This window comes from Pseudoalteromonas sp. 13-15, assembly GCF_001468205.2.
Classification (GTDB): domain Bacteria; phylum Pseudomonadota; class Gammaproteobacteria; order Enterobacterales; family Alteromonadaceae; genus Pseudoalteromonas; species Pseudoalteromonas marina.
In genome coordinates this window covers 3,113,445-3,171,115 of record NZ_CP019162.1, presented here as the reverse complement: position 1 = coordinate 3,171,115, position 57,671 = coordinate 3,113,445, and the positions used below count along the sequence as shown (strand labels likewise).

Here is a 57,671-nt window from a genome sequence, read left to right as displayed (position 1 = left end):
GCTTAAACGGCAAACCGCTGCTTATTCGCGGTGTTAATCGCCACGAGCATCACCCAGAAAACGGCCACACGGTGAGTACTGCCGACATGATTGAAGATATTAAGCTGATGAAGCAAAATAACTTTAATGCTGTACGTACCGCTCACTACCCTAACCACCCTCGTTTTTACGAGCTGTGTGACGAGCTAGGTTTATACGTAGTAGACGAAGCCAATATAGAAACTCACGGCATGTTCCCAATGGGTAGGCTTGCAAGCGATCCGCAGTGGGCTGGCGCATTTATGTCGCGTTATACACAAATGGTTGAGCGCGATAAAAACCACGCCTCTATTATTATTTGGTCATTGGGTAATGAATGCGGGCACGGTGCAAACCACGATGCTATGTACGGCTGGTCTAAAAGCTTTGACCCATCGCGCCCAGTGCAATATGAAGGTGGCGGCGCAAATACTACCGCTACCGACATTATTTGCCCAATGTACGCCCGTGTAGATACGCATCTTGCCGATGAAGCCGTACCTAAATATTCAATTAAAAAGTGGTTGAGCCTACCGGGCGAAACGCGTCCACTTATTTTATGCGAGTACGCCCATGCAATGGGTAACAGCCTAGGTAGCTTTGACGATTACTGGCAAGCATTTAGAGAATACCCGCGTTTGCAAGGCGGCTTTATTTGGGACTGGGTAGATCAAGGTTTATCTAAAACTGATAAAAACGGAAAGCATTATTGGGCTTACGGTGGCGACTTTGGTGATGAACTAAACGATCGCCAATTTTGTATTAACGGCTTATTATTCCCAGACCGTACGCCGCACCCAAGCCTGTTTGAAGCTAAATACAGCCAGCAGCATTTACAATTTACGCTGCGTGAGCAAACTCAAAACCAATTCACCGTTGATGTATTTAGTGATTATGTATTTAGGCACACCGATAACGAAAAACTGGTTTGGCAGTTAATAGAAAATGGCAAATGTGTAGAGCAAGGCGAGCAAGTGATTAATATTGCTCCGCAAAGCACGCAAACGCTAACTATTAATACAAAAACGGTGTTTAAAGCAGGTGCGCAATATCACCTTAATTTAGATGTAGCACTAATTAACGACTCAAGCTTTGCATGTGCCGATCATGTATTAAACACCGAGCAATTTAAGCTTATAAATTGCCAAAGTTTAAGCGCTGATGCATTTTCGCCTGCTTTAGCAAACGCCTCAGCACATGGCACTGTAAATATTAGTGAAACCGATACGCAGATAAGTATTGAAGGCGATACCTTTAAACTTGTGTTTAATAGGCAATCAGGCCTTGTTGAGCAATGGCTACACAATCAAACCCAAGTTATTAAAAGCCCATTGGTTGATAATTTTTACCGCGCCCCGCTTGATAACGACATAGGCGTAAGCGAAGTAGATAACCTAGATCCTAATGCATGGGAAGCGCGCTGGCTAAGAGCGGGTATTGGGCAGTGGCAGCGTACATGTCGCTCGTTTGAAGTAGTGCAATCAAAAGTAGATATACGTATTAAATGTGTATTTAGTTATGAATTTAATGGCGCAGTACAAGCAAAAACAACTTGGCTTTATACACTTAATAATACCGGTGAAATTAGCTTAAATGTTGATGTACAACTAAACGATACTTTGCCACCTATGCCACGCATAGGGTTAAGTACAACGCTTAATAAACAAAGCGATACACAAGTAAATTGGCTTGGTTTAGGCCCATTTGAAAACTACCCAGATCGCAAAGCGGCTGCGCGTTTAGGTCATTACAGCGCGCAACTTAATGAGCTGCATACACCGTATATATTTCCAACCGATAACGGCGTGCGCAGTGATTGCCAATTACTTAGCGTTAATAATTTAACCGTAACCGGTACATTTTTATTTGCCGCCAGTGAATACTCTCAAAGCATGCTTACACAAGCAAAGCACACCAATGAGCTAGTAGCTGATGATTGCTTACATGTACATATTGACCATCAACATATGGGGGTTGGTGGCGATGACTCGTGGAGCCCAAGTACCCATAAAGAGTATTTACTAGAGCAAAAACAGTACAGTTATTCACTTACCTTTTCTGCTAAAGACTAAAAATTTTTAGTACAAAAAAAGCCGCGAACATAAAAGTTAGCGGCTTTTAGTTTTATAATACTTATAAGTGCTTAAGCAACTGCTTGCTCTAAAATTTCACGGCTTTCTTTTAGCGTAATTGCTTGGTTTTCACCAAGTGCTAGCATGCCGTGTGCTTCAAGCTTAGCAATAATATTGTCAATTGCTGCAGCTTTATCATCGCCATGTTCAGTTAGCACAGTGGCTACATCTAAGCTGTGGTAAAACGCCTCAATTGATTGAATTGTTTGCTCTGCTAAATCATCAGATTGCGCTAAGCCAAATACGTTTTTACCCATTTGCTCTAGCTTCGCTTTCTTAACGTCAAACTGGTTACGTAGCAAAGAAGGCTGAACAATAGCAAGTGAACGTGCATGGTCAACACCGTAAGCAGCTGTAAGCTCGTGCCCAATCATGTGTGTTGCCCAATCTTGTGAAACGCCTGAACCAATTAAACCATTAAGTGCTTGGTTTGCAGCCCACATTAAGTTTGCACGCCATGCATCGTCTTGGTTTTCAAAGTTATCGCCCAGTGTTTTAAGCGTTCTTAAAAGTGCCTCTGCATAACCTTCTTGTACTAACGCATTTTGTGGGAAAGTTAAGTATTGTTCACAGGTATGTACCCACGCATCAACTAACCCGTTTACAAGTTGGCGCTGCGGTAATGTTTTCATTACATCTGGGTCCATAATCGCAAATTTAGGCAGTACTTCAGGTGATGCAAACGGTAATTTTTGTTGTGTCGCTTCTTTACTAACAACTGAGTTCTGATTTGATTCAGAGCCCGTTGCAGGTAACGTAAGTACAGCCCCCAGAGGTAAAGCTTTTGTGATTTTGTATTTACCCGTTAATATATCCCAGCCTTCACCGTCGTATAATGCAGCCGCTGCAACATATTTAACGCCATCAATTACAGAGCCGCCGCCTACACCCAATACAAAGTCGATATCTTGTTCTTTACAAATGTTTACGGCTTGATCTAGTACCTCAACAGTTGGGTTTGCACCAACGCCTGAGAACTCTACCCAATCAAAACCTTCAAGTGCGCCAACAACTTGGTCGTACACGCCATTCTTTTTAATAGAACCACCGCCGTAAACGACTAATACTTTTTGATCTTTTGCGATCAAATCAGTTAGTGATGCAATTTGCTGTTGGCCGAACTGAATAAGTGTTGGATTTACGTAGCTAAATTTCATTATTTTGCTCCTAGGTGACGGTTAAATACTAAGTAGAGTACTTAGTTACTCACTAAACTAAATTTCAATGAGTGCATATTAGTGGCAAAACAAACATTAAAAAAGCCTAATAAATGCCTAAAGCTTGCCTAATACTGCCAACATTGTTATTTTACGCAAAATTTGTACGACACAAGGTTTTTTAATGCCCACTATAGCCCGCATGTTGCAGCAATACGCCGAAAAAAATGATTTGCTCAACTTTGAAGGCGTAACGAAAACGATTATTCCCGGTGTTTATTTTCATCGTGCGAGTAAAAGCTCACCTCGTCAGCCACTCATTTATAACTCTGGTATTATTTTAGTTGGTCAAGGGCATAAAATTATTCATTTTCCTGATCATCAAATAAAATATGGTGCAGGCGACTACCTTGTTTTGGGTGTCCCCGTCCCCCTTGAGTGCGAAGCCTTTACTGATAATGGCCTACCGGTAATGGGCGTAGTAATTGATATAAACCCAGTAACATTGCATAAGTTAGTAAACCAAATGGGCGAATATACCCCGTTTACTTCTGGGCAAATGAGCGGTGTACAATCAGCAAAAATAGATGGTGCTATGGAGCAAGTAACTCATCGTTTATTAAGCGCACTTAATAACCCTTTAGAGGCCGAAATTTTTGGGCAAGACATAATAAAAGAGCTGGTATACCGTGTACTTTGTGGCCCTCAGGGTCATACCTTAATTGGCCTTGCTATGCACGATGGGCACTACGCCCGAATAGCACGAACGCTTTCTACTATGCATAAAAGCTATGCAGATCAAATTACGGTTGAAGGCTTGGCTGAAGAGGTAAATATGAGTGTGTCGTCGTTTCATCGTGCCTTTAAACAAGTGACCTTTGAATCGCCATTGCAATACTTAAAAAAAGTACGCTTAGCAAAAGCAAAAGAACTCATTACAAACAACGGTAGTAAAGCAAATGAGGCCGCATTGAAGGTAGGTTACACCAGCCCCTCGCAGTTTAGCCGTGAGTTTAAGCGCCACTTTAATAAAACGCCAAGCGAGGTCGTACCTCAATTAAATAGCTAAATGAGTGGGCTCTGCTAATATAAAATTATGTAGTATTTTATCTTGCGCCTATGGCTTACAAAAAGTTTAATGCACTTTTCCTACCTAACACTCTTAAAACGCAACTAAAAAGGTATTTGCTGTTAGGTGTTATTTTTGTTTTTTCTAATCTTTTATTTAATAAGTCTGCATTTGCAAATCAACATTGTGAAATTAACCAAATTAGTCCACAAATCACTTCAGTAAACACATTAAATAAACAAACGCCTTTAAGACTAAAAATTCAATCTGGCAGAGTTCAATACTCTGTAAATTGCCAGTTACAGCAAGCTGGTGTTCTTAGCTTTAACCGCTCTACCCTTGAGCGCTTTGAGTGGCGTCAAAACGATGAAATACACAACCCAATTAGATACAACAAACCAGCTTATTTTATCGACTCAGGTGCAACAACCGCCCTATTAACTTTGTATTCTCCAGTCGAATTTCGCCCGGTATTTAAGTGGCAACCAATGCCAGTATTTATACAAAAAAGCCAACAACAAAACCTAATTTTAGGGCTGTTTTACGGCTTGTGTATAACGCTTATATTGTATGTATTAATTATGGGGAGCCGCCTTAACGACGATACATTTAAGCTCTACAGCTTATACATTTTTTGTATTGGTGGCTTTATTCTTATGCAAGAAGGGCAGCTGTATTTATTTTTAACCTCGCAGCACAGCAGCAGTTTATTTAACATATACCTTTTATTTATTGGCCTATGTGTTCTAAGCGCGACATGGTTTATTTGCGCTCTTTTACAAATCAAAACAAGCTGGCCAAAAGTAGATACTGCCTTAAAGTGTTTAGCTGCAGTTGTCATGTTATTTAGCGTTTTACAAATACTGTTTAAAACCCCTCAAGTATGGGCTCTTTTAAGTAAAGCTACAGGCTATGTAACGCTTTGTATTGTAGGGTGTGTCTTTGTGCTTTCCGCTTTGCAAGCACGCAAAGGCATTCGTGAAGCAACACTGGTGTTTATTGCTTTAAGCTTTGTATTTGTCAGTATGATTTTTAGAATATTATTAATAGACGAAAGTCCATTTATGCGTCGCTACGGGTTAATAATAGCTTTTGCTGTAGAGTCATTTTTACTCGCAGTGGCGGTTTCAAGGCGTATTAGTCGGATGAGGATTGCAAAAAAACGCGCCGAAACCGAAGCCGATTATGATCACCTTTGCGGTATTTTAAACCGCAGGGGGTGGTGTAAAAAATCGGCAGATTTAATAGAACATCATATAAAAAGTGGCGGTGTGCTCTGTTTAATTTATATAGATTTAGATGACTTTAAACAAATAAATGACACTCACGGCCACGCCGTTGGAGACCAAGCACTGTGTAAAGTTGCTCACCATTTAAAAGCTATTGTGCGCAGTAACGATGCCATAGGACGTTTAGGAGGTGATGAATTTGTAGTGCTAGCGCACTTTTATACTAAGGCTCAGGTAAGTCCAAAAGTTCATTTTTTAAAAACTGAATTAGCCAAACTCTTTATTGATCATAATACTGAACAATTAGCCATAAAAGCGAGTGTTGGTAGTGCTGTATTTAGTGATCCACCTAAAAACATTGATGAACTTTTAAAAGCTGGCGATGCTGCTATGTACCATGAAAAGCTAAAAAGAAAAGCAACACCGCTTACATTAGTCGATTTATAAAACCGTCAAATTTTTCACATAAAAAAACCACTAAAAAGTGGCTTTTTATAAAAGTTATACCTTTTTAAATAAAACCTCGGGGTTAACCATGGTTTTCATTTCGAGCACATTGCCATTAGTATCTTCGATAAAAAATGTTTCTTGCTCAAATTCGTCGCCAATGAATCGACGATATGGCTTATCTAGGTATTCTAAGCCAGCATCTTCTATACGTTTTTTTAAATTGTTAAATTCATCTTCAGATAAGTGAATGCCAAAATGAGGAACCGCAACCGCCCCCATATCTACATCATGGCGAACAGTAGGTAATCGTTCAACGCTTTGGTGTAATGTAAGTTCGTTACCCCAAAAGTCGATGTCGACCCAACGACCCTCTTCACTATTACCGGTTTTACAACCGAGTACGTCACAATAAAATGTTTTAGCTATTTCTAAGTCGCCGGCCGGAATTGCCAAATGCAAACAATTAGACATAAATTACCTTTGGTTATTTCTTAATCTTTAATAAGTTTTCTATATTATACATAAATTGTAATTTACATTACACAAAACACTTTTTTTGAGCATATTTAAACCTTACGGTAGCTTTATTTGATTTTTTTAACTATTCACTCGCAATAGTAAGCACTGCTTTTAAACATTCCCGAGTTACTTTAAACTAAGCGCCCTATGCTTAAATTCTTCCTCGTAAAATTCATCGCTTTTTTTATTGGCTGCTTACTGTGCTTTGTATTGCACTCTGTATTTAATATACCTGCAGTTATTGCTGCATCCTCAGTAGGGCTTGCGGGCTCATTTATTCCTTTTTCTCAGTTATTTAAAAACCACCCGAGCGCTGCTATCTATGCAGGGAGTTTTGCTGGCATGTGCTCGTCGAGTTTAATTAGCAGCTACTGGGAACTGGGGTTTATTTCACTGATAGGCGCATGTTTGTATGTACTTACTTTAAATTTATTTTCTGGTTTTGGGGGAAAATTAGGAAGTATTGCATTTGTAAGCGTTACTGTATTTGCTCTAGCTAAAGGTTCTTTTTTATGACAATAGAATACCCTGCCATAGCATTTTGCGGCGCTTTACTAACATTTTTACTTGCCAAACATAAGCCTTTTAGCCCTGTTAGCGCCTCTTCCGGCTTATCTATAATTGCTTACTATTTTTTTTATTATTTTAACTTACAACCCGAGCTTTATAGTGCCATTTTTTTTGGTGGTACGTTTATTGGTATGAGTACGCCAAAGCGTTTTGGTGTATATACAATAACCAGTGCAGCAATGATTTTTGCGATCTTATTTGAATATTTAGTTCCTAAAATTAATAATTATGGCGGAGCGCTGGGTATTAGTGCTTTTTTATCTTTATGTGCTTGTCATATATTTATTTTATTTGGGGCGCCACGTAGTAAAAAGCGATAAATAGTTTAATCCCTAACAAACTCCACAGATGCAAACGTTCAAAAAACACCCAAAAAACCTGATCCATTATAAAAAAACGCCCGTAACGTTACGAGATTGTTAATTACATCTCACACAGAAGGATCAGGTCATGAACAAATTACTGAAGGTATGCCTCATTACATTTCCCTTGTTGCTAGCACAAGGGTGTAATGACGATGATGACGATAACACCCCTGTACAAGTTGAGCCCGAATCATCTTCAACCATTGTTGATGTAGCAAGAGACGCGGGTAACTTTACCACTTTAGTTGCAGCATTAGAGGCAACAGGTTTAGACGATACTCTTGCCGACACTAGCCAAGAATTTACTGTTTTCGCTCCTACCGATGATGCCTTTGCGCTACTTGGCGAAGACACAATAAACGGATTGCTAGCAGATACAGATACACTTAGTTCAATACTTACTTATCACGTAGTTTCAGGTAGCGTTAACGCTGAAGCAGCAATTGGTCTTGCTGGTACAACGGTTGACACTGTAAACGGCGGCAAAGTCGCTTTATCGTTAAATGGCGATAGCTTGTTAATAAACACAAGCACAGTAACCATGACTGACATTGCAACTGACAACGGCATCATTCATGTAATTGATGCAGTACTTATGCCTATCGCCACTGCTGAGGCAGCGCCAACTACCAATATCGTCGAAACAGCACAACAGGCTGGTGGATTCACCACGTTACTTGCTGCATTAGACGCTGCGGGTTTAACGGCAGCATTAAGCGACGAATCAGCACAGTTCACTGTTTTTGCACCCACAGACGCGGCCTTTGAAGCCGTTGGTAGCAAAATGATCAATACGCTTTTAGCAAACCCAGATGTACTTGGCGACATTTTAAAGCAACATGTTTTGACTGGCGCGGTTGATTCGGTAACTGCTATGTCATTAAATGGTAAATCTGCAGAAACGCTGTTAGGCAACGCTCTTCCAATTACAATTAATGCCGAAACAGACATGCTAATGTTTGGCGGTGCCAATATTGTGGTTAAAGACATTGCTACAACTAACGGGGTAATTCATGTAATCGATTCAGTTATTGTGGCTGATGTAACACTACCTGAAAGCTTTGGTACAATTGCAGATGTTGCCAGCGATAATGGTAACTTTACAACACTGATTGCCGCACTAGCTGCTACAGGGTTAGACACTTTAGTTGCTGATCCTAGCAATACATTTACAGTATTTGCTCCCACCGATGACGCTTTTGCAGCACTTGGGCAAGACACCATTGATGCACTACTTGCAGACACTGATACCCTTCGCGACATTTTACTTTACCATGTAGTTGCTGATGCAAGCGTTTTGTCTGACGCAGCAGTCACCATTGCAAATAGCGAAAATAATAAAGTGGAAATGGCAAATGGCGATATGGCCGCCCTATCATACGTAGACAGCGCACTGTTTATCAACGACTCTGCCGTCACTGCGGCAAATGTAACAGCCGATAATGGTGTAATTCATGTACTCAATAAGGTCATTATGCCACCAGCCGAAGTAGGCACACCTACCAAAACAATTGCTACTGTTGCAACAGAAACAGACGCACTTTCAACATTAGTGACAGCCTTACAAGCTGCTGACTTAGTTGATACGTTTAATGATACGACAAAATCGTTCACCGTATTTGCTCCAACAAACGCCGCATTTAGTAAAATCCCATCGGATACCTTAAACGCGCTACTCGCTGATACTGATGCATTAACCGGCGTATTAACGCAGCACGTTTTAGGTGCTCAAGTAGGTAGTACAGATGCGTTTGCAACAAACGGTAAAATGATCACTACGCTTGCTGAAAACATGATAAGTGTAAACATTGTCGACTTTACTAGTACCACCAATGCTGCAACAGACAGTGTTGCATACGATGCAGACAACGCACGCTTAGTAACAGGCATGGCTGATAGCACTGCGGGTAAAACGCTTTACGTTTTTGACAACGACTTAGGTGAGTCAATGAGCGTATGTGAAGATACATGTGCTACAACGTGGCCACCAGTGCTGGGCACAGCGGACTCTATTGAAAACATACCGGGTTTATCACTTATTTCTCGTGCAGATAGCACTATGCAGGTTGCATATCTAGGTCGTCCATTATACACCTACTCAGGCGATACTGCTCTTGGCGATGAAAATGGCCAAGGTGTAGGCAATGTTTGGTGGCAAGTAAGCTTACCTGCAACTTCATTGCAAGTTGCTGGTAGTAACGTAACAACTACCGACATATACACTAGCAATGGCGTGGTTCATTTGATTGATACAGTCATTACTACTGCACAATAGTTTCTTTCCTGAGACAACAAAGTTAAGAGTGGATAACCACTCTTAACTTTTATAACTCACGTCATTATCATTGTTTTTCTGCGAACTAGTTGGGTAACCAAATAAAATACTTAGCTTAGCTTTAAACCCTTTTGCTGTATAAGTTTGTTTAATTAAATGCCACCATTGATGAAATGTAATTGTGACTGGATTATTGCTATTTAACTGCCCCACAATGCCATACTTACATGGCTTATTAGAGTCTTCTTCAACAAATGTACCAAACAACTTATCCCAGATTATAAGTACGCCTGCAAAATTTTTATCCAAGTATTCTCGGTTTATAGCGTGATGAACACGATGATGCGACGGCGTATTGAATACGCTTTCAAACCACCCAAGTTTTTTAACTATTTGTGTATGCACAAAAAACTGATACGCCAAGTTTAACGCAACAACTGTAAGTACCGTTATAGGATCAAAGCCGATTAAAATCATGGGTAACCAAAATACCCACATACCTGCTAAGGGATACATTAAGCTTTGCCTGAATGCCGTTGTAAAATTCATTTTTGTAGAGCTATGATGCACAACATGTGCAGCCCATAACCAATGAATATTATGCGACGCCCTATGAAACCAATAATACAAAAAGTCTTGAAATATAAAGGCAAACAAAACGGTAAATACCGAGAGCTCTATATCGAACACGCGGTATTCATATAACCAATTAAATAATGGCATCAGTAATATTAAAGAAACCGCATCAGCACCTTGGTGCAATAACGCCAAGGCCGTATTCGCCATGCTGTCTTTTATATCGTAAAAACGCCTGTATTTAATAAATTCAACACTAACAAATACTAAAAAAATGGGACTAAGTGCAAGTAAAATTACTTCAATGGTCATGTTGTGCCCTCTTAAAATAATGCTGTAATTTTTTAAGTGCTTGCGATATATCATGTTTAACAAGTAACTTTATTAAACTATCCGGCATCCACCATGGTGGCCTAAAGGCGATACAATACCTAAGCGCTGTAGCTGTATTACCTTCATGCTCAATAGCAATTAAATATATGTCTCCTTGGTGATTCTCCACCGGCTTATTACCCATTATGCGATAACAAATATGATTACTGCTGGCATGTATAATTTGTTCATTAAAAGTAACAAGCGGCGTTTTAACTTGCCTTATAGCACCTGCCCCACCTTTCATTTCACCTTTATTATGGGGTTTTAATTGTGAAAATTGAGCATTAAAAAAGCGCTCTAAATAGGCATGTTCCAGCAATATAGCCGCCACCTTTTCAGGCGGAGCGAATAAAGTACATTTTAAATTTATAGAAACCATAAGTGACCAATACTTAGAATAAGGCCTCTAGCATAATAAAATTTAACGTGGCAAACTTGCTCATACGCGATCATTTTTTAGCTTTAGGCGACAAATGCAAACCATTGCCGATCATTACTTTTCTAGTATTCTTGATTATCTACAAAGCCAAGGTTTAAATAATGAAGATGCTCTAAAGGCAATTAATTTTACTGAATTTAGTAATCGCACAAAACAACAACTATCACCACGCATAAGCCTCAAAAGCTATAACGCATTGCTTAATTATGCTCAAAATACACTTAAAGACCCTTTATTTGGCTTTAGACTAGGTCAGCATATTCGTACGGCGGACTATGGCGTTTTGGGATATTTAGTCGAGTCAAGTAACGGATTAGGCAACGCTATACAAGCGCTTTTAAATTACGACTGCCTAGTGGCTAATATAGGTCAAGCACAATTTGAGCAACACAAAAGCCAGGCAACTATCCGCTGGTTTCCCCATGCTCAATGTAATGAACAAGTAGTATTAAGAAATATGACAGCTTGGGTGAGTGTTGTACGCCAATTACTCAATAACGAATTATCACCGACACAAGTTAGCTTTCAACACCGCTTTACTCAACCGCAAATAAATACGCTAGCAACATGGTTTAATTGCCCTATTTTAACTAATGCAAAACACAACGAAATTTGTTTTCCGAGCAGCTATTTAAGCCTTAACTTTAAAACTGATAACGCTGCTATACATTTAGCACTTAAGCAAGTATCTGATCAGCAATTAAGCCTTTTTACTAACCAGCAAAATATAACTGAAAATGTCAGCCAAATTTTAATGGCAAAGCTCGATTTACAAAACTGTACGTTAATACGCACTGCAAATGCCCTAAGTATGACACCACGCACCTTGCAACGGCACTTAAAATTGCACGGTACAACGTTTACCCTCATGCTTGAAAACGAGCGAAAGCGACGTATTAACGAACTGCCTAATAAACCTAATTTAGCACAGCTAGCATTGCTGCTCGGATTTAAAGATCAAAGCTCTTTTAATCGTGCTTTTAAACGTTGGTATTCGTGCAGTCCACTAGAATACTTTAAAACAAATAAGGGGTAATTTAACTTTGATTTACTTTTATTAAACATTTAAGTTTATATTTCAGGCAATATTATTTAAACTCAACCAATGTTGGCTAAAAAAGACTTTTTTATGTACCTGCGTGTTGTAATTAGCGCCTTTGTATTTATGTTTTGTACTGCGGTAAATGCAATGAGTACAGTAAACTTTATTGCCGAAGATTTGCACCCTTATCACTTTAAAAACGAGAATGGCCAAGCTGATGGCGCGCTTGTTGATATAGCCAAAGCCGTTTTAAAAATCACATCATTAAACGCTAAATTTGAAATAATGCCCATGGCGCGCGCATTTCACGAGCTTGAAAGTAATCCAAACACTATTTTACTTTCTTTATTAAAAACTCCTACGCGCACAAATAACTTTAAATGGTTAGGCAGTGTTTATTTTACCGATGCCTACGTAGTTAGCTTAAAAAGCAATAAAGCACAAGCCACACACTTAAACCACACTAAGTTTTATAAAATAGGCACTATTCGCGGGTACTCAAGTGCTAAGTATTTAAAGCAAATGGGCTTTAAAGAAGACAAAAATTTAGTATTGGTGAGCTACTACCAGCAACTTTGGCAAATGCTTTACAAAAAACGTATCGACTTTGCCTTAATGAATACACTCACATTAGAAAACGAGTTAAAAATGTCGGGCTTAGATCCAAACCTTATCACCAAGCGCATTCACTTAGATGACTTTCCTTCAACGCTTTATTTTGCCAGTAATAAAATGCTTGAAGAAAGTACAGCCAACGCCTTATCGCAAGCACTTGTAATAATTAAGAAAAGCGGTGAGTACGAAGCAATTTTAAACAAATGGAAACTTCCGCTTCCTACCACTGCCAATAAACTGTAATAAATACGCACTACAATTTTAGTAAAGCTGATAACCTAACTTGGCTATGCGAACAATTAAAACACCGCACGGTATAACGCTTAACTATCAAGATGAAGGCAATAAACACTCTCCTACCGTTATTCTAATAATGGGTTTGGGTGCTCAGATGACCGTATGGCCAGATTCACTATACTATGGTTTGGTTAACAATGGCTTTAGAGTTATCCGTTTTGATAACCGTGATAGCGGACTGTCGACTCATTTGGATCATTACCCCTCTCCTAGTTTAGTGAAATCTTGGCTGAGTAAGCGCCTTCCCATACAAAGCCGAACTCCCTATTTGCTCGATGATATGGCAAACGATGTATTGGCGCTTATGAGCGCCCTTAAAATTAAAAAAGCCCACTTTGTTGGCGCATCTATGGGTGGAATGATTGCCCAGCTAATAGCTGCGCAACATAAAAAAAAGGTGCTAAGTTTAACCACTATTATGTCAAGTTCAAGCTTGCCGAGGCTGAGCGCTAAAAGCATTGGCGTATTTATTAAGCTTGCCAAATTAAAACCAAAAACACCAAGCCGTGATGAAGCAATTAATTACAACATTAAACTTAACCAACTTATTGGCAGCCCCGCTTATCCTCAATCAGAAGACGCACTTCGCCTGCATGCAACACAAATAGTTGAGCGTTCAAACAACCCTAATGGTTACAGACGCCAGCTCATTGCAATGGCTGCCAGTAAAGATAGACAACATTTAATTCGAAAAATTAAAACACCTACATTGGTCATTCATGGTAGTCATGATGTAGTCATTAATGTGGGTGAAGGTAAAAAAACGGCCATGCTAATAAAAAAGGCAAAACTAAAAATAGTGCCTGGTATGGGCCATAATTTTGCACCAGAACTCATGCCAAAAATGACAAAATGGCTCACAAAGCATATTAAAAAGGCACAACGTAAATACATTAAAAAAAAGCTCAAAAACCACATTGGTATAACCAAATCTAAAAGTGAAAAATAAAAAACACAGAAATTGGTAATATTGATATTTTAAATTGGTATGTTAGATTAACGTTAATCAAGGTCGATATTGTCCTTCATTAACATCATCACACAGAGACAACAATGAAAAACCTAACATCTACTTTTAAACTCACAGCACTGGCTGCTGTTACTCCGTTGCTGTTTATGGGCTGCGCAAATACAAGCACACCTATTGATAGCAATACACCTGTTCCTGCATCAAAGTTTGATTTATCACAATGGAAAATAAACGTACCTGTTGATTTAAACAACGACGGTAAAATAGACACAATTGATGTTGAAGAAATTCAAACTTACGCGCACCCTGATTTTTTCTATCTTGACGATCAAGGTTACATGGTATTCACCTCGCCAAATAAAGCATTAACCAGCGCTAACTCTACCAACACCCGCAGTGAGTTAAGGCAAATGATCCGCGGTACTAACACAAAAATAAAAACAAAAAGTTCAAAAAATAATTTTGCATTAGCTGTTCACCCACTCTCTGAGCGCTTTGGCTCTGTAGGTGGAAAAATGGAAGCCACGTTGAAGGTTGATCATGTGGCATTACGCGCTACAGACTCAAGTAAAAAAGCTGCATATTCTGTGGTGGTAGGACAAATTCATGCGGGGAAAGACCAAGCCCTAATAGATACAAAACTGGGTTATGGCTGGGGCAATGAGCCTCTTAAAATTTATTACAAAAAATGGCCCGGCCATAAAATGGGCTCCGTTTTTTGGAACTACGAACGTAACTTACCAAAAACAGATCCTAACCGAACTGATATTACATACCCAGTATGGGGAAACACGTGGGAAAACCCTAATGATCCGGGTGTTGAAGGTATAGCGCTTGGTGAAGATTTTAGCTATACCGTAAACGTACATGGTAATGTAATGCACCTTACCTTTAGCGCAAAAGGCAAAGAGGATGTTAACTACTCAATTAACTTAGGAAACAATGTTGATGCCTACGGCAAAGTGGACTACAAAGATCACCCGCACGGTTATGCTGCCGATTGGCATTATTTTAAGGCTGGTGCTTATAACCAATGTAGTACTAAATCGTCTAAAGGTATTTGGTACCCTGGTTGTTTAGGCACTGGCGAGTGGGCACTCGACAAACAAAACGGTGACTACGCACAAGTGAGCTTTAAAAAGTTAATATTAAGCCCATCAACTAAGCCGTAAGTATTGCTGTAGTTAAGTAGTTTTTAAGTGATGTAAACAGTGGTGAAGGTAAGTTATTAATATCGCACCAGCGCCACTGTATACATTTATTTGGCTCGTTTAGCACAGGCTCACCACCTTCGTAATCAGCTTTTACGTACAAAGTAATGTAGTGTTTGTTTTCAGCACTAAAAATATCGTTAGTAAAATCAAGCTTAGTTATTTGACTAACATTCAGCCCTGTTTCCTCAAATACCTCGCGTATTGCACACAGCTCAACGCTTTCGCCAAATTCTAAATGTCCACCCGGCGTTGCCCATGTATTTGCACCATGCGCACCAATTCGCTCACCTAATAAAATAGTGTTTTGTCGCATAATAATAACGGCAACACCCACTCTAACGTCGTTACTCATACAATTAATTCCTTACAAATATGAGGCTATGCTGAGCCGCGCGCCTTAATTTGTCAAACTCACTGCTGCTGCATATTAACCATGTGATTAACTTTTAGCCGACCAAGGTCGAATAGCCTAGGCACATAAAAAAGCCTACCTTTTGTAAGGTCTCTCATACATATTTAGTTTTAGGAGCCTATTATGTCAGGCCTGTATAAACAGCAATACACGAGCTTTAAACAAAACCCAACCCAGTTTTGGCTAGAACAAAGTAAAAACATTCCCTGGTACAAAACACCAAACCAAGCATATACGCAGGATAAAGATGGCCTTTATCATTGGTTTAGTGATGGACAATTAAATACCAGCTTTCTAGCGCTCGACCAACACGTAATTGCAGGCTTTGGTGACCAAACTGCGCTGATTTACGACTCGCCTGTTACCAATACAAAGCAAACTTATACTTACACTCAACTACAACAAGAAGTCGCTAAATTTGCAGGCGTAATAAAAGCACTTGGTGTACAAAAAGGCGATCGTGTAGTGATTTACATGCCCATGATCCCACAAGCTGTTATTGGTATGTTAGCTTGTGCTCGCTTAGGCGCTATACACTCCGTGGTATTTGGTGGGTTTGCAGCGCATGAACTTGCCGTTCGTATAGACGATGCAAAACCTAAACTGATACTGAGCGCTTCTTGCGGTGTAGAGGTCGATAGCATCATTGAATACAAGCCACTTATTGATGACGCCATAGAGCTTGCCAATCATAAAATAGATCACTGTATTATTTATCAGCGCGACCAAGTTACTGCCAATATGGTCAACGAACGCGATATTGATTGGACACACGCAATGCAAACCGCACAGGCGGCAGATCCAACACCTTTAAATGGCAACGATCCACTTTATATTTTATATACTTCAGGTACAACAGGCACCCCAAAGGGTGTTGTACGTGAAAATGGCGGGCACGCCGTAGCGATGAACTACAGTATGAAAACTGTTTACGGTATGGAGCCGGGCGAGGTATTTTGGGCCGCCTCAGATATTGGCTGGGTAGTTGGGCACTCTTATATTGTGTATGCACCATTAATGTACCGATGTGCAACCGTATTATATGAGGGCAAACCTGTGCGCACTCCCGACGCCACTGCTTTTTGGCGAGTAGTGGAAGAATATAAAGTAAGCGCCTTATTTAGTGCCCCCACAGCATTTAGAGCAATCAAAAAAGAAGATCCTAATGCTGAAGGCTTTAAAAAATATAATACCTCTAGTTTAAAACGATTATTTTTAGCAGGCGAACGCCTCGATCCGCCCACATACAATTGGCTAAAAGAGAAAACTCAACTTCCGGTACTCGATCATTGGTGGCAAACCGAAACAGGCTGGGCCATTGCGTGTAATCCAGTAGGAATAGAAACATTAACAACCAAACCTGGCAGTTCAACCGTACCTACACCGGGGTTTGATGTTCGTATACTCGACATGGACGGTAATGAATGCGCAGCTAACGAACAAGGGGCCGTAGTTATAAAACTACCTTTACCACCCGGATGCTTACCCTCTATTTGGCAAGACACAGCCCGATTTAAAGCCAGTTATTTAAGTGAATACGAGGGCTACTACCTCTCTGGCGATGGCGGATATATAGATGAAGACGGCTACTTGTTCATAATGGGCCGCACTGATGACGTTATAAATGTTGCAGGCCACAGACTTTCTACCGGCGAAATGGAAGAAATTGTAGCGGCTCATCCTGCGGTTGCCGAATGCGCTGTATTTGGTGTTAACGACCCACTAAAAGGCCAGCTCCCAATGGGCATGATTGTACTTAAAAATGACTTTACAGGGTCAAGCGAAGAAGTCGAAAAAGCACTTATTGCCTCAGTGCGCAATCAAATTGGCGCCATAGCGTGTTTAAAAAATATAGTTAGCGTAGAGCGCTTACCTAAAACTCGTTCCGGAAAAATACTACGTAAAAACTTACGCCAACTTATTGATGGCGACGAACTACAAATCCCTTCAACCATAGACGACGCCGGTATTTTTGATGAAATAAACCAACAACTCACCCTGCGTTAAACCCAACCAAACAAAGCCACTTTATAATTAATAAAAAGTGGCTTTGTTTATTAGGACATGGGTATATAGAGAGTTAAAAAGGAGTTAACTGAAACAAATAAGAGAATGTAGGTAAACGCTTAGTCACTTTTTAATAACAAACAGTGATTTTAAATATAGGCTCAATAAAATTTTACCTCTATAATGATAACTAAATGTAAATTATTTTTTAAAAATCAAGGTCTAAATATGTTTGTTTTAAGTTCAACCTACTCGATATTGAAAAACGAAAATGACCAACTAAAAAAAGAAATTGAGAGTTTACGTAATAAAAATACAACGCTTATCAATGAAAATACTTCTCTAATTGAAGAGTTAAATAACCCAAATAATAATGAAGATCATAGTTTCACTCACTCATTACTTTCCAGCTCTATCAATGGTGTTGCTCAAATCGAAGATATAAGACAAACCGTATTGGGCTCTTACTCTAAAATTGATGAAGAAAACAAAGTAAGCGATAAGATAAACACCCTGCTCGAAAAATCAAATAGCTCGCTAAATCATATTGTCAAAGAAATGGATTTAATGACCAGTAAAATGGGAAGCATGACTGAAAACATTTCAGGCCTAGCTAGCATGGCCGGTAAAATCAGTACGTTTGTTTCAACAATTAGTAAAATATCAGATCAAACAAATTTATTAGCACTTAACGCTGCTATTGAAGCTGCCCGTGCGGGTGAAGCTGGCCGAGGCTTTAGTGTTGTAGCAGATGAAGTAAGGGTGCTAGCAACAAACACGAATAAGTCAGCGCAAGAAGTGGCCGACCTAGTAAAAGAAATTATTAACAAAACAGATGAAACAGTGGTATCAGTAGAAGGTATTAAAGAAAATAGTTCGCACCTAAGTGATAATTTTGATGCACTGAATACCGATTACACTTCAATTATCGATTTTTGTAACAACATGAAAAATACGATTTCTCAGGCTGCTACGTTGTCGTTTATTCAAACCGTTAAACTAGATCATGTTGTATGGAAAGGTGACATTTACGCAGTAGCAAATGGCCAAAGCAACAAGTCAATTAATGACTTTAGCGATCATACAATGTGCCGATTAGGCCAATGGTATAGTTCAGAGCAGTCTGCTGAATTTAAGCACACCAATGCATTTAAACAATTAGAAAACCCGCATAGTGAAGTACATAAAAATGGTGTTGCGGCTCTGCACTCAATTCAAAATGGCGATAAAGAATCTGCAATTAAGCATATTCATAAAATGGAAGCAGCCAGCGAACGTGTGATGCATTTACTCGATGAGATTTGTTAGCCCCAGCTAAGCACTAATGAACAAGCTATTAAAATGATTTAAATTTTAATAGCTTGGCTTATAAGTTAGTCTTTAATTTTAACCTGCACTCTTTTTTTATCACATGTATAGATTGTTTAAAGCGCCCTGTTTAAAACTGTAATAATAAGTAAGAAACTGTTTAGCTTACGTAAAGCAATGTAAAGGAACGTCCAAACATTAAATAGGTCAGTTAATGTTCAGTTTCAGAGGTTAATATTAAGCCTAGTTATGTAACAACATAAACGAGGCACACTATGAAACTTACATTTTTACTATCGGGTATAATTGCCATTAGCGCGCTTTCAAGCACCGCAATTGCAGCCCCCAACGAGCGAGAAGCTCATAAAAATTATAAGCACGAAAACCCTAAACGCATTGAGTATAAGCGCGATGAACGTCGCCATGAAAAAAAACTACGCATAGAGCATAAAAAAGAAAAGCGCCAAGACCGTAAAAAAGAAAAGAACAAACAAAAAAAGCAGCAAGAAAAGCGTAAACAACTACGTTTCGACAATCATAAATATAACTACCTAACTAATAGGTATAAGCCGCGTTATTACAAAGAAAATAGATACATAAGGCACTTGCCAAGAAGAAGTACTTCTATTTGGTTTAATGGAATTTCATTTAGCTTTAATGACGGCATTTACTACCGAAAAGCTAAAAAAGGCTATCACGCTGTGATGCCACCTCGCGGACTGCGCATTAAAAAACTTCCTAGACATTATTCGCGTATGAAACATCGAAACACCACATATTATGCTTATCAGAACGTTTTTTATATTGCTGATAACGGCGGCTATAAAGTGGTAGATGCGCCAATAATTCAGCGCAACAAAGCTATTAAAATTGGCAACGTCTTCGACTATAGCTTAGGGCAAGTTTACGATGAACTACCATCGTCAGCTGAGCCAGTTACCATAAACTCTCAGCAATATTTTAAATACAACGATATTTACTTTTTGCCACAAATAAATGGTGATGAGATACAATACCTAGCAATCAGCTTAGGCTGAGCATTATTTAACTACTTAACCTGCCTACAGGTTAAGTAGTACTTTATTAATATAGATTTCAGCAATCCTCTTATAAAATTTCCTTTTGTAATACCCCTACTAAAAAACATAAAACGTTCATTTAGTGAACAATTTTAATTTTAGCTCCGTATGTCTGTTTAATATTTGTAAATAAAGCGTTTATGACCTAAACCTAAATAGAGGCTTTATAGAGGAGCTCCACTTATGCCTACAACAAAAACAATTGAAAAAAACACCGAATTTGCTCGCTGTATAGAGTGTAACAAAGTAGATACATTTGCTGCATTTCACTGGTTAGCACTTGCGTTTAAAGATATGACCCAAGCCCCGTTGCTTACTGTGATTTATGGCCTAGTGTTTAGCATTATTCCTGCAGCTATTATCTACTCTGCATTTTTTGCACAAAGCGTATTTGTAATTTTACCCGCCACTGTTGCGTTTGTTTTAATTGGACCCGCTTTCGCAGCCGGCCTATACGACGTAGCATGGGAACTCGAAAAAGGCCACAAACCCACTTTTAGGCATTCGCTAAAGTCGATGTTTAGAAACCCTGTTGGAGAGTGGGGCTTTGCAATATTATTACTTGTAATAATGATTGCGTGGATGCGCATTGCCGCCCTTGTTCATGCTTTATACCCTAACTACGCTAACCCAACATTTGAAGAACTGTCAGCATTTTTAACGCTTGGTACAATTGCAGGTGGCGTTTTACTCGTGTCTGTTTTTTCAGTGTCTGCATTTACACCACAAATTATGATGGAAAGACGCGTAGACATAATGACAGCTATCGTCTCATCTATTAACGCCGTTAAAAATAACTTTGCGCCGATGGTTGTTTGGTCAATATGTATTTTCCTAATGGTTGCGCTTGGTTTTGTAACTGGGGCTGTTGGGTTTATTGTGATTATGCCACTACTTAGCTATGCAAGCTGGCACGCATACATTGCAGTAATCAAAACTAAAAAAGCCAGAAAATACGAATAGTTAACAAACATTAACGTAACTTGTGCCACGATCTAGTGAAACTAGTTTGTGGCACAAATAATACTTTTCCCCTCCTCCCTGCATTTAAGTACCCCGATTTTTTTAAAAAGTCATAATTAAACATCCTCACTTTAGTAGCTATACTTTTTAGCGCCTGATAAAGTAATTTTTACTGTATTAAACATAATGACTTAAGGCACCTAATGGCAAATCAATTTAACGTTCTGGATTCCCGGTTGCAGTTATGCTGTGGGAATGGCGGGTATACTCGCGAGGGTTTTTGCTATGTACCAGACTCTGATCGCGGTAATCATAGTGTGTGTGCAATTATGACCGAAGAATTTTTACAGTTTTCGAAGTCACAAGGTAATGATCTCATAACGCCCAATCCACTTTACGATTTTAAAGGCTTAAAAGCTGGCGACAAATGGTGTTTATGCGCAATAAGATGGCTTCATGCGCAACAAGCAAACGTTGCGCCGCCAGTAATCTTGCAGGCCACTAATAAAAAATCGCTTGAAGTAATACCGCTTGAATTACTAAAGGCACATGAATACACCCGTTAAAAATATTCTAGTTTAGTTTCAGCAAATCTGTTTGGTCTGCAAATTTTACAAAAAGATGCAGACTTTTCATAACCACCTCATATTAATAAAAAACCAAACAAAAGCAAAAACACAAGCGACTGATTTAAAACAATTTTATTTAGTTTAACTTTCGGCATATTGATTGCTTCATACAATTATCACGTATTTATTACGTAAAGGACTACGTGAAAATATTAAATAGTTAAGTAGGAGAAGTTATGAGCAATACAAATAAGCAAGCTAAATTTACTGCACCAGGTATGAGCAACGAATCAGCTGAAAAAACTATCGCAGCCTTAGATAACCGCATGGTTGCACTTATAGATCTTCAATTAACACTAAAACATATTCATTGGAATGTTGTTGGTCCTAATTTTATTGGTGTGCATGAAATGCTAGACCCTCAGGTTGAAGCTGTGCGCGAAATGACAGATACAATAGCCGAGCGTATTGCCACTTTAGGCGGCATACCAGTAGGGACACCTAAGTCAATTGTTGACCGCCGTACATGGAACGAATATTCATTAGGTAAAGGACTTGTTACCGAGCATTTAGGCGCGTTAGATAAAGTGTACAACGGTATTAATGCCGATCACCGTAAAGCCATCGAAACGGTATCAGATTTAGATCCAGTATCTGAAGATATGTTAATAAGCCAACTTGCCGATCTTGAGCAATTTCAGTGGTTTGTAAGAGCACACATAGAGTCAGCTACTGGTGAATTAACGCAATAATACCTTTATTACCTAAGTACCTTAGCCCAGCATTTTTGCTGGGCTTTTTGTTTAAATCATAAAACAAAATATCACTAAGGTATTTGAGCCGTGCAAGAACTTGTGGCATAAGAATTAACCTACTAGTATCAGTAAGTAGTTTTCAATATTGGTACAAATTAGTATGATAAGTTTTAATACCCCTAAACAATTTTGGCTTTTTTCTTTAATCTTTTTATCAGCCTGCGGTTCAGGCAGCAGTAATACCAAAGTTCCGCAATCAAATACAAGTGAAAGTCCGACTCCAATTACACAAAACAATATCGAAGATAATTACAACATTATTATTTATGGCAATAGTCACAGCAGTCAGTTAGGGCGGATCATTGAGCATATAATCGAAAACCAATACCCAGATAAGTCAGTTCAAACAACCACAGTGTCGGGACCTTTTTTAGATAATATTGTGAGTATTAGGGCAAACGTAGACAAACTTAAAAACAAAAATCTAAGCCATGCCATTTTTCAAGGCCAAAAATACTCTCAGTCTGGTTTAACAACTTACCCTACTGATGCCGCTGAGCATTTAATTTCATCAGCCAAGGCACAAAATATTACACCTATTTTATTTCCTGAACACCCACAAAGAGGCAACCCTAAAGAAGGCCAGCGTGTATACGACTTACATTTATCAATAAGCGCTAAACAACCTAGCTGCGTAGCTCCTATTGGCCTTGTTTGGAACAGGCTTTTAGTGTTAATGCCAAATGCAAAACTACATATGGATGATGGCAACCATGCCTCTTATGCAGGCAATGTATTAACAGCAATGACTTTTTCAGAAATAATTACTTCACGACCCGCCGATATCATGAAATTTGACCCAACTATTAATTTGTCAAAGCAAGAACAAGCTCTATTTGGTCAAGTAGTTACTGAAGTGCTTAATTTATATCCTGCTTGTGGTGTAAGCTAATCTAATTATAAATCTATTTTTATGTTTTAAATTTTTTACTTTAATTAAAAATAAAATGTCAGGTTATTCTCATTGTTATCGACTAATAACATAACAATCAAAAGGAGAGTAATTATGAATACATTAACAGTAACCCCACTACATAGTTTACCCGCTAATAAAGCTAATCAATGGCTTCAAGACGGTTTTTCACTTTTTAAGCAAGCACCTGTAAAACTTTTTTTATTTTTACTGCTTCCTTTAATTATTGAAGGTATTTTTCAAATACTACCCGCCCCTTATGGCATGCTAGCCTCCAAATGGGCTGCCACTTTTGTGGGCAGTAGCGCTGTTATCGTCATTCATCATCTGGCCACTCATAAAGTATTTTCATTAAAGTCGATTTTTAAAGCTAAAAACTGGCTAAGCATGATTCCGCTTTCAGCAATTTTAGCATCTGCTTTTTTTATTCAGTTATTTGTAGCAAAGCTTTTACTAGGAAATGATGGCATAAATTTACTTTTATTTTCGCAGCCTACTGAAGTTACCCAATGGCAACTAGGTATTATTTTTGCCTCAATTATTCCTGTTACACTGCCTGTCAGTTTTGCAAGCTATTGTGTTTTACTTGGTGAAAAAAACCTACTGCAAGCATTAAAAAGTAGCCTAAATGCTTTTTTCTATGCGTTTAAACCAATGTGTTTAATCGCGCTAATTTCTTTCTTAAGTCTATTGTTAGCCCCTTATACTTTTTTATTAAGTGCGATTATTACGGGTCCTATACTCACGTGTATAAGCTATATTGCTTACAGAAGTGTATTCATTAAAAACAAGGAAGCCTAGTGGAAAAAAGGGATCATATTCATGAGATACTACTGCAATACGCACCTTTAATGGCGCGTATTGCTGCAACACATGAAGCAGACCAAGCACTTAGAGAGGACCTACTGCAAGATATATCGTTAGCTGTTTGGCATGCAGTAGAAAACTTTAGAGGCGATTCAAGTATGAAGACCTTTATTGCTAGGGTCGCACACAACCGTGCTGTCGATCATGTTTTAAAAGAAACACGTCGCCAAGATCGTCATAATTTAAGCGACCCTTTACTTGACTTGGTTAGTACTGATTCTCACCAACACAGCGATAACACGTATGATTTAATGACAGCGATGAGACAGCTACCATTAAAATTTAGGCAAGTTATTTCTCTTCAATTAGAAGGTTTTAACCAAGCCGAAATAGCACATACGTTAGGTCTAAACGAAGCGAACGTTGCCAAGCGCGCTAGCCGCGCACGTGTGCAACTTCAAAAGCTCATGGAGCAATAATAATTATGGATCCACTATTAGAACAATGGCAAAAAGACTATAAAAATGCGACTCCAAAACTGGATACTGCCGCACTACTGGGCCAAATTACATCGGCAAGAAAAAAACAATCAATTAAAGCATGGTTCGACTTAATTGCAGGCGCATTTGTTAGCTTATTTTGTATCTATGCATTAGTTTTTGAAGCAACTAGCACTCCTGAGCAAGTGTTATACGCAATTTTAACTCCGTTACCAATTGGGTTTTCAGTATGGGCATTTATTCAGCGCAAAAAGCTAATAAAAACACACACCCTAGATGTTAATGGTTTACTACTTTTTAAAAAGCAGCAGCTCATTAATCAAATAAACTATTGGCGCTTAAACCTTATAGGCTGTTCTATTTTGTGGGCAGCACTTTGCATCACTGCGGCCGTGAGCATTTTAATGTATAACCACACAACAATATGGCTCACACAAGTAGGTATTGGCACTTTGGTACTAATTGCCACACTAGCTCGCTTCATTCATGTAAAGCTAAATTTTGAAAGTAAGCTAAAGCTAATTGAAAGTTTAAAGTAGATTTTCCAGCTTAAGCTACTCAATAAGGTGTTTACACCAAAACTGTAAACTAAATTAAATATCTAATGATATTTAAAATCCATTAAAATAAACAATATATAATTGTTTGGTTGGTTTAATTTCAAAGGTACAGTGCTTACCGCTACTATACCCAATAAAGGTCCGTTAAATTTTTATAATTGATTAATTAACCTTCCAACTTATTTTTATTGAGCTTAATGTAAATCAATAACTTTTTGTAAATGGCGGGCTGTCTATAATAAAGCTAACGAATATTTGTCTCTTTATTGTAACTTGTAGTTAAAAGTTGTCATTCAGTTCACTTTACTTCTATAGTAACGCTATATAAACATTAGGTATTACTATGCAAAAAGCGCGAATTCCAGCGGATGAACAATCTCGATTAAAAGCATTATATGAGTACGAAATATTAGATACAGAAGCAGAAAAAGTATTTGATGACTTAACTCAACTTGCCTCAGATATATGTGATACCCCCATATCACTTATAAGCTTAGTCGATCCGCAAAGACAATGGTTTAAATCAAAATACGGTATTGATGCGACTGAAACAGAGCGTGATATTGCGTTTTGCTCCCATGCTATTTTGCAAGACCAAGTATTTGAAATACAAAATGCTTTACTTGATGAGCGCTTTCACGACAACCCTTTAGTAACCAACGATCCAAACATTCGCTTTTATGCAGGTGCCCCCCTTATCACACCGCAAGGCAGTACAATTGGTACTTTATGTGTAATTAGTGATAAACCTAAAAAATTAACTAAAAAACAAATTAGTGCGTTAACTATTTTAAGTAAAGAGGTAATAGGCCAATTAGAGTTAAGGCTAAAAAACAGAGAACTAAGTAAAGCATTAGAACAGCAAAAAACTCATATTCAAGAGCTTGAAAAACTAAAAGCTGAAGCAGATACATCCAATAATTTAAAAGGTAAATTTTTAGCTAATATGTCGCATGAGCTAAGAACACCACTTCACGGTATCTTAAACTTGGCCGAATTTGGCTTATCTGACAGCAGTAATAGTGAAAAAGATATTGCGCTAAAAAGTATTCTAAACTCAGCCAATATTTTATCCAATATAGTGAATGATATTTTAGATTTTTCAAAAATAGAAGCTGGAAAATTAGATATTGAACATATCGACTTTAACCTTAAAGACGTTGTTAATGGTGTAATTGAGCCACTAAAAAAACAAGCCTCTGATAAAGGTATAAAGTTTAATGTATCAATAGATAAAAAAGTGGCTGAAACATTAAAAGGTGACCCACTAAGAATATCGCAAATATTAAATAACCTATGCTCAAATGCAATTAAATTTACTCAAGCTGGGCACGTTGATTTAATAATTAACTTAAAAGGTCACTCTTTAAATACACAGAACATAACATTTAAGGTCATAGATACAGGTATAGGGATAAACAAAGCAGCACAAGCAAACTTATTTAAAGAATTTCATCAAGCTGATTCATCTACCTCTCGTAAATTTGGTGGTACAGGGTTAGGCCTTTCCATTTGTAATAAGTTAAGTCATTTAATGGGTGGGAAAATCAGTTTTACCAGCCAAGAAAATGAAGGCTCTACATTTATTTATCAGCAAAGCTTTGAAGCATCGATTTTAGATAGTTTGCTAAAGAAAAACAAAGAAGTAACTGATTTACAAGGCTGTGTTATTTTAGTTGCGGAAGATAATAAAATAAATCAAATCGTCGTCAATAAAATGTTAAAAGCGCACAACACTCAAGTGATTTTTACTGAAAACGGTAAAGAGTGTATTGATTACTTTGTTAACAACCACGTTGATTTAATCTTTATGGATATTCAAATGCCAGTAATGGATGGAGTTGAAGCAACCAAGGCCATAAGAGCACTGAAAAACGGTAAATCAATACCTATCATTGCCATGACTGCCAACACAATGAAACAAGATATTGAGCATTACCTAAATATTGGCATGGACGGTTATTTAACTAAGCCATTTAACAAAGATAGCTTGAACAGCTTGCTTAATGTTTACAATCCAAACAACGAAAATCTCAAAGACTTAGCAATAAAAATTAGTGACCCGAGCATTAAAAGAGAACATAAACTTAAACAAACATGCCGTGAACTAAAAAGATTAATACCTGCGGCCAACAGAGTCAGCTTATGGCTGTTTAATGAAGAATACTCTGAGATAAATTGCTTAATGTGCCTTGATGAGAACGATGAAGTCATTCTTGACTCAGTATTAACAGCAAAAGACTACCCAGATTACTTTAACTACATACTAAGCCACCAAATACTTGATGCCCCCGATGCAAGAAATCACGAAGTTACAAAAGGCTTTACCAAAAGCTATTTTGAGCCATACGATATTTACTCACTACTTGACTACATTTATTTTAAAGATAATAAGGCACTAGGCGTGATTTGCTGTGAAAGTATTGGAGCGAAAATATCATGGACCCACGCAGATAAAGAAGCCCTGATAAAAATAACAGACTTAACTACGTTATTTTTATCAAAACAAATAGATCTCAATTGAATTTATGACTATTTAACCGTAAATCTTTATAGAGTAATTTTGCCTATAAATAATAAAAAAGCCGGGCACATTTAATCAGTGCTCGGCTTAAGCCGACACGACAATTTATAGTGAAATAACCACTTTCCCCATACCTTCACCACTAGCAAGGCCATCATGCGTTTTACCTGCATCCTCAAGATTAAATTCAATGTTGTCTAACACAGGCAATAGGCGCCCTTCATCAATAATTGTTGCAGGGTTAGCTAGTATTTCGCCATGCTGCTGGCATTTATGGTACCCCCTTGTTTAGTTTAAACAGCCAGTATATTTACAAGAGATACCCATGATAATACACTCAAATGAACAGCTAGTTTTAAAATTTAATTAATAATAGGCTTTAATAATGAACAATGAACACCTAAAGTTATTCGTTCGAGTCGCCTCTACACACAATATTAGTTCAGCAGGCGCGGAACTTGGCCTTTCGCCGCCGGTAGCTAGCATGCATATTATTAAGCTTGAGGAATCGCTTGGTGTAAAACTAATTCACCGTACAACAAGGCGAGTATCTTTAACTGAAGAAGGCCGAGAGTTTTTACCTCACGCTGAAGAAATATTAAATGCTATAAATAGTGCAAAAGCAGCTGTAGGCGCAGGCTCTTTTACCCCCCAAGGCACGATTCGTGTTGCAGCCCCTTCCTCATTTGGTCGTATGCATATAGTGCCCGCACTTAAAGCTTTTATTGATCAGCACCCTGAGCTTAAAGTCGATTTAAGACAAAGCGATAGTATTGTAGACATGGTAGAAGGTGGTTTTGATATCGCTATCAGAAATGCCGAGCTTAACGATTCAACCCTCGTAGCCAGAAAGTTAGCCCGCGACCATAGAATTATATGCGCCTCACCAGACTACATAGCAGAACACGGAGAACCAAAAACACCACAGGATCTTCTCAACCATAATTGTATTAAATTAATTGGGATTGACTACTGGAGCTTTAAAACGCCAAATGGCATTGAAAAAGTTAAGGTAAAAGGCAGTATTCGTATTGATAATGGAGAGTCGATAAGGGATGCGTGTATTAATGATGCAGGTATTACTATTTCGTCTATTTGGTGCGCCCACAACGCATTAAAAGAAGGCACCCTAGTTCAAATACTAAAAGATTACCCAATGGATTCAAATGCCGCTATTTGGGCTGTATACCCAAGCTCCCGGTTGCTCGCGCCAAAAGTACGTGCATTTATCGACTTTTTTATAAAGTATTATGGCGAAATACCATATTGGGAAACGGCGTGAGTGGCACGCTCTTAAACTTTCAACTAGGTATAGTACTTAAAAACATAAAGTTGTTTCTGTTAAAGAATTTAAATACCTGTGCGTATTAAAAATTATTTAAAAACACTAATCTATATTAATTATTAATAATTTGGTTTATTCTTTAAAACTAGTGATTTAAGCATGGAGGCAATCAAATAATGCAGTTTTTCATTCCCTCCTTTACACAAATAAAACTATTCTACAAACATACAATTAGTGTCTGCTTAAATTTTCACCTAAATTAACTACAAGGTTAGTGACTATATGAAAATATCCCGCACATTATTAACATCTGTTGCCGTTGTTGTTATTGCTGGCTGTAATACAGTTGCAGAAAAAAGCGCAAGTACACCTGTTTCAAATCTGCCTGACTGGGTTTTAAACCCTCATGTAAGTGAAGGCATTGCCGCGACAGATTGTGTGAAGTTCTCAGGCAACTTATCTATTGATAAAAAACTCGCAACAGCAAACAGTCGTCTAGCGCTAGCACAACAAATAGAAACACGTATTGAAGGGCTTGAAAAAACATATAGCAATCGTACAGACGCAAACGACGATACTACTGTTGGTACAAGCTTTAGTTCTGTTTCAAAGCAACTAACCAAGCAAAAATTGCAGGGCTCTAGGCTAATAAAATCGGATATTGTTAATATATCTGGAAAAGATCATTTTTGTGTACTTACAGCCCTTGAACCAAATCAAACAAAATCCTTATTCAATGACATTCTTAAACAAAGTCAACGAACCATAAACCCCGCTGACGAAAAGTTTTTGTATCAAGAATTCAAAGCCAAAAAAGCCGAAAACGACCTAGATCAAGAAATAAAAAAACTAACCAATTAATTGCATAGTTGTCGGTCAAAAAACTTCACCAAATTACTATGCGTGAAGTTTTCTATTATAAGTAAAAATATGACAGAAAATAATAATCAAACATCAACCTGGAAAAAAGTACAAAGCTCTATCTTAATGATAGCCGCTATATTGATTTCTATTGGACAGTGGGGTGATACAAAAGATGTTCTTAAAAGTGCTTACTCTGCGTTCGTAGAGAACTTCACACATAAAGTTCAGTATAAGCAGATAGATAAAGTTAACATAGGTAATAGCATCGCTTACATCAAAACATTTCTAGGGGAGCCTAACGCAGTAAAAAGGTCACGAATAGATATTGATGTTGAGTTTTACTATTACATTAGAAAAAAGTTTATCTTTACTGTCATCACCTCTGACAAGCGTATTAATGGTTACTCCGTAGTGTCACGTATTTCAGATTTTTCTCCTGTGATACCTTTCTCGGGCCCACTGGGCGAATCAACAATTTTAGAGAAAAATTCAAGTGAATTTGAATACAGCTTTGACAATCGTAACTTGACTTATTATCTAGAATCTCAAAATCTTGGTAAAGAAAAAATGTTTCTTTCTTTATCCAAAGGGTTTATTGGCTACGCCGCAGTTCCTGGCTCCGTAAAAGTACCAGAAAAGTATTTAGCAACAATAAAAACAAGTATTAACACGATGGATTCTTTGGCTACCTATTCAGATAACCTTAATGAGTTGAAAAAGGAAGTTGAATCATTACGAGCGAAGATAAAGCCCAACTATTATGCAGTCAGTGAATTAGAAAGCAAAATTGTTGCAGAATCTTTACTCACCCGATTTGAGTACCAAACATTAACAAAAAGTTGATAAAGGTTTTTTTATGAGTTTATTCAAACTTAATTTATATGTACCACTATTTACCACCTTAATGCTAAATGTAACGGAAGTTTCAGCTCAACAAACAAATGACCCATTTGAGCAGCTAGAGCAAGAAATGGCCGCTTTAGAAAAAGAAGGCAGTGCAGAAGAACTAAAAGAGTTTAACGACTGGAAAGAAACCTACTTATCTGAATATCAAGATTTTAGACGCAAACATTTTAAAAAACTTGATGATATACGCGACAAGCTCATTAACACGTGGGGTGAAACAGAACCTCAGCTTTCTAGTCAAACGACCTACTATAGCCCTGATAACAAAGCAAAAACCACTATTGACTATGAGAATGACCAGATAAGTATTAGCATTTTGCACAACGAGCAAGAACATGTTTCTACAAAAGATATCAGTAACGCTCTAAAAAGTGCGTTAAATGCTAATGAAGTGGTAGCGAGCAAAATAAATAGCACTTCATTTAAGATACTTAAAAAAAATATAGAAAATATCTCTCCCGTTGAAACGCAGGTTGAAGTGATTACACAGCCTGAAGCATTGATAGAAAAAGAAATTAATAAAATAAATAAGCAAGCTATTGAAGCTCGCCAACAAGTTGAAAAAGTGTTTGATATGTCTTTACAAGTATCATCACCTGTTCAGCTAGATAGCGAAAATTCACTCGCTAAAAAGAAATTGACTTCAGAAATAGCAAAAATAGAATCAGAAAAAACACAGCGTATAAAAAGCTTAAAAGCGTCGCAAGTAGGAGCTAACGCGATGCAACAAAGAGAAAAGCTAAAAAATAAACGAGTTACCACCTACACCATACCGCTTGCCCATCGCAGTTTTATAAAAAAAGCAGCCCCCTATAAAAATATCGTTAGTAAGCATAGTAAGCATTGGCGGTTGCCCGAGAGTTTGCTTTTTTCGATTATCCATACTGAAAGTCACTTTAATACTCAAGCAGAATCTCCAATCCCCGCCTTTGGTTTAATGCAGATTGTGCCTATAAGTGCAGGAGCTGATGTTAATCTTTTTTTACATAAGAAAAAGAACATCATGAGCAAGGAGTATTTATTCAACCCAAAGAATAATATTGAAACAGGTGTTGCATATATGCACCTTTTAAACACACGCTATTTGGCTAAGATAAGTAATCAGCAAAGTCGGTTTTATTGCATGATTGCAGCTTACAACACCGGTGCAGGGAACGTAGCTAAAGCCTTTAACACCGATAACTCAAGAAATATCAATAAAGCTTCTAACATAATAAATAAAATGACGCCTGAAGAGGTCTATAACAAGCTTATTAGAGACCTTCCATACGAAGAAACAAAAAAGTATTTACAAAAGGTGCTAGAGCGTCAACCTATTTATAAGTCTATGGACCAAATTTAAAACCACTTATCGGGTGATTAATTGCCTTTCCAGCAAAAAAGGCGTTAGTTTCACATTCAACATGGAAATGGAAAAAGCGATGCTAAATATTAAAAAAACATTCACACATTCATTATACTTTTTTAGTTTATTGGCTGTACTTACTGGCTGCGCTTCAAAAGTTGAAATTGATTCAACAATGAATATGCCTAGTAAGTCAGGCCTTGCTCTTGATCATATTGCTGTAGTTGGTTTTAACGGCGATAAATATAACATTAAGGGAAATGCGCTTTCGGCAAAAATAAAATCTAAATTAATGAGACATGGATATGTAAAGGTACATGCCAATTCCCCCTATAAGCTGGTTGGTGAAATCTCACCATCTCGAGTAGAGCGTAATTCATGGAGTGAAAAGCATGAAGGAAAAAAAGAAACGTGGTACAGCTATCATGCATCGGTTAAACAAACTTTAACCCTAACTTATTACGTTATTTATGGCCAGCAAACACTAAATAGTGCCTCTGAAACATTTACTTACAGTAAAGAAAAAAGCTCAAGCGAAAATAGAAGTAAAGCAAAAGATAAGCTCCGGACCGACTCTGAAGTTGCTGACTTTTTAATAGAAAAGGCGGCTGATTTTGTTGTTAAACAAGTTTCCCCATATCGTTCTTTAGTAAAACTTAATTACCTAAATGGGGAAGATGAAAATATTGATTTAGGTATAGAGTATGTAAAAAAAGACCGTTTAAGCCAAGCTTTTAGTATTTTTGAACAAGTTGCTCAAAATAGTAATTCAATTGAAGATCAAGCCATAGCCCTTCACAACCAAGGTTTAATAAAATTAATGCAGGGCAAACATACTGAAGCTTATGACTTAATGACAAAAGCGAATCTTATTGATCCTAGAAACTTTGATATTCTTGATTCAATAAAAGAGGTGGAAGACTACAAAGTATTAAGTGATGCGCATAAAAAACAAAGAGGCCTAAAATGAAAATATTACCGCTAATCCTAATTACTTTTTTAGCGGGGTGTGCTTCCAGTAAAAATAATGAATACGACATCGTTATTCCTTTAGCTGAAAGCAATAAAATAAAACCTCAGCAAACCGAAAAATCGAGTGGTAGCTTTAAAATACATTACAAAAAAGATATTAATAATAACCCTATTGTTAAAACATTAAACAGATCTACCACGGTGATGGGTAATGATGAGGAAACTGTAAAAAGCTTAAGAGAACGCGCCAAAAAAGAAATAGTTCAACTAGCTACAGAGGAAGTAAACGGTGTTGTTATTGCTTCAACATCGAAGACTAATACGACTGTTATTAATGTTGACTCAAACAAAAGTAACACACGCTATTCAAGACAGGATTTTTCTGAAAAGGCCGTCGCACAAACAGCTGGAATTGCACAAGTAAAAAACTTGCAATGCCAAACACTACCAACTAAAGCAAGTAACTTAACAGTAACGTGCAGTGCTGATGTTACGGTACACCTAATTGAGAATATTGATTTTACCCAATAAATTTTTTACGTCGACCGAAAGCTAAAACATTATTTTTAAAAGGCCACAAGTGTGGCCTTTTAATACAAAACCAAACGCAATGACTAATATATTTCAGCACTTACAAATGTATATACATAATTACTAAACTCTGGCTTAGTTAAATGCCCACCTTCAGACATCGTATCTAAAAGTTTTGCATAACTGTTTGCATCGGTTGCATTACCGGCATAGCCATAAAGCAATACCGTTAACTCTTCTAAAATAACCTCATCAGTGGGTTCAGGGAACACACTACCAAAAGACAAATCTGGAATTTGACCACTTATGCCCGCTTTTATTGTCCAATCAAATCGACTTTCAGCAGAATCATCAACTAAAAAGCTGTAACCCCATATTGTGCGAGCAAACCGATTGTCAACATTACCAAAGTCAAAACTTGAATCATTGTTTTCAGCAAATTGAAGTAAACTAAATCCTAAATCGTCAGTAACGATCGGAAGTGTGGTCAGCTGATAATCACCATTAGTATCTACTGCGCTTCGGGCATAGCTTTGAAACTCAACGTCAACACCATCTACATTCATAAGGTCTGACATAAAATCAAGTTGCACATAAAAATTATGCTCAGTCACTGTTGGGAATACAAAAAGCGTGTTTGATATTTCAGAACCACTATATTGAACAAACCTATACGTATTATCAGCTTCTATATAACCTCGAGTACTAGCATAATCTGCATCAATATCTAATTGAACAGGAACTTCAACACCGTCATGAATAAAATCTTCATCTGTTAGGGTAATAACTGATGAGTTTACCGGTATATCAATAACGGCAGCTTTTGCATCAACTGAGTAACTAGAAAGCGCCGTTAAATAAAGCTTATTATCATTCGGGCAAACATTTACAGACCCCGAAACTTCGTTACCTTGTGATTGATATATTGTGTAATCAGACGCAATCGTACTTAGCGCTGTTGTATCAACACTATATTCAGTACATCCACAATCACCTGTGAAGTCATTAAAATAAAAGGTGCCTAAATTAGTTCTATTTTCTATGTTAAGCTCAGTGATAATTTGCTTATAACCACCGTCTTCTTCATCAAACACATCACCTAATACTGATACATGCTTGGTGCCTGAGGGTAACTCACCTGAAAATTTACCTTCTGCATCGGTTTTAACAGAACCGATAGCATCACCATCATCACTATGAAAAACAACATCTGCTTGATACGCAGAATCAGCCCCGCATTCGCGAGTTAATGTTTGTAAAGCAATAGTTTGAAGTTGGGCAGTGTTACCACCGCTTGACGAGCCGCCAGAGCTACTTTCTGATGAAGAGCCACCACATGCGCTAAGCGTTAAAGAAAGTGTAATAGCAAGCGGGGTAAGTATAAATTTATTCATTTTAATTAGTCCGTTAAATTGGTTCACCTAGCATTATCTCTAATTAGCAAAAGCAATAACAAGATAGCCACCACCAAAACGGTTACAAAATTGCAATAATTTGTAAACAAGCCGCGATTAAGTACCTCACACATAACACCATTTACTAAATTAACTCACTTGTTCAAGTGAATTTATTAAAAACTACACTACGCTTTATGTATTAAATAGTTAATGACTATTTATTTGCTTAACCCTTGTTTAGCCAAAATACCGAGATAAATACACAACAGGACTGACCTTATGAATCGCTTACTTGGCCGACTATCTATCATTCAGCTCTCTTTGTTAACATCAATCATATTAATGGTTTTTATTTTTATATTGCTGATACAAAACATAGCGAATAAATGGCAGGAGTCGCAGACACTGCAGCAAGATATTGCATTAATTAGCTTGTTAGATGCACTGGAAAAAGTGGCACATAACCATGCTGTAGAGCGAGGGTTAACTGCAGGATTTTTAGGAAGTGGTTCAGCCGAGGCCAAAAACAAAGTGCTCGCGCAACGCCAAAAGGCAGATACCTCAATACAACATTTAAAGTCGGTAAGTGATCAACTAACTAAAAATTCTACAAAGATCTCTAAAAATTTAAGTATTCTTTTTGATCACAATGCAAAAAAAGCAGCATTACGCACCCAGGTTGATAAACAAGCAGCCCCTGGTGCCTTCGCGTTTTACAGTAAATTAAATCAAATTGCACTCGATGTAGCGGCTAACCTGAGTAGCCAAATAAAGCACCCGGTATTATCTAAAGATCTAAACATTGCTTTTTTGCTCGCGCAATACAAAGAACGTTTGGGCCAAAATAGGGGAAAAATAAATGGCACTTTAGCTAAAAAGCAATTAACGAGTGTTACACAGCAAAATATTGCCTTATACAATTCAGAAATCGATTTGCTCAATCAATATTTAATAGCTAATTTGCAAGGCAAACAATTACAAAGCTTTAACAGCATTATACAAAGTGCTGACTCACGTAAAATTAATGCAATAACAAGCACATTACTCAACACAGAATCGCCCAACTTTACAGCTTTGCCGGCACCCTCTGTGTGGTTTCCTATGGCAACACAACAAATAACTCAAATTAAAAAAGTACTAGACAGCCAATGGAGTACTGTTGACAAAGATGGCCTTGAACTAAAAGAAGCGGCCGATACAACGCTTACACTCACTATTGTCTACTTTTTGGTTACACTTGTGATCATCGCATACTTAAACTTTCATTTATTAAGTACTCTCAAAAAGGAATTAAGCCAACTAACGTCACTCTTACTTAAAGCCGAAAAAGGCGACCTAACAATAGATATAAGGCTCAAAAGTAAAGATGAACTCGGCGAAATATCAAATGCTATCCACAATACTATTTTCGCTTTTAAAGACCTGCTATTAGGGCTCGACCACTCAATAAATTCAGGCTCCAAACTCAGCGATGATATGAGTAATGCAACAAAAACAGTCCTTGATGATTCAAACAAAACATTGGCTATGGCGAGTAATATAGCCACCGCAATAGAAGAAATGGCCGCAACAAGCCGCGAAATAGCAGGCTCAGCTTCTGAAACTCTCAGCTCTAGTGACGAGTTAAACAAACAAGCCAATCTGTTGATAGAAGATAACAAACTCAGCCAAAGCTCAATTACTGAGCTTGCAACGGGGATGTCTGACGTAGAAGAAGTGGTAAGTAAAATGGATCAGCAGGTAGCGAGCATATCGTCCATTTTAGATTCAATTAGTAGCATTGCAGAGCAAACTAATTTACTCGCGCTCAATGCCGCTATTGAAGCAGCAAGAGCAGGTGAGCATGGTAGAGGGTTTGCCGTTGTTGCCGACGAAGTAAGAAGCCTTGCCGGAAACAGTAAAGAATCATCAGAAAAAATTTCGTCTTTGCTCGGCGAGTTACAATCTATCAGCGACCAAGTAGTTAGCTCTATTGTAGCAAGTACTAAATTATCAAAGGCCACTTTAGAACGATTTGATCAAGCAAGAGCGGTATCCGAGCAAGTGCATACACAAAGTAAAGTACTCGAAAACTTAGCCATGAACGTGTCATCAGCCGCAGAACAACAGTCTGCAGTTGCGTCAAATATAGCAGTGGATGCTGCAAGCGTATTTGAATACGCCAACCACGAAGTTGAAGCAGCACGTAAGCAAGAAGAAATATTTAATGAAATGCGACTAAACACTGAAACCCTGCAACACACAATGAAAAACTTTAAGTTTCAATAGTTAATAGCAACCTTGTAATACAGCTAGAGGCTAATTGCTTAAGCAAAATAAACCAAAGCAATTAGCCCGCTTTATTAAGTTACTTTACCCGCCAAGTTAAACCGTGGCTCGGCGTATAACTTTGTTGTAACTACATCAACTAACGTATTTACCGCTTTCCACACATCTTCAAACGAGGTATACAAAGGCGTAAAACCAAACCGTAAAATATTAGGCGCTCTAAAATCAGCAATAACGCCTTTTTCTATTAATGCTTGGCAAATAGCGAATGCGTGGTTATGTGAAAAAGCCAATTGGCTTCCGCGTTGGATTGAATCTTCAGTAGAGCTTAAGCGCAAGTCAGCCAAGCTAGCATGCGAATGCACTAAAGCAATAAACACATCGGCTAAAGCAATCGACTTAGCCCTCACATCGCTTATTTTTACGCTTTCCCACACATCAAGTGCAGCGTCTAACGCACTCATAGCAATCACACTTGGCGTACCACATAAATACTGATTAATACTTGCTGCACACTCGTATTGAGCATCAAACGCGAATGGCTTTGCATGCCCCATCCAACCACTCAATGGCTGTTTAACGGCACTTTGGTGGCGCTTGGCAACGTATAAAAAGGCAGGTGAGCCAGGGCCACCATTTAAATATTTGTAGCCACAGCCTACTGCAAAATCAACGTTGCATTTATCCAGCTCAACCGGCAATGCACCTGCACTGTGTGCTAAATCCCATATTACTAAAATACCTTTTTTATGGGCAAGCTCAGTAAGTTTTTGCATATTCAAAAGCTTACCAGTTCTAAAGTTAACTTGGGTAAGTAACAATACCGCTATATCATCAGTTAAGTTTTGTTCAATATATTGCTCTTCAACTAGTTTTAATTGGCATAAGTCAGTACCTAATAAATCGCTTAAACCTTGCACCATGTATAAATCGGTCGGAAAATTATCTTGTGTCGACAACACTTTACTACGGCCAGTGTTTAACATAAGCGCGCTGCTTAAAAGCTTAAATAAGTTTATTGAAATCGAATCACAACAAATTACTTGGCCTTTATCAGCACCAATTATGGGCGCTATTTTTTCACCAACCTGAGTAGGTAAATCAATCCATTGGTGATCATTCCAGCTCCTAATTAAATGACTCCCCCACTGCTCGCTCACTACTTGTGCCACTCTGGTTTTAACCGCCTTAGGTAAAGCACCTAGTGAGTTACCATCTAAATAAATAGTGTTAGCGGGTAAATCAAATTCATCACGCTTGCTTGCCAGCACATCAGCTTTATCAAGCGCTACAATATCATCAAAATTCATTTATCGATTCCGTTTAAATGTTTAACTAAGGTGCTAAAAGCAGCAGAACCTGGGTGTATCCAATCAAAATGCCCCACCCCTTCGAGTAAATCTACTGGTCGATTAAGCTGATCTAAATTATACGCAGGAACAATGCTGTCATTCGCACCTTGTAATATAATGCTTTGTTGATGCAATGGTTGCTCACTTGGGTTGGCCTGAGTGTATTCTTTAGGTTTATCGCTTGGCATACCTTGCATAAAATCTTTAGTGACTTTTTGGCAGCTATTTGTACCTGCCGCATAGGCTTTTATATCGGTAATGGGAGCAAGGCCAATGACGCCTTTTAATTCACTCATTTGTCCACCCGCTAGTAACGCTAAATGACCACCAGCCGAGTGCCCAATAACCACTGTATTATTCAATTTAAATTCGCCACTGTTGTAGACACTGGATGCTAAAATGCCGGCTTTAATATCGTCAAAAGTTACAGGCCAGCCACCACCGCTTTTACCACTGCGGCGATATTCCACCGACCACACATTAAATCCTGCTTGTGCTAAGCCTGTGCTTAATGCATAGCTGTGTTTTATATCGTATGCACTTAGCCAACAGCCACCATGTAGCAATACAACTAACGGCTTTGATGTACTTTGTTCAGCTTGCGTGGCGCGCCACAGTAATGCAAATTGTGATTCATCACTCCCATAAGGTACTTTTTCATTAGCATTTACAAAACTAAGCGACGCTACTTTAGAGTAAGCAACATTGTTTTCAACAACAGGAAACTCAATGTTGTTGGTAGTCTTACACCCGCTTAAAAACCACATACCTAAAAGTAAAACAACCATATTTTTCACAACACAACTTCCTTTTAAAATTTTAAAAACAACGCCTTTATACATATTAAAACTGCTACCATAGCGTTACGTTTAACTTGCGTTATCACGTCACTTAATCATTAATTAATAACACTTTAGTGGCTGCAATTATTATTGTTATACACAAAACAGGCGTAATTAATTACCATTGTTTACGTATTTACCCCCACTTTACAAAAGCAGCGCCAAGTTAACCATGCTAAAAGCAGCGAGTAAAGTTACTGCGGTTAAGCTTATATTTATACCTAAATTATTATTAACTTAGCTTTAAGGTGTTGGCCATTAAAAGCTTATGTATAATGACTCGCTCTGGCTATTATTATGCCCTCAAGTGGAACACAACAATGAAAAAACTATCTAAAGTGCAAGAAAAACAACAAGCGCTTGTGCTTAACGTTGCCGATAAAATAGAAGAGCAAGGCCGAGCCGAACTACCCGGTATGCTGCAATGTTGGTTTGACGTGGAGTATCACTTATTCCCAGGCTCGTTACTTATGTGCTTTCAGTTTGAAAACCAGCAAACCCTTGATGCCGCCGAGCCTGACATATTAAAATGGCAAAAACGATTAAGCGGCGCAATGCTTAAAAAAGGCGTTATTTTAAAAGATATGCGAAAGCATCTAAAATTTACCTTAAACGGCCCAGACGACTAAACTACATTAACAAAAACCTTTGCCTGTAATTACAAATAAAGCACAGTAAGCTCAAGTGCGTTCAGTATTAAACTCTTTTACATGTGCTATTAATTGTGGAAAAAACGCTAAAAAAGCGGCATCTAATTGGTTGTAATGGCGTTTAATATCTTCAGCAGCACCAGTAAATTGGTTGGCAAAACGAATACGATCAGCAATATTATCCAACGCATTCCCCACACCATTAATGGTTTCGTAATCTTTAAACCAATCGTGTTTAGTTATGCTAGTAACAACCCGCTGCATACGCGGCGGCATGTGAGCTAACCGCTGATTTAAAAGCCCAAAACTGTTACGTTTAAAATCACTCAAGGGCTGATCACTAAACCGTTGCCAATGCATAATTAAAAAGTGGTCAAAAACTACATCAATTGCAACGCCTGCAAAGCGCCTGCGCGTTGGTGAAAAGTACTGTTTAGCTTCTTTAACAATTGGGTGAGAGTCGGTAAATTTATCAACTAAATAGTGATTACTAAGCGCATCTTTTACAGGCTCACTCAGTTGCGCCACATGCCTGTGGCCACCAAAATCGCCCAATAAGTTTCCAAAATGAGAATCAGCCGTTGGCTTTGCAAAATAAAGATGGGCTAAGTAATTCAATATGTTCTCGCGTTAGTTACTCTGTTTAAATAGTAACTTAGGGATCTAACATATACTATGCTTCGTATAAGTTACGTCTAATTATAAAGTTGAGCAGCATGGAAAATATATTCCAAACCAGTCGTTTTTTAGTTGTCATCGCGGTTATTACCGCAGCATTATCATCGCTTCTTGTTTATGTTTCGTGTATTAATATTGTTTTTAATATAGTGGTTTCAACCATCCTCGACCTACCAGACTCTGCAAAAGCAGGTAAAGCCCTCATAGTTGAACTACTTAAAATTCTCGATTTACTATTAATCGGTATTACCCTACAAGTAATTGCCATTAGCTTATACCGCTTATTCATATCGCCTGCTAAATCAAAAGAAAGTAAGTTTTTAGCCGCTTTTAATATTAAAGACTTTCATGATTTAAAAATAACCCTCGTACAAGTAACCTCAGTTGTTCTTGTCATACTATTTTTAGAGCATGCAGTGGAATTTGGCGGCACACTAGAAACCCTGTACCTAGGAATAGCCATTGCAATTGTTATAGCCGCCTCAACATTTGCATGGCGTTCAATGAAAGACTAGCTATAAATAGTTTTATAAATAATTTTAATTCGCCAAATTACAAATCAGTGGATTACAGTGCCACGTGCTTTTACATTCAAATTACGGCTTAAGTTAGGCTGCTTCCTTTTCGGTATATAAATTGCTGTTACTCATGTTCTTGCTTTAAAAATTAAACATAAATATGGCTATCTAAATTTAGCAAAAGGAGAAAATTATGAGTAACAAACAACTAATTACGACTATAGGTATAGGTTTGGCAGCAGCTTCTGCCGGTATGTTAACACGGAAAACTTTACAAAAATCGTGGGAAAAGGTTACCAACGAACCAGCCCCAAAAGACAAGCCAAGCGAAAATACAGATCTTAAAGAAGCAGTAACTTGGGCTGTAGTTTCAGGCATTGGAGCGGGCGCAGCAAGAATGGCTGTACGATATATTCTCGACAAACGTCAATCCAAATAAGATTTAAATTAATGCCTCTTGTAATATTAGTGTTTACAAGAGGTTTAACCTTCCTATCACTCCACCAGCCATAATTACCCCAAACAATATAGATATGAACGTTCTATATTCCTGTACTAGACCGTGTACGATTCCCCATATAATTTGCATAACCTGAGTTGAGGGTGCCACCATAAAATACTGTTCAAGCAGTAAACGGTTCTTTCTCTTTGGTTAAATTATTTGTTCACCGTTTTGTTTTGCTAAGTTGTCTGTTTTGACGTTATCTTAATTGAGCAACTATAACTATTAGATAATAATTAAACAAAAGGAATGTACCGATGTTGAATATTACAACAACAGGTTTATATAGATCTGCACTCTCAATTTTCACCTGCTTATCTTTTTTAAGCGTTTTAATCGTACCAATAGCGACTGCTGCTGAGCAATCTGAACCAACCGCATTAGTGGGCGGAAGACTGATAGATGGATTTGGTAATCAGCCACTTGCCAACAGTGTCATACTAGTAAAAAACGGGCTCATTGAAAAAGTAGGAACAGTTGATACATTACCTATACCTACGGAGTACAAAATTGTCTCAACAGAAGGGATGGATGTACTTCCAGGCCTTTGGGAAAACCATGCACATTTAATGCTAAACGGTCATGCTAACTACAAGCATTGGCATAAAGAATATACTCCCAAGCTCACGAACGAAATTATGCCTGCAAGCGCTGAACAACTATTGTTAGCAGGGATAACTAGTGCCCGCGATTTAGGCGCACCATTAAAAGACTCCATTACAATAAAAAATAAAATAGACAATGGTGAAATCCCTGGACCACGCTTGTTCGTTTCGGGCCCCTTTTTGCAACACGAAGCCTATCCTGGTACCGAGCTTTATAGGTGGGGTGTTAAAAACGTTGAAGATGCAAAAAAAAAGGTCAACAAACTGGCTGATGCTGGTGTTGATATCATCAAACTAATTGATCATGACATAATGAAAATTGAGGTAGCACAGGCTATTGTTGACCAAGCCCATAAACGCAATCTGGTAGTTGTTGCTCACTCACACAAACCTGATGAAATTAGACGAGGCCTAGAAATCGGAGTTGATAATTTTGAGCACACTGGACTTACTACAGCCCCCGAATTTCCCAACGATGTAATTACTTTACTCAGAGAGCGTACTGCCAAAGGCCGAATTGCCGGCGGACCACTTTATTGGACCCCAACAGTAGAAGGACTTTGGAATTATGATTTAACCGTTGCCAACCCCGAGCGTTTAGATAATACATGCTGGCACAGAGGTCTAGAGCAAAGCACTATTGATGATATTCGCGGCTCATTAAAAAACGTAGGCGAACTTGAATATATGCAATTAACACCAATGCGCAAACCTACGTTAAAACGTAAAATTCAACAATTAAAAGAATCTGGTGTAGTTTTACTGGTCGGTACAGACAGCGGAATACCAACTAAATTTCACTGCCAAAGCACATGGAACGAACTAGCTGTTTGGGTAAACGAAATGGACATTTCTGCAATGGATACAATTCGTGCCGCCACTTACTGGCCATCAGTGCTTATGAAGGTAAACGATAAAGTAGGAACAGTAAGCGAAGGGAAATACGCCGACATTATCGCTGTTAAAGGTGACGTATTACGTTATATAAACCTTTTACAGCATGTTGATTTAGTCATGAAAAACGGCAAAGTTTATAAGCAAGACGGTAAAGCGACAGCTGACAAATAGCCCCCCTAAACCTTTTTCTCCACTTTCTTAATGCACGTCGAAAGTGGAGAGCATTTATTTAATATTTTTAGTGCTTTCCCCATAAAAAAGACTCAATGCTAGCTTTATAAGTCCAATAACCAAAGTGAGTTAATCGCAAAAGCAAATTTCAGTCGATTCAACGTTAATAGGTTGCTCTAAATTAGCAATCGTAGGATAGTAAATTACATATAAAACAATAGCCTTATATTAGGAATATTATGATCAAAGTATTATTAGCGACCAGCTTAATTGCCTCTTCATTCGCTGCTTTAAGTAATCCTTTAACTGTTGAAGAACAGCGTATCAACAAAGCCCAATCGGCAATGCCCAATGTTTTAAAAGCATTTACCCCACAGGTAACAAGTTTTGAGCAACAATTTAAAGAACTTAACAACTTTAAAAGTGCAAAAACATTAGTACAACGCTTTAGTTTTGAACTATGGGAAAACGCCAAACAACGCATAATAAATACCAATAACTACGACGACCGAGAGCTCTACTGGGCACGCCTGCTTTCAAGCAAAGTAATACGCACAACATCGCCTAAATTTTCAATTACGCATGCTCAACTCAATACGTTACTAACCCTACTTGAGGAGGGCAGTAGAGGCCGTACCGATCTGGCTTTTTCATCAGGCAGCACTAAAAAAATATTACTTACAGGCTTTGACCCTTTTTTACTCGATAGAAACATAAACCAAAGTAACCCCTCAGGTGTTGCAGCGTTATTACTCGACGGCCAAGTTATTAATTACAACGGTATCAGCGCAGAAATTAACACCGTTATGGTGCCTGTGCGCTACGAAGACTTCGATCAAGGCATAATAGAATCGCTACTTGCCCCCTATTACGCACTTAATAATGTAGACATGGTAGTCACCGTAAGTATGGGCAGAACAGAATTTGATTTAGAGCACTTTCCGGGTAAACGCCGTAGTGTAACCGCCCCCGATAACGCTAATATTGTGTATGGCGGAACGCAAACAAGCCCAGTAATACCAAAACTTAATGGCCGACCACTCCCAGGCAACGAGTTTGTAAAATTTAGCTTGCCTGTAAATTACATGCAAAACGCCAAAGGCCCCTATAAAGTTATCGACAATCGTGAAGTCACCACGCTTGAAAAAACCTATAAAGCGGGTTCGTATGGCGAGCTAAAAAACAGTATTGCGGTAAATGGCGGCGGCGGTGGTTACTTGTCTAACGAAATATCGTACCGGAGTATTCGCCTTCGCGATGCGCTTAATTCAAGTATACCTACAGGGCATATTCACACCCCACGTATACAACAATTCGAACCCGAAACAGAAGCTAAAATAGTAAACCAAATAAAGGCAATGCTAGAACAAAGCCTAGTCGCGCTATAAGTTATAAAAATAAGTTTAAGCGCGTAAAAAAGGGCAATATTATTGCCCTTTTTATAACTAGCTAAAAATTGCTTTTGGGTCGTTAAAAAGAAAAATATTTATTATTAGCTTCAAAATCAATTCTTACTTCAACAGGACGGTTAAATAGAGTTACTAAGGGCAAGTTTACATTTTCACTCATTAAACAGCAGAAAACTGACCCAACGGGGCGTTCTTAAAAACACATAAAATATAATTACTATTTATCAAGGCTAGGCAAAAACATACTTTCAGGTACTTTATTTTTAATCATAACGTCACGGTATGTACCGTCGCTCATACCTAAATCAATGGCTTTATTCACTACCGCCATAGCCTTCAAACTTTCAGCAATATCTTTTGCAAATGCAACATGGATAGAACGTTTTTCAATTACATCGGAGTCAAATAATATGTCGTTTTTAAATTCAATTAGCTCAGTGCTCAACAAATACTTGCCATAACTTTCTGACATAATTAGGCGGTCTACCTTTTGGTTAAAAAGTAGTTTAAACCCTTGTTGAGCTGTGGCAACTTCTAACAACTCATAAGTATTATAGCCAGTTAATATTTTGTCATGCACACCTAAACGCACACCCGCAATAATAGCATGTTCGTCTTTTCTATCCTTATGATAAAAAGCACCAAATACTCCCATTCCAATTGGGTTTGATAAAACCGCCCATTGCTCTCGTCCTGGCAGGTTAGCAGCTAAAAATAGACCATCAGCTTTTCCTAATTGAGTATAATAGTTAGCTCTAGCCCATGGTAAAATAATGGCGTCTACTTCATATCCTAATTTAGCTAAACTTTGATTTAAAAATTGCCAACTAGCACGATAAATTGGGTAATTCTCCATCAGCATTTTGTCATGATCGTGACCAACCGCAAACGTAATGGTTTTTCCCTTTTCACTGGCATTTAACGAGCCAATGCTAAAGCAAAAAATGCAAAGTAAAATAAACACCCTACAAATCATAGTAACCTCTTATTAAAGATCTCATTAAGGGGTCAAATCTTGACTTCAGACATCAAACAACCTCGAAGCGCTTCCCACTGTAATTCAACCTGCTTATTCTCAATAATTAATGCATTTAATCTACCAACAGCTTTTGATATGGCCGAATAGTGTTTAACATTAAAAACATCTGCTAATGCCTGCAAATTTAATCCCGTTAAATCTTGGCACAATTTAATAGCATACCATCGGGGTAAGTTTTTTTCTTTTCGCCCCTTTTTAACCATTACTATATCATCTACCTCAACATTAAAGTGGTTAGCCAAATAGGTAATTACATCATTCGCTGAATGCCTTTTACTAACAAGCTTACTTTCATTGTTTGAGGTTGCAATATAGCCTTTAATGCTTTCAATAAAGTCATCACTGCCTAGCACCGACAATAACTTTTTAGCACCATAAAAAGCGCTTATTTCTTCATTACACTCATATTCAACAAACTGTTTGTACGCAACATACTTACGCTTTTTACCTTGCAGCGAAAATATAAAATCTCGAACCAACCATTCAGGTGTCGCACCACTTTTAATAAAAGCTGAATAGCTAGACCATTTGTACTTAGCAAGGTCATCTACCAACGGGGTGCTCGTTTCAATTGGGTTGCGATGAATATACCGGCTAACATGCAATAAGTAGTTATCAGCATCCACCAACACGGCTTTGTATCGGCCCCTGAACAGTGCACCATCTGTGTTATGTGTTCGATTAAAGTATTGAGTGTAAAGGCCATTAATATGCTTCATGGCCCTGCCTAAATTAGCATCAGGAGTTTTTATTAGCAGATGGTAATGATTGTTCATCAAACAATACGAATGCACTTCAATATTAAACCGAAGGCTTGCTTGCTCAATGCAGTATAAAAAATACTTAAAGTCGTCATCGCTCAAAAAGGTATTTTCGTGCCCTCTTCCACGATTCATCACATGATAAAACGCATTTTCATACTCTATTCGCAGCGGCCTAGACATAGCAATTCACTCCATAAGCAGTAAACTAAAAATCTAGACCATTGATGTATGAAGTCAAGATTTGACCCCTTTGGTTCCTTGATGTATGAAGTCAAGCAATCTCGAAGTTCTTTAAATAGCAGCTTTTAGGCAATTAATTAGTAATAACAAAATTAGTGGTAATTGTTCGCTTCATCGTTTTCTGGGAAAAAAATTCAATCTCTTTTAGAGAAGCTAACACATTTGTGCTGCCAAAATAGTCAGCTATTCGCCAGCAATCGACATTCAATTTAGTATTATTACAAAAGTAAGTTTTCCGTGGGTCGCCGCCATTGCTGAGCATTTTGTTGAATAAACCAACTTCATCTAGCTCTGCCGCCAGCATCAATGGAGTATAACCTTTAACAGGAGCAGCATGTTCAGCGTTAACATCTGCACCAATTTCAATCAACTGACTCGCAATCAATCTCATATTCTTATTATCGATTCTTTTGTCTAGTTCCCCTGACATAAAACTTGTTAACGACCCTAAATTTTGTCGAAATTTAGGGTCTGAGTTTTGAGCTGACAGAAACTGTAGCTGACCTTCCTGAGTGAAACCCGTAATGCCTGAGTTCGCTCTCCTAATCGAATCTAACACTTCAGGAGTTAGCTGCATTTGAAGAACACTGTCCCAATAACGTTTTGGATCTTTAGCTATACCAATCATCTTTATACAGGCATTCAACGCAGTTTGATTATCAGTTAAACCTCTATTATTAACGTTTGCCCCCATAGCTAAAACTTTATCAACAACATCAGGCCTACCAGATTGAACCGCCGATATAAGAGGCTGTAGACGCTTTTTGTCAGTACAACGATTCATAGTTTCTTTGCTGTGAGGATATTCTGATAGTAGATGAAATAGAGTGTCGTCTAAAGACCTAAGCGGCACCTCCCTTAAGTTTAAAGTCTCTAAAGCCATTAAAATTGCGGTATCCCCTGAGCTACTAGTCAAATTAACATTAGCACCTTGCTTTAGGAGCTTTTTAACTACATCACTTTTTTCCATCTCAGCAAACCAAACTAATTGAGGATATGTTTTCTTCCAAATTTCTCCAATTTTCAGCTTTCTATTCGGGTGTCGATAATCTGGTTTTATCTCATCAATATCTGTAACAACATTGATTCCAATATTAGCCGCAATTTCTGGAGTATTCGCTTCGGGAAACATTCCGGCTCTGGGGAAAACTTTATAAAACGAAGATCTCCAGTTTTGTACTTCCCAATCTTCAATAATGTCTGAAAACTTATTCGATGATTCATTACTTTGAACTGAAGGAATATCATAGTTAAACATCAGCAATGCATTTTTTAAGCGTTTTAAAAAGACTTTATCCGGTTTTTCTTGGCTTGCCGCGATAACAATTGCCTCTTCAATTATATACTTTTGATTAATACCAGCTCTGTATAAACACTCATCAAACCCTAATTTATAAAACTCATTAGCTTCTTCAAGCTGACCATTCAAGGCATACATCCTAGCTTTGCGCCACTGTACCCAATATGCAAAATGAGACTTATGCTCTTCGGCAGATAGTTGTTGCTCTAGTTTATCTATTACGGCTTTAAAATATTCAAATTGCCCTTCGTTTTTAACAATAGTGCGCTTCAACCCCTGTTGAGTTTCTCCGACCAATGGCAGTAAATAACTAATCCTATCCTTATAGCCTTGTTGATGTGATTGAATTAGTTGACTAAATTCATAGGTAGGCTTTGCTCCCCACGACAACAATCGGCACTCCTCGAACAACAAAGAACTGCCTTCTTCCTTAGCTGCACGATCAATAATGGACGCAATAAAAAGCAATAGTCTCACTTTTTGCCAGTCAATTTGTTCAGGCCAAGGGCCTTGTGACCATGTTTGTAGGAAGAGTAAAGATTGAATGTCTGGTTTATGTTCACCATCTTTCCAAGCTTTAACTTTTGCTTTATTTTCTTTTTCTAGAGAATTGACATAGTGCTCCCAGCCCCCCTCACTTTCTTCTAACCAAGTAAGTAATTGTGATGTACAGGTTTCTTGAAATGAAAAGAAGGCTACACTTGATGGCTTTGTACTTGAAACTAAACACAACGCACTCTCGATTGTATTTACGACGTGTTTGCTTAGTAACGTCTTACAAAGAGCAATTCCTATTTCTGATCGAGATAGTCCGTCAGCGTATATATTTGATACATGTGTCATGTATTCCGTTAAATATGCATGAAACCCTTGTTTCAATATTGCACTAATTTCATTACCAAATGTTTTAGATAAGTAATCGAAAACCTCCTTGGAAAATTCATCTATCAAACGATAATCAGCGGTTTTATCTTTGGCTTTATCATCAAGATGTTTATTACCAGCTTTTACACCTAGAACCTTTGCAAAGGTTCTCAAAGTCTCTATATGAGTTGGATACGGAAAATCAGACATAATTTTGCTCCCTGCAAATAATGGTTTGTATGTCGTTGGAGAAATTTTTAAATGCTCTTCTATCACTCGGTGATGAAGGCACTGTTATTTTCTTTCCATTTGGGGTTATCAAAGCCCCATGCTTTTTTCTATTAATAAATCGCCAGCCTATTTTACACATTCTGCTAACTAATTTATTTATATCTTTATCGCTACTGTATTTTTTCATAAACAAATAGAGGGCGTCTAAGACGCCCTCGTTTCCTCCTTATTTGCCACCTTTTGCTGGCGCATTACCGCGACCACCACCAGACTGATTACCTGTTGTACTAGGCCAGTTGCCACCCGGTCCGGGATGTGAAGAAGGGCCACGGCCATTACCAGAACTTTGATTTGAGTTATTTGATACTGTTACTAATGACATTGTTAATCACCTTATTTTTTCCGTCCGACATTGGACGGTCTCTAGATTAACTAACAACTCGGATGTTCGCGGCAATCCATGTGGCGGAAAAATTTTATTTTTTACAAATCAAAAAAAACAATTAGTTATATACCTTTGAGGTTAACTACTATAAAAACTCAGGATTACCTCCATGATTTCGCCAAAGTTTTAAATTTTGTTCAGCTATCATTACCCCATCAATTCAAAACCATGTGAGCTTTCAATGAATACAATAGTAAAAGACTGGCACATAGTTTCTATTTTTGACGGTGATGAACCGATTGGAAAAATTTTATGGGGAATCTGTGTTGATGACATGACATACCTATTCGCAACAAACGATTACATTAGTACATCAAAAATTGTAGAAATCTCACCTCACAACCAATTAATCAAAACAGCTAGTGGCAGTATTTATCAAGTCATAGGTGTAGGTCAAAAGGCTCAAATACAAATGAAAGACTTCGAACTACTTCGCCACGGCTTCAGTCCAGAGCAGATCGCCCAATTGAACTTGTCTTCAATCAGTTCTTTTCATTAACTTAATCAAGTGACAGTTTATTATGCCAGCAAGAACAATTGATTTTCAGAATGCGGAATGCTCCGCTTGTCACAAAAAGCATGTAGATATTAGAACTGAAATAGTTGCACCGTCATCGGATAGACCTAACGCTATTCGCAAGAAAATTATCTTTCGATGCGAAGATCACCTCTATTATGATGTTGATGATATTGAAAAATTAGCGCTAGTTAAAATTCGATTTCAAAACATAGAAGAAAGTGATCTTATGGATGGTTTAACTTTCCTAAAGCAGCTTGACTCTGACTAGAGCGTTAATGACTCAACCTAGCCCTTATTTAAAGGAAAGTACATCTGTACATTTCGAATCGTAAAAAATAACGAGCAGTTAATTGAAATTGCTAGCGGCAGTATTTATAAGATTTCTGGATAAAGGGGCATAAAAATAGACAAACCGAAGTTTGTCTATTTTTAAATACAAATGTCTAATTTTTAAACACTAGACTACAGTTGTGGTTGTTGAATATAGTTTGCAACTGACACATATTATAACTCAATAAGTTAAGTTGGGCTTTTTTCAAATAAAAAATGCAACTATAGCGTTAATCTATTTCTCTTCCTCGAACTCGTTCTGAATAAAGTTTGCAACTAACATTCGATAACTTATGAATACAACAAGATTTATAGTTGAGCGTACTGCATATTATGATTACCCATTAAATTGTACAAACCTTTCAAATTACCTTCTGACTTTGGGTCATCCCAACCTCTTAGCCACCTTATTTTTATACCCAAATACTGCGCCCAAGCTACAGCTTTTTTCATTTCTTTATATTTACCGTTTTTAGCACATGACTCAATGTACTGGTTAACAAGTAGATACTGATTACGACCTGCACTATATTTTGCCTGATTAAAGGCTTTCTCATAGTAACCATATGACTTATCGAATGACTTATGAGTATAAAAGTAATTGGCATAACCCCAATTTACTAACCAACTTAAAACATCATCAAGCCCAGCTTTCCTCAACCGATTGTGATAATTATCAATGTCGCCCAAAGATGTAGGGCTCTTCTTTAATTTAAGGCCTTCATTAAATAGCTCAGGAAACTCTGATGGCATTCCTTTTACACTAGGTGTCATTCCTAGCAGAGTTAACACACCATGACCAGCAAATGTCCCAACATGAGCAATTACCAATTTTGATTTTTCTAATTCAGTTAAATTCGAAAAAGATTCATCATTTATGTAACCCTGTAATAACCTAGACCCGTGTTCAGTAGATATTGCAAACTGTTCCCAATATTCGGATATTTCATAAAAATAAAGTTGATTAACATCAACTTCACTCATTGAGCCTATGGATTTCTCTACAGTCTTTAAGTGTTTTTCTAGCCTTAGATTGATACGTGATAATCTACTCGACTGGCCTTGAACATGCTTTAAGCATTCGATCAAAAACTCACGACCAAAGTTACGTTCTAGTTCTCTGAAACAATAAGCAGATACTCGCCCAATAAACAAAATTAGCTTTAATCGCTGTTTTTCTGATGCGCTTACTATTCGTCTAGCAGAGTCATTTGATGTCGAGTCCAACAACGTTAGCGAATATTCCAAATTATCAAATAGCGAACTAATGGTCGGGATTTGATCGGTAGTACTCCAGTGTTGGGCATTTTCTAAATTCTGACTTGCTCTGTAGTCTTCCAAGCTCTTATCTGGGTAGTGAAATGATGATTGGCTAATAGACAAAGAGTCATAAATGAGTTGCCAGGCATTCCTTAGTGGCCAACTGATTTTCTGTCCTTCAATATTAGGCAAAGCCCAGATTCTTAAGTCCGGTAGGCTCAGTTTCGATGCTGGTACATTTAGTCTTAAATAGTTCTTATAGAAAGAAAGCAAAACTCGATCTAAGACATACTGTTTTATAAACCACTTAGTCGAGTTTGTCTTATCAAGATAAGTACCATCATCACCCAAAACACCTTTGTATGTAGCGAGTAGAACTTTAACGGCTTCCAATACCATACAAACAATTCTCTCTTCGCCTAAGGCCTTTTCCAACAGGTGCTTAAGTGAATCAAGTAATTCGTCGAGCTTACCATCAATTTTCGAGCTTTCGTCAGCCAAACGTTTTAACTTGGTTTGCAGCTTTTTCTTGTTGCTCTCGCTCAAGAATGAATTACTTCTATCCTTTTGTGCCAGAAGCCCAGTAATATTAAAAATCTCACGAACGAGCTCACCGATAGTCGGGAATGTAGCTTTATTATTTTCCATCTAAATAAAGGGCCTCAAGGGCCCATTCCTTATTATTTTTTGCCACTTTTAGGAGCAGCATTACCTCTATCTCCACCTGATTTATTGCCTGTAGTAGATGGCCAGTTACCACCAGGGCCTGGATGACTAGAAGCGGGTTTTGATGAATTAGATTTTGCCATAATAATATCCTCAATAGTTAATTAGTAATAAAGAACCAACAGCTCTGCCATTGCTTCAAGTAAAACTATAACTTTGCCATTTAATTCTGACTTCAGGCATTTTGGAAACAAAAAATGGTAATTAGCTTAACTCCTTATAATTTGGGAACAAAATACTAACTTGTCATATTACTGATTTCTTTAAAATGTCTTCCGTCTCAGCACTCCTACGGTCTTGTATTTCTGTCTAGCTAGTCCCCTGAGTAACGAACAAAAAAACCATCAAGGCAGGACTCAAAAAGTAAATCATCAATAATGCCCATAGACATATGGTTTTCTCCCAGGTCAAATCTCATCGTAATGTTTTATACCTTCATCTATACACTTTCCCATAATATTTTTATTGAAGTTAAGGCTTCATTACAGTACTCAACCGGATTAAGGCTTCATCCTAATCGTAAACAAGGCTTCATTGTAGTACTTAACCGGATTAAGGCTTCATCCTGATCGCGAACAAGGCTTCATTACAGTACTTAACCGGATTAAGGCTTCATCCTGATCGCAAACAAGGCTCATTACAGTATTTAACCGGATTAAGGCTTCTTCCTGATCGCGAACAAGGCTTCATTACAGTACTCAACCGGATTAAGGCTTCTTCCTGATCGCGAACAAGGCTTCATTACAGTACTTAACCGGATTAAGGCTTCATCCTGAGCACGAACAAGTCTTCATTATAGTATTTAACCAAATTAAGGCTTCACCCTGATCGCGAACAAGGCTTCATTACAGTATTTAACCGGATTAAGGCTTCATCCTGATCGCGAACAAGGCTTCATTACAGTACTTAAGCGGATTAAGGCTTCATCCTGATCGCGAACAAGGCTTCATTACAGTATTTAACCAGATTAAGGCTTCATCCAAATCGCAAACAAGGCTTCATTACAGTATATAACCAAATTAAGGCTTCACCCTGCTCGCGAACAAGGCTTCATTACAGTATTTAACTAAATTAAGGCTTTATCCTAATACCCTCTACGTCTATTTCTTGGTATTGCAGACGGTAAAGTTTCATACAGCCATTCCTTATCATGTTTAAAAAGCCACGTGTAAGAACTTCTACATAATGATTGAATCTGCCCACGAGTAGGCGCTTTTGTTCTATCCAAACATTCATGTAATATTGAGCGATGCGTGTTGCGTTGCTTTTCAAATCGAAGCTGGATACGTAATTCTTTAATATCAGGAAACTGAGTCAATAACTGTTCAACAGCACTTTGCGAGCATTCCATCTCTTTGGCAATTGAAGTAGTGAGTTCACCAGCTTTTAGCCTAGAAAGAATTTGCTTACGCTCTGTCGCAAATAGGAACTGCGCTCTACGGTGTATTCGTATGTTATTTTGCATAGCTATAGATTTAGCATACCCCACACTAACGTTTGCTCGCTTAGCAGCTTGACGCATACTCATACCATTTCTTAACTGCTTTAAAAGTAAATCTGTTTTTTCTGGATTAACACGTTCAAACACATCATTAATAACATAATCCGGCCTCACGTTTAATTGATTCGGATTAGAACAACACTTCAAAAACTCTGACAAACTGCCAAATAAATGCTGTATCACGAGTAGGTGTTTTAATGAGTGAAACTGAGCGTGGGATTGATAAATAAAGTTTGATGGGTAGCTATTGCTTTTACTCCCCCCAAAAACCGCATCAAAAAGCCCTTTAGGCAACTCATTTACCCAGTACTCCTTAAGGCTTGTTTGCCATTGTTCTTGCCTGACTGACCCATAATTACATACGAGATTATTCGCATTTAACCCATGTAAATAAACCTTTATCAAAACATCTGAATCGATGGCCTCTAAATTTAAAGACCAGAGTGCATACGCATCTTGAGCAAGTCTTGCCTGCTTTAGGCTTGCCTGTGTTAAACCTTTGCCCTCACTTACAACCTGAGGCGGCAATGCGAGCAATTTCCTTTCACGTTTTATTGCTTCTAGCTTTATTAAATGAAATGGACAGTAGTTAATCCAAGGTAATTGATGGGCAACATGCCAATACGCCACACCTACGTTTTTGATGTCTTGGGCGGCACACTGCGGGCAATAACATAGGACTGTCGGTTCTGGTATTCGATTAGCCAGTAGCGAGAATTGACTGTACGCATCAGTGCATGCTCCCTCAAGCATTCTAGTAAAAGCTTCTTGGAAGACATCACTTTGTATAAAAGGCTTAAAAAATGGCAAAACTGTGTGTTTTACGATTAATTCGTCAATGCCCACGCTCACACTTTCTGAAACTGGAACAATAAAAGATGGGAATATGGATGTTAATTGCTGGCCAGTATACCCCAACCTAACCAGCAAAAAGTCATGATCCGTAGCTAAACCGCTTATTAGCCCTGCTCTAGCGAGCCAACTGTAAATAGTCTCATTGGGTAGCAGCGCACTTAAGCTGCAATTTCTAACGAAGGCCATTCTACCGCCAAAAAGCGCAGCCACATCAATACAAACAATGGATGCCACCCATTTACGTTTCGTAACGCCTTTTCGAGACTTAACGTTTTGTAATTGATTACAACTTCAGGCTCATGAAAAAAACGTTCAAAGCCATGTTCAAAAAACCACGCTACAAAGTCTTGCTGAAGTCTCGCTGCCACAAATACTTGCTCTCGTATTCTCCCTCCGTTTAAATTAGAAAAGCCACTTTGAATACCTCGTTTCATTACGTGTTCAAAGTATGGTTTAGAAAGCATTCCAGGTGAATTTAATAAATCCATACTCGCTTGCTGTACCCATGTAATATGCCCATTTAAATCTACGTAACTTGCCCTATGAATAGCACCACATTTAGTACATTTATTGGTGGTTGGTGGCGTCGCCATAACTCTTATATCAATGCTAGAAAATCCACAGGTATTGCAGCTTTCAAGCAATTCGCAAGCATGCTTTGAACAAGTGATCATCGAAGGTAACTGGTGTTCAACGTGCCAATAGGAAGTACCTACACGTTTTTCATCTTCAATAGCGCATAATGGGCACCATCGCCAAGCTAAAGAAAACGACAATGTTCTGCATAATGGAGCCGATAAGGATGGTACTTGCTCAATAAATTCGCAGCGCTTCCAAAGGCCTCCTTTCCTGATCCGCTTATTAATGATCTTATCAACATCACGAAAATGCATCGAAGGTGAATAATAAGGAAACAATGAGTGTTTTCTTAACAGATATTCTCTGCTTATACTCCCCTCATACGCATTCGCAGCAATATCAATTAACGGATGATAGATTCGTTGATTGCTCAAAGAGCCATCCTCTGAAAGCATGCGTTCAAACACCAGCTTAGGGTTACTACTAACTAAAAGGGTTGCCTTACGGGATACCACTCCCGCAAAGTGCTCGCCATCAAAAGGGGTTGGCATGAATGATACTTTACTCATCGTAACCCTCCTTAATGAAATTGAGCATATCTTTAGAATCAATATCCATACACACACGTGGTATACCTAATGGGTCTGGCACTACGTCAGGTAATAACTTTTGTACTTTTTTGCGCTTAGCTTTTGCAGCTAACTTTACTTCTTCGTTTGTTAAAACATGCTCTTTTTCATCCAGTTTGTTCACATCCTCATCAAACTGTTGAATATTTCCCGCTCTTAGATTATCTAAAGCGCCAGCAATCAAAGAGAATTGATTATTATACGTCTTATGTAACCTCTCCACGTCACCCGTGCGATATGCATCGGCTTTATCGGGGTATTTATTCTTCAACATTGCAATTGACTCATGATGCAGTATCGCCAACCTCGTCATCATTGCAGGCAGACCACACGTTAAATGACAAAAAACTTGTTTGAACTGCTTATCTGGCATTTCGCTACTCTTACAAAATGATTCAGGGAACAATGCATCAAAGAGAGAGTTAAAAAACTTACTCTTTACCCCGTACAAAGAAAACTGATATTCACGGTTGGTCAACAGTCTGCGTGTGATCGTAAAATCTGGGCTTTTAGTATCAGATAAAAACATCTCCCTACCAGATGTTGTTGATGAAAGAACAATAGGAATACCCAACTTGTTAAACAAAGCTTCAATCGTAGTGAAGGATGGCGCATTTTTATTATTTTTGTATTTCAACATGAACTGCAATTCATCAATATGAGCCAATCCCAAATGATGTGCCACAGCAATTGACTGCATTTGACTTAAATGGCGCTCTACAGAGTAATGCGATTTATCTTTCCACTGTTCATAAAAATCTGTATCAAGGGCTTCATCAACAGCGTTAAAGAAATTGAGCGCCAATCCCTTGGTTGATGGAGTCGATGGCATATCAAGCGATATCCAAACAAGCTGATCTTGCCGGAAAATTTTGTCCTCAAACTTGTTGTGTTTGATCACTTGTGGGATCACTTTGAGAACACTGCGAATTCCTTTCGTCTTACCAACACCACTATGACCATGAACAAATACGCTTGGCGCGGTTGTTCGAGAAATAAATTCCTCTTCTAATCGCTCTCCCTTTCTAGCTGCCAAGGCGATTGCCATTTGCAATTTGTTAGTTTCCGCAGAATGTGGCGTGTACTTAGAATATCCATCTAAAATTAGCCCTACAAACTTGTTATACATTCCATATAAGTATGGCGCTGGAACGTGAACCTTTTCTAAGCGCTCTAGAAATACCTGCTGATATACAGCTGGTATATCAGTTAAGTTCTTTTCAAAAGTAGGTATGAAAGTAAGCTTTTTATTCAGCTCATCTTCGTGTGCTATTACTTCAATAGCTTCGGTAAGAGGATTTCCATTTAAGCTATCAAGCGGGTGTTTTCGATATATCGCTTCTTTTTTCATAAGATTACTCCATTAATCTCCATACAATTCGTCGTCTAAGTCATCCATGACGGCGGGCTTCATTGACTCTAAGTCG

The 57,671-nt window shown here is 38.1% G+C and carries 55 protein-coding genes (2 of these 55 cut by a window edge); 35 read left to right on the top strand and 20 right to left on the bottom strand.

Annotated features, from left to right (window positions below):
• Window positions 1–2,090: the 3' portion of a beta-galactosidase gene (locus ATS72_RS14680; protein WP_058428417.1), read on the top strand. It extends 1,012 nt beyond the left edge of the window; the window shows 2,090 of its 3,102 coding nt (coding positions 1,013–3,102); its start codon lies beyond the left edge, outside the window; its stop codon occupies window positions 2,088–2,090.
• Between the two features lie 71 nt (window positions 2,091–2,161).
• Here ATS72_RS14680 and ATS72_RS14675 read toward each other — a convergent pair whose 3' ends face one another.
• Window positions 2,162–3,307, bottom strand: coding sequence for an iron-containing alcohol dehydrogenase (locus ATS72_RS14675; protein ID WP_058428416.1), 1,146 nt, complete (start codon window positions 3,305–3,307; stop codon window positions 2,162–2,164).
• 184 nt (window positions 3,308–3,491) lie between these two features.
• Here ATS72_RS14675 and ATS72_RS14670 point away from each other — a divergent pair, with 184 nt between their 5' ends.
• Entirely contained in the window at window positions 3,492–4,376 is an 885-nt protein-coding gene (locus ATS72_RS14670; protein ID WP_058428415.1) for an AraC family transcriptional regulator, read from the top strand.
• A 50-nt stretch (window positions 4,377–4,426) separates the two neighbouring features.
• Window positions 4,427–6,052: a sensor domain-containing diguanylate cyclase gene (locus ATS72_RS14665; protein ID WP_058428414.1), complete on the top strand. Its 1,626-nt coding sequence runs from the start codon at window positions 4,427–4,429 to the stop codon at window positions 6,050–6,052.
• 54 nt (window positions 6,053–6,106) lie between these two features.
• On the opposite strand, the gene ATS72_RS14660 is transcribed toward ATS72_RS14665, so the two are convergent.
• On the bottom strand, window positions 6,107–6,526 hold the full coding sequence (locus ATS72_RS14660) for a VOC family protein (RefSeq protein WP_058428413.1): 420 nt from the start codon (window positions 6,524–6,526) through the stop codon (window positions 6,107–6,109).
• A 195-nt stretch (window positions 6,527–6,721) separates the two neighbouring features.
• On the opposite strand from ATS72_RS14660, the gene ATS72_RS14655 reads away from it, so the two are divergent.
• The 3 genes from ATS72_RS14655 to ATS72_RS14645 all read left to right on the top strand — a co-directional run bounded on the left by ATS72_RS14655 (window position 6,722) and on the right by ATS72_RS14645 (window position 9,784).
• The gene (locus ATS72_RS14655; protein ID WP_082650897.1) at window positions 6,722–7,090 is read left to right on the top strand and encodes a hypothetical protein; all 369 of its coding nucleotides are present in this window, start codon (window positions 6,722–6,724) and stop codon (window positions 7,088–7,090) included.
• Window positions 7,087–7,464, top strand: a complete 378-nt coding sequence (locus ATS72_RS14650) for a hypothetical protein (RefSeq protein WP_058428412.1) — start codon at window positions 7,087–7,089, stop codon at window positions 7,462–7,464. The genes ATS72_RS14655 and ATS72_RS14650 overlap by 4 nt, the downstream gene beginning before the upstream one ends.
• 130 nt (window positions 7,465–7,594) lie before the next feature.
• Entirely contained in the window at window positions 7,595–9,784 is a 2,190-nt protein-coding gene (locus ATS72_RS14645) for a fasciclin domain-containing protein (protein ID WP_058428411.1), read from the top strand.
• 42 nt (window positions 9,785–9,826) lie between these two features.
• Here the strand turns inward: ATS72_RS14645 and ATS72_RS14640 are convergent, their stop codons facing one another.
• Together ATS72_RS14640 and ATS72_RS14635 are read right to left on the bottom strand one after the other, a co-directional pair.
• Window positions 9,827–10,672: a sterol desaturase family protein gene (locus ATS72_RS14640; RefSeq protein WP_006791828.1), complete on the bottom strand. Its 846-nt coding sequence runs from the start codon at window positions 10,670–10,672 to the stop codon at window positions 9,827–9,829.
• A complete protein-coding gene (locus ATS72_RS14635; RefSeq protein WP_058428410.1) occupies window positions 10,662–11,114 on the bottom strand; it encodes an SRPBCC family protein in 453 nt (150 codons plus the stop codon). The genes ATS72_RS14640 and ATS72_RS14635 overlap by 11 nt, the downstream gene beginning before the upstream one ends.
• Window positions 11,115–11,208: 94 nt before the next feature.
• Here ATS72_RS14635 and ATS72_RS14630 point away from each other — a divergent pair, with 94 nt between their 5' ends.
• From ATS72_RS14630 to ATS72_RS14615, 4 genes are all read left to right on the top strand, one after another.
• Window positions 11,209–12,210, top strand: a complete 1,002-nt coding sequence (locus ATS72_RS14630) for an AraC family transcriptional regulator (protein WP_058428409.1) — start codon at window positions 11,209–11,211, stop codon at window positions 12,208–12,210.
• Between the two features lie 93 nt (window positions 12,211–12,303).
• Window positions 12,304–13,074 (top strand): substrate-binding periplasmic protein, encoded by a 771-nt coding sequence (locus ATS72_RS14625; protein WP_033034961.1) that lies wholly within the window; start codon window positions 12,304–12,306, stop codon window positions 13,072–13,074.
• Window positions 13,075–13,120: 46 nt separating this feature from the next.
• Entirely contained in the window at window positions 13,121–14,077 is a 957-nt protein-coding gene (locus ATS72_RS14620; RefSeq protein ID WP_058428408.1) for an alpha/beta fold hydrolase, read from the top strand.
• A gap of 104 nt (window positions 14,078–14,181) precedes the next feature.
• Window positions 14,182–15,270 carry a polysaccharide lyase family 7 protein gene (locus tag ATS72_RS14615; protein ID WP_058428407.1) on the top strand — a complete coding sequence of 363 codons (1,089 nt, stop codon included), beginning with the start codon at window positions 14,182–14,184 and terminating at the stop codon, window positions 15,268–15,270.
• Here the strand turns inward: ATS72_RS14615 and ATS72_RS14610 are convergent.
• Window positions 15,260–15,664 carry a nucleotide triphosphate diphosphatase NUDT15 gene (locus ATS72_RS14610; protein WP_058428406.1) on the bottom strand — a complete coding sequence of 135 codons (405 nt, stop codon included), beginning with the start codon at window positions 15,662–15,664 and terminating at the stop codon, window positions 15,260–15,262. The two genes, ATS72_RS14615 and ATS72_RS14610, sit on opposite strands and share 11 nt — an antisense overlap.
• A gap of 183 nt (window positions 15,665–15,847) precedes the next feature.
• On the opposite strand from ATS72_RS14610, the gene ATS72_RS14605 reads away from it, so the two are divergent.
• The 11 genes from ATS72_RS14605 (at window position 15,848) to ATS72_RS14555 (ending at window position 27,769) form a co-directional block, all read left to right on the top strand.
• Window positions 15,848–17,731: a propionyl-CoA synthetase gene (locus ATS72_RS14605; RefSeq protein ID WP_058428405.1), complete on the top strand. Its 1,884-nt coding sequence runs from the start codon at window positions 15,848–15,850 to the stop codon at window positions 17,729–17,731.
• Window positions 17,732–17,959: 228 nt separating this feature from the next.
• The gene (locus tag ATS72_RS14600) at window positions 17,960–19,039 is read left to right on the top strand and encodes a methyl-accepting chemotaxis protein (protein ID WP_058428404.1); all 1,080 of its coding nucleotides are present in this window, start codon (window positions 17,960–17,962) and stop codon (window positions 19,037–19,039) included.
• 275 nt (window positions 19,040–19,314) lie between these two features.
• Window positions 19,315–20,076, top strand: coding sequence for a DUF6515 family protein (locus ATS72_RS14595; RefSeq protein ID WP_058428403.1), 762 nt, complete (start codon window positions 19,315–19,317; stop codon window positions 20,074–20,076).
• Between the two features lie 225 nt (window positions 20,077–20,301).
• A complete protein-coding gene (locus ATS72_RS14590; protein ID WP_058428402.1) occupies window positions 20,302–21,081 on the top strand; it encodes a DUF2189 domain-containing protein in 780 nt (259 codons plus the stop codon).
• Window positions 21,082–21,284: 203 nt separating this feature from the next.
• Window positions 21,285–21,647, top strand: coding sequence for a DUF2237 family protein (locus ATS72_RS14585; protein WP_058428401.1), 363 nt, complete (start codon window positions 21,285–21,287; stop codon window positions 21,645–21,647).
• 239 nt (window positions 21,648–21,886) lie between these two features.
• Window positions 21,887–22,402: a DNA starvation/stationary phase protection protein Dps gene (dps, locus tag ATS72_RS14580; RefSeq protein ID WP_058428400.1), complete on the top strand. Its 516-nt coding sequence runs from the start codon at window positions 21,887–21,889 to the stop codon at window positions 22,400–22,402.
• 163 nt (window positions 22,403–22,565) lie between these two features.
• Window positions 22,566–23,357, top strand: coding sequence for a hypothetical protein (locus tag ATS72_RS14575; RefSeq protein ID WP_058428399.1), 792 nt, complete (start codon window positions 22,566–22,568; stop codon window positions 23,355–23,357).
• A 114-nt stretch (window positions 23,358–23,471) separates the two neighbouring features.
• Entirely contained in the window at window positions 23,472–24,179 is a 708-nt protein-coding gene (locus ATS72_RS14570) for a hypothetical protein (protein ID WP_058428398.1), read from the top strand.
• Window positions 24,179–24,664, top strand: a complete 486-nt coding sequence (locus tag ATS72_RS14565) for an RNA polymerase sigma factor (RefSeq protein ID WP_058428397.1) — start codon at window positions 24,179–24,181, stop codon at window positions 24,662–24,664. Before ATS72_RS14570 ends, ATS72_RS14565 begins: the two co-directional genes overlap by 1 nt.
• 5 nt (window positions 24,665–24,669) lie before the next feature.
• Window positions 24,670–25,224, top strand: coding sequence for a hypothetical protein (locus ATS72_RS14560; protein ID WP_058428396.1), 555 nt, complete (start codon window positions 24,670–24,672; stop codon window positions 25,222–25,224).
• A gap of 364 nt (window positions 25,225–25,588) precedes the next feature.
• Window positions 25,589–27,769 (top strand): GAF domain-containing hybrid sensor histidine kinase/response regulator, encoded by a 2,181-nt coding sequence (locus ATS72_RS14555; RefSeq protein WP_058428395.1) that lies wholly within the window; start codon window positions 25,589–25,591, stop codon window positions 27,767–27,769.
• Window positions 27,770–27,874: 105 nt separating this feature from the next.
• Here the strand turns inward: ATS72_RS14555 and ATS72_RS18975 are convergent, their stop codons facing one another.
• Window positions 27,875–28,021, bottom strand: coding sequence for a zinc-binding dehydrogenase (locus ATS72_RS18975; protein WP_257790775.1), 147 nt, complete (start codon window positions 28,019–28,021; stop codon window positions 27,875–27,877).
• Between the two features lie 133 nt (window positions 28,022–28,154).
• Here ATS72_RS18975 and ATS72_RS14545 point away from each other — a divergent pair, with 133 nt between their 5' ends.
• The 6 genes from ATS72_RS14545 (at window position 28,155) to ATS72_RS14520 (ending at window position 33,672) form a co-directional block, all read left to right on the top strand.
• A complete protein-coding gene (locus ATS72_RS14545; protein WP_058428394.1) occupies window positions 28,155–29,051 on the top strand; it encodes a LysR family transcriptional regulator in 897 nt (298 codons plus the stop codon).
• Window positions 29,052–29,336: 285 nt separating this feature from the next.
• Window positions 29,337–29,915 carry a hypothetical protein gene (locus ATS72_RS14540; RefSeq protein WP_010555722.1) on the top strand — a complete coding sequence of 193 codons (579 nt, stop codon included), beginning with the start codon at window positions 29,337–29,339 and terminating at the stop codon, window positions 29,913–29,915.
• A 69-nt stretch (window positions 29,916–29,984) separates the two neighbouring features.
• Window positions 29,985–30,761: an ETEC_3214 domain-containing protein gene (locus ATS72_RS14535; RefSeq protein ID WP_008128838.1), complete on the top strand. Its 777-nt coding sequence runs from the start codon at window positions 29,985–29,987 to the stop codon at window positions 30,759–30,761.
• A 13-nt stretch (window positions 30,762–30,774) separates the two neighbouring features.
• On the top strand, window positions 30,775–32,166 hold the full coding sequence (locus tag ATS72_RS14530) for a transglycosylase SLT domain-containing protein (protein ID WP_058428393.1): 1,392 nt from the start codon (window positions 30,775–30,777) through the stop codon (window positions 32,164–32,166).
• 79 nt (window positions 32,167–32,245) lie between these two features.
• Entirely contained in the window at window positions 32,246–33,139 is an 894-nt protein-coding gene (locus ATS72_RS14525) for a hypothetical protein (RefSeq protein WP_235591583.1), read from the top strand.
• Entirely contained in the window at window positions 33,136–33,672 is a 537-nt protein-coding gene (locus ATS72_RS14520) for a hypothetical protein (protein WP_008128829.1), read from the top strand. Before ATS72_RS14525 ends, ATS72_RS14520 begins: the two co-directional genes overlap by 4 nt.
• A gap of 83 nt (window positions 33,673–33,755) precedes the next feature.
• On the opposite strand, the gene ATS72_RS14515 is transcribed toward ATS72_RS14520, so the two are convergent.
• Entirely contained in the window at window positions 33,756–35,066 is a 1,311-nt protein-coding gene (locus ATS72_RS14515; RefSeq protein WP_058428391.1) for a hypothetical protein, read from the bottom strand.
• Between the two features lie 282 nt (window positions 35,067–35,348).
• On the opposite strand from ATS72_RS14515, the gene ATS72_RS14510 reads away from it, so the two are divergent.
• Complete coding sequence (locus tag ATS72_RS14510; protein WP_058428390.1) at window positions 35,349–37,337, top strand: methyl-accepting chemotaxis protein; 1,989 nt, start codon at window positions 35,349–35,351, stop codon at window positions 37,335–37,337.
• A 74-nt stretch (window positions 37,338–37,411) separates the two neighbouring features.
• Here ATS72_RS14510 and kynU read toward each other — a convergent pair whose 3' ends face one another.
• Complete coding sequence (gene kynU, locus ATS72_RS14505) at window positions 37,412–38,647, bottom strand: kynureninase (RefSeq protein ID WP_058428389.1); 1,236 nt, start codon at window positions 38,645–38,647, stop codon at window positions 37,412–37,414.
• On the bottom strand, window positions 38,644–39,486 hold the full coding sequence (locus ATS72_RS14500) for an alpha/beta hydrolase family protein (protein ID WP_058429144.1): 843 nt from the start codon (window positions 39,484–39,486) through the stop codon (window positions 38,644–38,646). The genes kynU and ATS72_RS14500 overlap by 4 nt, the downstream gene beginning before the upstream one ends.
• Before the next feature lie 365 nt (window positions 39,487–39,851).
• On the opposite strand from ATS72_RS14500, the gene ATS72_RS14495 reads away from it, so the two are divergent.
• On the top strand, window positions 39,852–40,160 hold the full coding sequence (locus tag ATS72_RS14495; protein WP_006794804.1) for a hypothetical protein: 309 nt from the start codon (window positions 39,852–39,854) through the stop codon (window positions 40,158–40,160).
• Between the two features lie 51 nt (window positions 40,161–40,211).
• Here ATS72_RS14495 and ATS72_RS14490 read toward each other — a convergent pair whose 3' ends face one another.
• The gene (locus ATS72_RS14490; protein ID WP_058428388.1) at window positions 40,212–40,799 is read right to left on the bottom strand and encodes an acyl carrier protein phosphodiesterase; all 588 of its coding nucleotides are present in this window, start codon (window positions 40,797–40,799) and stop codon (window positions 40,212–40,214) included.
• 98 nt (window positions 40,800–40,897) lie between these two features.
• Here ATS72_RS14490 and ATS72_RS14485 point away from each other — a divergent pair, with 98 nt between their 5' ends.
• The 4 genes from ATS72_RS14485 to ATS72_RS14470 all read left to right on the top strand — a co-directional run bounded on the left by ATS72_RS14485 (window position 40,898) and on the right by ATS72_RS14470 (window position 44,940).
• Window positions 40,898–41,374: a YqhA family protein gene (locus ATS72_RS14485; RefSeq protein ID WP_039036410.1), complete on the top strand. Its 477-nt coding sequence runs from the start codon at window positions 40,898–40,900 to the stop codon at window positions 41,372–41,374.
• Window positions 41,375–41,570: 196 nt separating this feature from the next.
• Window positions 41,571–41,816 carry a DUF4235 domain-containing protein gene (locus ATS72_RS14480; RefSeq protein WP_039036409.1) on the top strand — a complete coding sequence of 82 codons (246 nt, stop codon included), beginning with the start codon at window positions 41,571–41,573 and terminating at the stop codon, window positions 41,814–41,816.
• Window positions 41,817–42,136: 320 nt separating this feature from the next.
• Window positions 42,137–43,552 carry an amidohydrolase family protein gene (locus ATS72_RS14475; protein ID WP_058428387.1) on the top strand — a complete coding sequence of 472 codons (1,416 nt, stop codon included), beginning with the start codon at window positions 42,137–42,139 and terminating at the stop codon, window positions 43,550–43,552.
• 239 nt (window positions 43,553–43,791) lie between these two features.
• Window positions 43,792–44,940 (top strand): hypothetical protein, encoded by a 1,149-nt coding sequence (locus ATS72_RS14470; protein WP_058428386.1) that lies wholly within the window; start codon window positions 43,792–43,794, stop codon window positions 44,938–44,940.
• A gap of 238 nt (window positions 44,941–45,178) precedes the next feature.
• Here ATS72_RS14470 and ATS72_RS14465 read toward each other — a convergent pair whose 3' ends face one another.
• The 4 genes from ATS72_RS14465 to ATS72_RS18875 form a co-directional block, all read right to left on the bottom strand.
• Window positions 45,179–45,937: a substrate-binding periplasmic protein gene (locus ATS72_RS14465; protein ID WP_058428385.1), complete on the bottom strand. Its 759-nt coding sequence runs from the start codon at window positions 45,935–45,937 to the stop codon at window positions 45,179–45,181.
• A 32-nt stretch (window positions 45,938–45,969) separates the two neighbouring features.
• Window positions 45,970–46,944 carry a transposase gene (locus ATS72_RS14460; RefSeq protein ID WP_058428384.1) on the bottom strand — a complete coding sequence of 325 codons (975 nt, stop codon included), beginning with the start codon at window positions 46,942–46,944 and terminating at the stop codon, window positions 45,970–45,972.
• 133 nt (window positions 46,945–47,077) lie between these two features.
• Window positions 47,078–49,378, bottom strand: coding sequence for a hypothetical protein (locus ATS72_RS14455; protein ID WP_058428383.1), 2,301 nt, complete (start codon window positions 49,376–49,378; stop codon window positions 47,078–47,080).
• Between the two features lie 247 nt (window positions 49,379–49,625).
• Window positions 49,626–49,781 carry a hypothetical protein gene (locus ATS72_RS18875; RefSeq protein ID WP_170865583.1) on the bottom strand — a complete coding sequence of 52 codons (156 nt, stop codon included), beginning with the start codon at window positions 49,779–49,781 and terminating at the stop codon, window positions 49,626–49,628.
• Window positions 49,782–50,025: 244 nt separating this feature from the next.
• Between ATS72_RS18875 and ATS72_RS14445 the strand changes: the two genes are divergently transcribed.
• Window positions 50,026–50,343 carry a hypothetical protein gene (locus ATS72_RS14445; RefSeq protein ID WP_058428381.1) on the top strand — a complete coding sequence of 106 codons (318 nt, stop codon included), beginning with the start codon at window positions 50,026–50,028 and terminating at the stop codon, window positions 50,341–50,343.
• Window positions 50,344–50,365: 22 nt separating this feature from the next.
• A complete protein-coding gene (locus ATS72_RS14440; RefSeq protein WP_058428380.1) occupies window positions 50,366–50,632 on the top strand; it encodes a hypothetical protein in 267 nt (88 codons plus the stop codon).
• A gap of 371 nt (window positions 50,633–51,003) precedes the next feature.
• Here ATS72_RS14440 and ATS72_RS14435 read toward each other — a convergent pair whose 3' ends face one another.
• From ATS72_RS14435 to ATS72_RS14415, 6 genes are all read right to left on the bottom strand, one after another.
• Window positions 51,004–52,602: a hypothetical protein gene (locus ATS72_RS14435; protein ID WP_058428379.1), complete on the bottom strand. Its 1,599-nt coding sequence runs from the start codon at window positions 52,600–52,602 to the stop codon at window positions 51,004–51,006.
• 32 nt (window positions 52,603–52,634) lie between these two features.
• Window positions 52,635–52,763: a hypothetical protein gene (locus tag ATS72_RS19005; protein ID WP_016898921.1), complete on the bottom strand. Its 129-nt coding sequence runs from the start codon at window positions 52,761–52,763 to the stop codon at window positions 52,635–52,637.
• Between the two features lie 1,001 nt (window positions 52,764–53,764).
• Window positions 53,765–55,222 (bottom strand): TnsD family Tn7-like transposition protein, encoded by a 1,458-nt coding sequence (locus tag ATS72_RS14430; protein WP_058428378.1) that lies wholly within the window; start codon window positions 55,220–55,222, stop codon window positions 53,765–53,767.
• Window positions 55,195–56,184 carry a TniQ family protein gene (locus ATS72_RS14425; RefSeq protein WP_058428377.1) on the bottom strand — a complete coding sequence of 330 codons (990 nt, stop codon included), beginning with the start codon at window positions 56,182–56,184 and terminating at the stop codon, window positions 55,195–55,197. Before ATS72_RS14425 ends, ATS72_RS14430 begins: the two co-directional genes overlap by 28 nt.
• Entirely contained in the window at window positions 56,177–57,595 is a 1,419-nt protein-coding gene (locus ATS72_RS14420; protein ID WP_058428376.1) for an AAA family ATPase, read from the bottom strand. Before ATS72_RS14420 ends, ATS72_RS14425 begins: the two co-directional genes overlap by 8 nt.
• Window positions 57,596–57,607: 12 nt before the next feature.
• Window positions 57,608–57,671, bottom strand: partial view of a DDE-type integrase/transposase/recombinase gene (locus ATS72_RS14415; RefSeq protein WP_058428375.1) — the final stretch only. 2,135 nt of this gene lie beyond the right edge of the window; only the last 64 of its 2,199 coding nucleotides appear in the window; its start codon lies beyond the right edge, outside the window; the stop codon is at window positions 57,608–57,610.

Excerpts from the sequence above, each read along its gene's own strand:
- ATS72_RS14675 (WP_058428416.1), bottom strand. The coding sequence starts at position 3,307 with ATGAAATTTAGCTACGTAAATCCAACACTTATTCAGTTCGGCCAACAG.
- ATS72_RS14670 (WP_058428415.1), top strand. The coding sequence starts at position 3,492 with ATGCCCACTATAGCCCGCATGTTGCAGCAATACGCCGAAAAAAATGAT.
- ATS72_RS14665 (WP_058428414.1), top strand. The coding sequence starts at position 4,427 with ATGGCTTACAAAAAGTTTAATGCACTTTTCCTACCTAACACTCTTAAA.
- ATS72_RS14660 (WP_058428413.1), bottom strand. The coding sequence starts at position 6,526 with ATGTCTAATTGTTTGCATTTGGCAATTCCGGCCGGCGACTTAGAAATA.
- ATS72_RS14655 (WP_082650897.1), top strand. The coding sequence starts at position 6,722 with ATGCTTAAATTCTTCCTCGTAAAATTCATCGCTTTTTTTATTGGCTGC.
- ATS72_RS14650 (WP_058428412.1), top strand. The coding sequence starts at position 7,087 with ATGACAATAGAATACCCTGCCATAGCATTTTGCGGCGCTTTACTAACA.
- ATS72_RS14645 (WP_058428411.1), top strand. The coding sequence starts at position 7,595 with ATGAACAAATTACTGAAGGTATGCCTCATTACATTTCCCTTGTTGCTA.
- ATS72_RS14640 (WP_006791828.1), bottom strand. The coding sequence starts at position 10,672 with ATGACCATTGAAGTAATTTTACTTGCACTTAGTCCCATTTTTTTAGTA.
- ATS72_RS14635 (WP_058428410.1), bottom strand. The coding sequence starts at position 11,114 with ATGGTTTCTATAAATTTAAAATGTACTTTATTCGCTCCGCCTGAAAAG.
- ATS72_RS14630 (WP_058428409.1), top strand. The coding sequence starts at position 11,209 with ATGCAAACCATTGCCGATCATTACTTTTCTAGTATTCTTGATTATCTA.
- ATS72_RS14625 (WP_033034961.1), top strand. The coding sequence starts at position 12,304 with ATGTACCTGCGTGTTGTAATTAGCGCCTTTGTATTTATGTTTTGTACT.
- ATS72_RS14620 (WP_058428408.1), top strand. The coding sequence starts at position 13,121 with ATGCGAACAATTAAAACACCGCACGGTATAACGCTTAACTATCAAGAT.
- ATS72_RS14615 (WP_058428407.1), top strand. The coding sequence starts at position 14,182 with ATGAAAAACCTAACATCTACTTTTAAACTCACAGCACTGGCTGCTGTT.
- ATS72_RS14610 (WP_058428406.1), bottom strand. The coding sequence starts at position 15,664 with ATGAGTAACGACGTTAGAGTGGGTGTTGCCGTTATTATTATGCGACAA.
- ATS72_RS14605 (WP_058428405.1), top strand. The coding sequence starts at position 15,848 with ATGTCAGGCCTGTATAAACAGCAATACACGAGCTTTAAACAAAACCCA.
- ATS72_RS14600 (WP_058428404.1), top strand. The coding sequence starts at position 17,960 with ATGTTTGTTTTAAGTTCAACCTACTCGATATTGAAAAACGAAAATGAC.
- ATS72_RS14595 (WP_058428403.1), top strand. The coding sequence starts at position 19,315 with ATGAAACTTACATTTTTACTATCGGGTATAATTGCCATTAGCGCGCTT.
- ATS72_RS14590 (WP_058428402.1), top strand. The coding sequence starts at position 20,302 with ATGCCTACAACAAAAACAATTGAAAAAAACACCGAATTTGCTCGCTGT.
- ATS72_RS14585 (WP_058428401.1), top strand. The coding sequence starts at position 21,285 with ATGGCAAATCAATTTAACGTTCTGGATTCCCGGTTGCAGTTATGCTGT.
- dps (WP_058428400.1), top strand. The coding sequence starts at position 21,887 with ATGAGCAATACAAATAAGCAAGCTAAATTTACTGCACCAGGTATGAGC.
- ATS72_RS14575 (WP_058428399.1), top strand. The coding sequence starts at position 22,566 with ATGATAAGTTTTAATACCCCTAAACAATTTTGGCTTTTTTCTTTAATC.
- ATS72_RS14570 (WP_058428398.1), top strand. The coding sequence starts at position 23,472 with ATGAATACATTAACAGTAACCCCACTACATAGTTTACCCGCTAATAAA.
- ATS72_RS14560 (WP_058428396.1), top strand. The coding sequence starts at position 24,670 with ATGGATCCACTATTAGAACAATGGCAAAAAGACTATAAAAATGCGACT.
- ATS72_RS14555 (WP_058428395.1), top strand. The coding sequence starts at position 25,589 with ATGCAAAAAGCGCGAATTCCAGCGGATGAACAATCTCGATTAAAAGCA.
- ATS72_RS14545 (WP_058428394.1), top strand. The coding sequence starts at position 28,155 with ATGAACAATGAACACCTAAAGTTATTCGTTCGAGTCGCCTCTACACAC.
- ATS72_RS14540 (WP_010555722.1), top strand. The coding sequence starts at position 29,337 with ATGAAAATATCCCGCACATTATTAACATCTGTTGCCGTTGTTGTTATT.
- ATS72_RS14535 (WP_008128838.1), top strand. The coding sequence starts at position 29,985 with ATGACAGAAAATAATAATCAAACATCAACCTGGAAAAAAGTACAAAGC.
- ATS72_RS14530 (WP_058428393.1), top strand. The coding sequence starts at position 30,775 with ATGAGTTTATTCAAACTTAATTTATATGTACCACTATTTACCACCTTA.
- ATS72_RS14525 (WP_235591583.1), top strand. The coding sequence starts at position 32,246 with ATGCTAAATATTAAAAAAACATTCACACATTCATTATACTTTTTTAGT.
- ATS72_RS14520 (WP_008128829.1), top strand. The coding sequence starts at position 33,136 with ATGAAAATATTACCGCTAATCCTAATTACTTTTTTAGCGGGGTGTGCT.
- ATS72_RS14515 (WP_058428391.1), bottom strand. The coding sequence starts at position 35,066 with ATGAATAAATTTATACTTACCCCGCTTGCTATTACACTTTCTTTAACG.
- ATS72_RS14510 (WP_058428390.1), top strand. The coding sequence starts at position 35,349 with ATGAATCGCTTACTTGGCCGACTATCTATCATTCAGCTCTCTTTGTTA.
- kynU (WP_058428389.1), bottom strand. The coding sequence starts at position 38,647 with ATGAATTTTGATGATATTGTAGCGCTTGATAAAGCTGATGTGCTGGCA.
- ATS72_RS14495 (WP_006794804.1), top strand. The coding sequence starts at position 39,852 with ATGAAAAAACTATCTAAAGTGCAAGAAAAACAACAAGCGCTTGTGCTT.
- ATS72_RS14485 (WP_039036410.1), top strand. The coding sequence starts at position 40,898 with ATGGAAAATATATTCCAAACCAGTCGTTTTTTAGTTGTCATCGCGGTT.
- ATS72_RS14480 (WP_039036409.1), top strand. The coding sequence starts at position 41,571 with ATGAGTAACAAACAACTAATTACGACTATAGGTATAGGTTTGGCAGCA.
- ATS72_RS14475 (WP_058428387.1), top strand. The coding sequence starts at position 42,137 with ATGTTGAATATTACAACAACAGGTTTATATAGATCTGCACTCTCAATT.
- ATS72_RS14470 (WP_058428386.1), top strand. The coding sequence starts at position 43,792 with ATGATCAAAGTATTATTAGCGACCAGCTTAATTGCCTCTTCATTCGCT.
- ATS72_RS14465 (WP_058428385.1), bottom strand. The coding sequence starts at position 45,937 with ATGATTTGTAGGGTGTTTATTTTACTTTGCATTTTTTGCTTTAGCATT.
- ATS72_RS14460 (WP_058428384.1), bottom strand. The coding sequence starts at position 46,944 with ATGTCTAGGCCGCTGCGAATAGAGTATGAAAATGCGTTTTATCATGTG.
- ATS72_RS14455 (WP_058428383.1), bottom strand. The coding sequence starts at position 49,378 with ATGTCTGATTTTCCGTATCCAACTCATATAGAGACTTTGAGAACCTTT.
- ATS72_RS18875 (WP_170865583.1), bottom strand. The coding sequence starts at position 49,781 with ATGTCATTAGTAACAGTATCAAATAACTCAAATCAAAGTTCTGGTAAT.
- ATS72_RS14445 (WP_058428381.1), top strand. The coding sequence starts at position 50,026 with ATGAATACAATAGTAAAAGACTGGCACATAGTTTCTATTTTTGACGGT.
- ATS72_RS14440 (WP_058428380.1), top strand. The coding sequence starts at position 50,366 with ATGCCAGCAAGAACAATTGATTTTCAGAATGCGGAATGCTCCGCTTGT.
- ATS72_RS14435 (WP_058428379.1), bottom strand. The coding sequence starts at position 52,602 with ATGGAAAATAATAAAGCTACATTCCCGACTATCGGTGAGCTCGTTCGT.
- ATS72_RS19005 (WP_016898921.1), bottom strand. The coding sequence starts at position 52,763 with ATGGCAAAATCTAATTCATCAAAACCCGCTTCTAGTCATCCAGGCCCT.
- ATS72_RS14430 (WP_058428378.1), bottom strand. The coding sequence starts at position 55,222 with ATGGCCTTCGTTAGAAATTGCAGCTTAAGTGCGCTGCTACCCAATGAG.
- ATS72_RS14425 (WP_058428377.1), bottom strand. The coding sequence starts at position 56,184 with ATGAGTAAAGTATCATTCATGCCAACCCCTTTTGATGGCGAGCACTTT.
- ATS72_RS14420 (WP_058428376.1), bottom strand. The coding sequence starts at position 57,595 with ATGAAAAAAGAAGCGATATATCGAAAACACCCGCTTGATAGCTTAAAT.